Annotated in this window: 48 protein-coding genes (1 of these 48 cut by a window edge); 19 read left to right on the plus strand and 29 right to left on the minus strand. The window is 63.7% G+C overall.

Annotated elements, in window-relative coordinates; all coding sequences use genetic code 11:
- From ELX51_RS16995 to ELX51_RS20455, 3 genes are all read right to left on the minus strand, one after another.
- Positions 1 to 339, minus strand: the beginning of a protein-coding gene (locus ELX51_RS16995) for a helix-turn-helix domain-containing protein (protein ID WP_127754607.1). 396 nt of this gene lie to the left of the window's left edge; only the first 339 of its 735 coding nucleotides appear in the window; its start codon is at positions 337 to 339; its stop codon lies beyond the left edge, outside the window.
- A gap of 321 nt (positions 340 to 660) precedes the next feature.
- Positions 661 to 1,485, minus strand: coding sequence for a universal stress protein (locus ELX51_RS17000; RefSeq protein WP_127754608.1), 825 nt, complete (start codon positions 1,483 to 1,485; stop codon positions 661 to 663).
- A 9-nt stretch (positions 1,486 to 1,494) separates the two neighbouring features.
- Positions 1,495 to 1,617, minus strand: a complete 123-nt coding sequence (locus ELX51_RS20455; RefSeq protein ID WP_282567564.1) for a hypothetical protein — start codon at positions 1,615 to 1,617, stop codon at positions 1,495 to 1,497.
- A gap of 184 nt (positions 1,618 to 1,801) precedes the next feature.
- Here ELX51_RS20455 and ELX51_RS17005 point away from each other — a divergent pair, with 184 nt between their 5' ends.
- The 3 genes from ELX51_RS17005 (at position 1,802) to ELX51_RS17015 (ending at position 3,472) form a co-directional block, all read left to right on the plus strand.
- Positions 1,802 to 2,032 (plus strand): hypothetical protein, encoded by a 231-nt coding sequence (locus ELX51_RS17005; protein WP_127754609.1) that lies wholly within the window; start codon positions 1,802 to 1,804, stop codon positions 2,030 to 2,032.
- A 159-nt stretch (positions 2,033 to 2,191) separates the two neighbouring features.
- The gene (locus ELX51_RS17010) at positions 2,192 to 2,686 is read left to right on the plus strand and encodes an Hsp20/alpha crystallin family protein (protein ID WP_127754610.1); all 495 of its coding nucleotides are present in this window, start codon (positions 2,192 to 2,194) and stop codon (positions 2,684 to 2,686) included.
- 189 nt (positions 2,687 to 2,875) lie between these two features.
- A complete protein-coding gene (locus tag ELX51_RS17015) occupies positions 2,876 to 3,472 on the plus strand; it encodes a DUF308 domain-containing protein (RefSeq protein ID WP_127754611.1) in 597 nt (198 codons plus the stop codon).
- A 115-nt stretch (positions 3,473 to 3,587) separates the two neighbouring features.
- Here the strand turns inward: ELX51_RS17015 and ELX51_RS17020 are convergent, their stop codons facing one another.
- Genes ELX51_RS17020 through ELX51_RS17030 form a run of 3 tightly spaced genes read right to left on the minus strand, consistent with a single transcriptional unit; the run spans position 3,588 to position 8,416 of the window.
- Positions 3,588 to 5,492, minus strand: a complete 1,905-nt coding sequence (locus ELX51_RS17020; protein WP_127754612.1) for a glycosyltransferase family 2 protein — start codon at positions 5,490 to 5,492, stop codon at positions 3,588 to 3,590.
- On the minus strand, positions 5,486 to 7,213 hold the full coding sequence (locus tag ELX51_RS17025) for a cellulose biosynthesis cyclic di-GMP-binding regulatory protein BcsB (RefSeq protein WP_127754613.1): 1,728 nt from the start codon (positions 7,211 to 7,213) through the stop codon (positions 5,486 to 5,488). Before ELX51_RS17025 ends, ELX51_RS17020 begins: the two co-directional genes overlap by 7 nt.
- A 9-nt stretch (positions 7,214 to 7,222) precedes the next feature.
- The gene (locus ELX51_RS17030; RefSeq protein ID WP_127754614.1) at positions 7,223 to 8,416 is read right to left on the minus strand and encodes an NAD-dependent epimerase/dehydratase family protein; all 1,194 of its coding nucleotides are present in this window, start codon (positions 8,414 to 8,416) and stop codon (positions 7,223 to 7,225) included.
- A 356-nt stretch (positions 8,417 to 8,772) separates the two neighbouring features.
- Between ELX51_RS17030 and ELX51_RS17035 the strand changes: the two genes are divergently transcribed.
- Positions 8,773 to 9,309: a DUF1269 domain-containing protein gene (locus tag ELX51_RS17035; RefSeq protein ID WP_127754615.1), complete on the plus strand. Its 537-nt coding sequence runs from the start codon at positions 8,773 to 8,775 to the stop codon at positions 9,307 to 9,309.
- A 79-nt stretch (positions 9,310 to 9,388) separates the two neighbouring features.
- Complete coding sequence (locus tag ELX51_RS17040) at positions 9,389 to 9,976, plus strand: helix-turn-helix domain-containing protein (RefSeq protein WP_127754616.1); 588 nt, start codon at positions 9,389 to 9,391, stop codon at positions 9,974 to 9,976.
- Positions 9,977 to 10,077: 101 nt separating this feature from the next.
- Here ELX51_RS17040 and ELX51_RS17045 read toward each other — a convergent pair whose 3' ends face one another.
- Both ELX51_RS17045 and ELX51_RS17050 read right to left on the minus strand, forming a co-directional pair.
- Entirely contained in the window at positions 10,078 to 10,890 is an 813-nt protein-coding gene (locus tag ELX51_RS17045) for a universal stress protein (RefSeq protein WP_127754617.1), read from the minus strand.
- Positions 10,891 to 10,908: 18 nt separating this feature from the next.
- Positions 10,909 to 11,454 carry a GNAT family N-acetyltransferase gene (locus ELX51_RS17050; protein WP_127754618.1) on the minus strand — a complete coding sequence of 182 codons (546 nt, stop codon included), beginning with the start codon at positions 11,452 to 11,454 and terminating at the stop codon, positions 10,909 to 10,911.
- A gap of 245 nt (positions 11,455 to 11,699) precedes the next feature.
- Here ELX51_RS17050 and ELX51_RS17055 point away from each other — a divergent pair, with 245 nt between their 5' ends.
- Positions 11,700 to 12,116, plus strand: coding sequence for a host attachment family protein (locus ELX51_RS17055; RefSeq protein ID WP_348983124.1), 417 nt, complete (start codon positions 11,700 to 11,702; stop codon positions 12,114 to 12,116).
- Between the two features lie 27 nt (positions 12,117 to 12,143).
- Here ELX51_RS17055 and ELX51_RS17060 read toward each other — a convergent pair whose 3' ends face one another.
- Both ELX51_RS17060 and ELX51_RS17065 read right to left on the minus strand, forming a co-directional pair.
- Complete coding sequence (locus tag ELX51_RS17060) at positions 12,144 to 14,183, minus strand: response regulator (protein ID WP_248305166.1); 2,040 nt, start codon at positions 14,181 to 14,183, stop codon at positions 12,144 to 12,146.
- A complete protein-coding gene (locus ELX51_RS17065; protein ID WP_127755357.1) occupies positions 14,180 to 19,855 on the minus strand; it encodes a HAMP domain-containing protein in 5,676 nt (1,891 codons plus the stop codon). The genes ELX51_RS17060 and ELX51_RS17065 overlap by 4 nt, the downstream gene beginning before the upstream one ends.
- Positions 19,856 to 20,055: 200 nt before the next feature.
- Between ELX51_RS17065 and ELX51_RS17070 the strand changes: the two genes are divergently transcribed.
- From ELX51_RS17070 to ELX51_RS17080, 3 genes are read left to right on the plus strand one after another with little or no spacing between them, the layout of a single operon-like run.
- Positions 20,056 to 20,406, plus strand: a complete 351-nt coding sequence (locus tag ELX51_RS17070) for a hypothetical protein (RefSeq protein WP_127754619.1) — start codon at positions 20,056 to 20,058, stop codon at positions 20,404 to 20,406.
- Positions 20,403 to 20,672 carry a DUF5985 family protein gene (locus ELX51_RS17075; RefSeq protein ID WP_248305167.1) on the plus strand — a complete coding sequence of 90 codons (270 nt, stop codon included), beginning with the start codon at positions 20,403 to 20,405 and terminating at the stop codon, positions 20,670 to 20,672. Before ELX51_RS17070 ends, ELX51_RS17075 begins: the two co-directional genes overlap by 4 nt.
- Before the next feature lie 3 nt (positions 20,673 to 20,675).
- Positions 20,676 to 20,927, plus strand: coding sequence for a DUF5985 family protein (locus tag ELX51_RS17080; RefSeq protein ID WP_127754620.1), 252 nt, complete (start codon positions 20,676 to 20,678; stop codon positions 20,925 to 20,927).
- Here ELX51_RS17080 and ELX51_RS17085 read toward each other — a convergent pair.
- Complete coding sequence (locus tag ELX51_RS17085) at positions 20,911 to 21,963, minus strand: LacI family DNA-binding transcriptional regulator (protein WP_127754621.1); 1,053 nt, start codon at positions 21,961 to 21,963, stop codon at positions 20,911 to 20,913. The genes ELX51_RS17080 and ELX51_RS17085 overlap by 17 nt on opposite strands.
- A gap of 158 nt (positions 21,964 to 22,121) precedes the next feature.
- Between ELX51_RS17085 and ELX51_RS17090 the strand changes: the two genes are divergently transcribed.
- Positions 22,122 to 24,893 carry a glycoside hydrolase family 2 TIM barrel-domain containing protein gene (locus ELX51_RS17090; protein ID WP_127754622.1) on the plus strand — a complete coding sequence of 924 codons (2,772 nt, stop codon included), beginning with the start codon at positions 22,122 to 22,124 and terminating at the stop codon, positions 24,891 to 24,893.
- A gap of 38 nt (positions 24,894 to 24,931) precedes the next feature.
- Here ELX51_RS17090 and ELX51_RS17095 read toward each other — a convergent pair whose 3' ends face one another.
- Together ELX51_RS17095 and ELX51_RS17100 are read right to left on the minus strand one after the other, a co-directional pair.
- On the minus strand, positions 24,932 to 26,437 hold the full coding sequence (locus ELX51_RS17095; protein WP_127754623.1) for an acetyl-CoA hydrolase/transferase family protein: 1,506 nt from the start codon (positions 26,435 to 26,437) through the stop codon (positions 24,932 to 24,934).
- A gap of 70 nt (positions 26,438 to 26,507) precedes the next feature.
- Positions 26,508 to 27,329: a universal stress protein gene (locus ELX51_RS17100; RefSeq protein ID WP_127754624.1), complete on the minus strand. Its 822-nt coding sequence runs from the start codon at positions 27,327 to 27,329 to the stop codon at positions 26,508 to 26,510.
- A gap of 154 nt (positions 27,330 to 27,483) precedes the next feature.
- Here ELX51_RS17100 and murB point away from each other — a divergent pair, with 154 nt between their 5' ends.
- Positions 27,484 to 28,482, plus strand: a complete 999-nt coding sequence (gene murB / locus ELX51_RS17105; protein ID WP_206524654.1) for a UDP-N-acetylmuramate dehydrogenase — start codon at positions 27,484 to 27,486, stop codon at positions 28,480 to 28,482.
- Positions 28,479 to 28,901, plus strand: coding sequence for an arsenate reductase (glutaredoxin) (gene arsC / locus ELX51_RS17110; protein WP_127754626.1), 423 nt, complete (start codon positions 28,479 to 28,481; stop codon positions 28,899 to 28,901). The genes murB and arsC overlap by 4 nt, the downstream gene beginning before the upstream one ends.
- 36 nt (positions 28,902 to 28,937) lie before the next feature.
- Here the strand turns inward: arsC and ELX51_RS17115 are convergent, their stop codons facing one another.
- From ELX51_RS17115 to ELX51_RS17130, 4 genes are read right to left on the minus strand one after another with little or no spacing between them, the layout of a single operon-like run.
- Entirely contained in the window at positions 28,938 to 30,077 is a 1,140-nt protein-coding gene (locus tag ELX51_RS17115) for an iron-containing alcohol dehydrogenase (RefSeq protein WP_248305168.1), read from the minus strand.
- Positions 30,070 to 30,999 carry a dihydrodipicolinate synthase family protein gene (locus ELX51_RS17120; RefSeq protein ID WP_127754627.1) on the minus strand — a complete coding sequence of 310 codons (930 nt, stop codon included), beginning with the start codon at positions 30,997 to 30,999 and terminating at the stop codon, positions 30,070 to 30,072. The genes ELX51_RS17115 and ELX51_RS17120 overlap by 8 nt, the downstream gene beginning before the upstream one ends.
- Entirely contained in the window at positions 30,996 to 31,946 is a 951-nt protein-coding gene (gene pdxA / locus ELX51_RS17125; RefSeq protein ID WP_127754628.1) for a 4-hydroxythreonine-4-phosphate dehydrogenase PdxA, read from the minus strand. The genes ELX51_RS17120 and pdxA overlap by 4 nt, the downstream gene beginning before the upstream one ends.
- Positions 31,943 to 33,115, minus strand: coding sequence for an exo-alpha-sialidase (locus ELX51_RS17130; protein WP_127754629.1), 1,173 nt, complete (start codon positions 33,113 to 33,115; stop codon positions 31,943 to 31,945). The genes pdxA and ELX51_RS17130 overlap by 4 nt, the downstream gene beginning before the upstream one ends.
- A 363-nt stretch (positions 33,116 to 33,478) precedes the next feature.
- On the opposite strand from ELX51_RS17130, the gene ELX51_RS17135 reads away from it, so the two are divergent.
- From ELX51_RS17135 to ELX51_RS17160, 6 genes are all read left to right on the plus strand, one after another.
- Complete coding sequence (locus ELX51_RS17135) at positions 33,479 to 34,924, plus strand: ABC transporter substrate-binding protein (protein ID WP_127755360.1); 1,446 nt, start codon at positions 33,479 to 33,481, stop codon at positions 34,922 to 34,924.
- Positions 34,925 to 35,002: 78 nt separating this feature from the next.
- The gene (locus tag ELX51_RS17140) at positions 35,003 to 35,917 is read left to right on the plus strand and encodes an ABC transporter permease (RefSeq protein WP_127754630.1); all 915 of its coding nucleotides are present in this window, start codon (positions 35,003 to 35,005) and stop codon (positions 35,915 to 35,917) included.
- Between the two features lie 13 nt (positions 35,918 to 35,930).
- A complete protein-coding gene (locus ELX51_RS17145) occupies positions 35,931 to 36,854 on the plus strand; it encodes an ABC transporter permease (RefSeq protein ID WP_172125629.1) in 924 nt (307 codons plus the stop codon).
- Positions 36,847 to 38,463: an ABC transporter ATP-binding protein gene (locus tag ELX51_RS17150; protein WP_127754632.1), complete on the plus strand. Its 1,617-nt coding sequence runs from the start codon at positions 36,847 to 36,849 to the stop codon at positions 38,461 to 38,463. The genes ELX51_RS17145 and ELX51_RS17150 overlap by 8 nt, the downstream gene beginning before the upstream one ends.
- The gene (locus tag ELX51_RS17155) at positions 38,460 to 39,491 is read left to right on the plus strand and encodes a four-carbon acid sugar kinase family protein (protein ID WP_127754633.1); all 1,032 of its coding nucleotides are present in this window, start codon (positions 38,460 to 38,462) and stop codon (positions 39,489 to 39,491) included. The genes ELX51_RS17150 and ELX51_RS17155 overlap by 4 nt, the downstream gene beginning before the upstream one ends.
- Before the next feature lie 11 nt (positions 39,492 to 39,502).
- Positions 39,503 to 40,201 (plus strand): FadR/GntR family transcriptional regulator, encoded by a 699-nt coding sequence (locus ELX51_RS17160; RefSeq protein ID WP_127754634.1) that lies wholly within the window; start codon positions 39,503 to 39,505, stop codon positions 40,199 to 40,201.
- Here ELX51_RS17160 and ELX51_RS17165 read toward each other — a convergent pair whose 3' ends face one another.
- Positions 40,202 to 40,711, minus strand: coding sequence for a lipocalin family protein (locus ELX51_RS17165; protein ID WP_127754635.1), 510 nt, complete (start codon positions 40,709 to 40,711; stop codon positions 40,202 to 40,204). It abuts the gene before it with no gap.
- Positions 40,712 to 40,954: 243 nt separating this feature from the next.
- Here ELX51_RS17165 and ELX51_RS17170 point away from each other — a divergent pair, with 243 nt between their 5' ends.
- On the plus strand, positions 40,955 to 41,662 hold the full coding sequence (locus tag ELX51_RS17170) for a L,D-transpeptidase (protein ID WP_127754636.1): 708 nt from the start codon (positions 40,955 to 40,957) through the stop codon (positions 41,660 to 41,662).
- A 36-nt stretch (positions 41,663 to 41,698) separates the two neighbouring features.
- Here ELX51_RS17170 and ELX51_RS17175 read toward each other — a convergent pair whose 3' ends face one another.
- The 11 genes from ELX51_RS17175 to ELX51_RS17225 form a co-directional block, all read right to left on the minus strand.
- The gene (locus ELX51_RS17175; protein ID WP_127754637.1) at positions 41,699 to 44,581 is read right to left on the minus strand and encodes an EAL domain-containing protein; all 2,883 of its coding nucleotides are present in this window, start codon (positions 44,579 to 44,581) and stop codon (positions 41,699 to 41,701) included.
- A gap of 137 nt (positions 44,582 to 44,718) precedes the next feature.
- Positions 44,719 to 45,540: a CoA ester lyase gene (locus ELX51_RS17180; RefSeq protein ID WP_127754638.1), complete on the minus strand. Its 822-nt coding sequence runs from the start codon at positions 45,538 to 45,540 to the stop codon at positions 44,719 to 44,721.
- A complete protein-coding gene (locus ELX51_RS17185; protein ID WP_127754639.1) occupies positions 45,537 to 46,742 on the minus strand; it encodes a CoA transferase in 1,206 nt (401 codons plus the stop codon). The genes ELX51_RS17180 and ELX51_RS17185 overlap by 4 nt, the downstream gene beginning before the upstream one ends.
- A gap of 218 nt (positions 46,743 to 46,960) precedes the next feature.
- The gene (ugpC, locus tag ELX51_RS17190) at positions 46,961 to 48,019 is read right to left on the minus strand and encodes a sn-glycerol-3-phosphate ABC transporter ATP-binding protein UgpC (RefSeq protein ID WP_127754640.1); all 1,059 of its coding nucleotides are present in this window, start codon (positions 48,017 to 48,019) and stop codon (positions 46,961 to 46,963) included.
- Between the two features lie 130 nt (positions 48,020 to 48,149).
- Positions 48,150 to 50,246: an ADP-ribosylglycohydrolase family protein gene (locus ELX51_RS17195; protein WP_127754641.1), complete on the minus strand. Its 2,097-nt coding sequence runs from the start codon at positions 50,244 to 50,246 to the stop codon at positions 48,150 to 48,152.
- A 76-nt stretch (positions 50,247 to 50,322) separates the two neighbouring features.
- On the minus strand, positions 50,323 to 51,492 hold the full coding sequence (locus ELX51_RS17200; protein ID WP_127754642.1) for an ADP-ribosylglycohydrolase family protein: 1,170 nt from the start codon (positions 51,490 to 51,492) through the stop codon (positions 50,323 to 50,325).
- Positions 51,493 to 51,674: 182 nt separating this feature from the next.
- A complete protein-coding gene (locus ELX51_RS17205) occupies positions 51,675 to 53,099 on the minus strand; it encodes an extracellular solute-binding protein (RefSeq protein ID WP_248305169.1) in 1,425 nt (474 codons plus the stop codon).
- A gap of 165 nt (positions 53,100 to 53,264) precedes the next feature.
- Positions 53,265 to 54,164 carry a carbohydrate ABC transporter permease gene (locus tag ELX51_RS17210; protein WP_127754643.1) on the minus strand — a complete coding sequence of 300 codons (900 nt, stop codon included), beginning with the start codon at positions 54,162 to 54,164 and terminating at the stop codon, positions 53,265 to 53,267.
- Positions 54,164 to 55,195, minus strand: coding sequence for an ABC transporter permease subunit (locus ELX51_RS17215; RefSeq protein ID WP_248305170.1), 1,032 nt, complete (start codon positions 55,193 to 55,195; stop codon positions 54,164 to 54,166). The genes ELX51_RS17210 and ELX51_RS17215 overlap by 1 nt, the downstream gene beginning before the upstream one ends.
- A gap of 14 nt (positions 55,196 to 55,209) precedes the next feature.
- On the minus strand, positions 55,210 to 56,256 hold the full coding sequence (locus ELX51_RS17220) for a LacI family DNA-binding transcriptional regulator (RefSeq protein ID WP_127754644.1): 1,047 nt from the start codon (positions 56,254 to 56,256) through the stop codon (positions 55,210 to 55,212).
- Between the two features lie 143 nt (positions 56,257 to 56,399).
- Entirely contained in the window at positions 56,400 to 57,131 is a 732-nt protein-coding gene (locus ELX51_RS17225; protein ID WP_127754645.1) for a Crp/Fnr family transcriptional regulator, read from the minus strand.
- Positions 57,132 to 57,251 lie beyond the last annotated feature (120 nt).

The raw sequence follows: 57,251 nt of genomic DNA on the forward strand, positions 1-57,251 counted from the left end.
CTTGGCTGCCGCCTCGGCATCACGGTTGGGCCGCAACACGCGGATGCCGGTGACCCCGACCGCTTCGGCAAAGAAGCGATGCTCGCGCCCGCACTCCCAGCCAAACACATCGCCGCCAAAGGAAAAGCCGCAAACCTGCCGCTTGCCTTCGGGCGTGAGGCGGCCGATGCGCACACATCCGAACTCAACTGCATAGATCGGGCCGGCAAGTTCTCCCTGGCCATAAATCTCGGATCCAGCCCCATAGGTGGACAGCGCATCCTGGGCCGTTTCCGCCAAGTACATTGCCGGGCCTGACATGGCAGGGGCCGGCTGTAGCAGCATGGTCTGGAAGGTCATGCAGTTCTCCCCGTATCCTGGTTGATCCCTGTCGATGCACCTGATTTCCAACAGTGCCGATGCGAGGTCGCTGGTCGGACATTCCCGCCAGCTATGGGCCTCGCCCGCTTCAAGGAGGGTAGGGAATTGGGCGACGGGCTCGTTGATGGAAATCAAGCACCGGGTTTTATCGCCGATCAAAAAAGCCGGCGGCATCCCCCGGCACCAACAGCGCCGCAAGCAAAGGACCGCCTGCTGCACCCGAAAAAGGCGAGGCCATAGGCGATGGGGGGAAGGAGGAAACACCGGCGTTTTTCGCTCGCCGGTGCTCAGGCACGGGCGTTATCGCGACATCAGCACCGGCACATCGCATTTGCTGAGCAGCGCCCGGGTGACGCCGCCGAGCACGCGTTCGCGCAGGCGCGAGCGGCCATAAGCGCCCGCCACCACGAGATCGGCGCCGGATAGCCGCGCTTCGCTCAGCAAGGCCTCGGCGGCGGAACGCCATCCGGCCAGTTCCTTGATTTCGGCGTGGATATCGTGGCGGCTGAGATAGCGCGCGATATCGGCGCCCGACGAGGTCTGGGCCTGCTCTTCGGGCTCATCGGTGACCACGGCCAGCACAACTTGCTGGGCCTTTTTCAGGATCGGCAAGGCGTCCTTGATCGCCCGCGCCGCTTCGCGCTGGTTCTTCCAGGCTACCAGCACGTTTTCGAGCTGGAACGATGCCGGTTTTTGGGGCGGCAGGAACAATGCAGGCCCGCCCGAGCCGAACAGCACCCCCTCCTCGTCGCGATAGTTCTTGTCGGGATCACCATATGGACGGGTGCCAATAAAGAGATCCGAGGCCCGCGCTTCGGCCGCGAGCCCCTCCCCCACGGTGTCGGTGACCCCCGAAACGATGCGCAAATCGTTGGGCACAACCATCAGTGCAAAGCGGGCGGCGAGCACCTCCCGGCGCTGTCGCGTCAACGCAGCCGCTTCGTCCATCAAGGTCGGGAGCACATCGGCATAAATGAGGCCAGGCGAGGCGACCAGTTCGGGCTCAAGATGCACCAGCAGCCCCGTCAGATGGGCATCAAACACCCCAGCCAGGGTTTCGGCATAATCGAGGCGCACCCGATCTTCATCTGAGCCGGTGAGGTGAACGACAATATCCTTGATCATGGCGGGCGCTCACTTGCCGTGGGGGTTGGGTTTGTGCTGCGGGGCGGGCTGCAGGGTACCGAGCGCAAGAAAGAAGTAGGAATAGCGCGACGGCCAGCGGAGCGGGCCAGGGGCTTGGTTGGGGTTTGACATGGCAGCTCCTTTTGTTCCCGCGAGCTTCCCACCTCCAGCCCGCCGCGCTTTGACGGAGGTCAAAACCGGCAACAAGCGCACGCCCTCCACTCGGCCCAACGGAATGCTCGTCTCTTGATTCCCGTCAACGCAGCTCGGGCAAGGGGGCGTATCCTCCTTGCACGAGGTAAGCAGGACAGGGCGGATGAAGCCGATCTGGATCGCCGTTGCCATCATTTTGCTGGTCTTCGCCGCGATGGGCGCCGCGATCTACCAGACCAGCCCCTGCAAGCGCATGCTGGGCTTTTCGGCGGCAGCATGGCGCGGCCAGATCGTGGTGTGCTCGGGCGTGTCCGAAACCCGGATCGCCGCCCTCCGCGAGACGGGTTTGGAGCCCCCCGGTGGCTCACTTCCCCACGGGCAGGCGGCTGGCTGATCCTGCGCGCTACAAGGCGGGAATGTGCTCGAAAAGCCCCGTTCACCGGCGCTCCGGGCGCCCAATCGCACTGTTCCTTGACTTTGGTCACCGCGCCAATTGGTCCGCGATTGTAGCCTTGCTGGCATCCTGAGGGATGCAATCAGAAAGGACCAGACCATGACCATGACTGATAAAACGCCTGCGACCACCAACGGCAATGGCCGGATGCCAGCTTCCACGGGCGAGCATCGGCAGATTGACGCGCTTCGCGACCGCATCGAGGAGTTTTTTTATGCGCTGACCCCAGGTTTTCCAACCTCGCTCAGCAGCAGGATGCGGGGCTTCCTCCCCGATGCCGAGTTGCGGCAAACCGATTCCGGTCTGATGCTGTCGCTCGAACTACCCGGGATGAGCGACGAGGACGTCAAGATCACGGTTCAGGATCGCACCGTGACGGTCAGCGGGGAAAAGCGGGAAACCACCGAGTCCCAGGAGGGCTCGGTTTATCGCAGCGAGCGCAGCTATGGCTCGTTCAACCGCACCTTTACAGCACCCTTCGCTGTTGATCCCGAGAGCGTCAACGCCAAGTTCGAGAACGGCGTGCTGACGCTGACCATTCCCAAGCCGGCGGGATATTCCGATACCCCCAAGGAAATTCCCATCCACCATTGACCATGAGATAAGGCCCACCGTGGGGGCGGGCACCTGCGCAGTTTATCGGGTTGGCGGCGTCCCCCGCCAACCCCCGAGCGGCCGAGGTTATCGGCAGTCTCAGCCCTTTCGGCCCTCGCCGGCCCCAGCAGGCACCGGGTCGCCTTGCTCGGGCCATTGCCCAGCATCATTGCTCGCGAGGAGCTCGAAATGAGTGATCAATCCACAGAGCACAAACGCTATGGCGCCTATGTCCTGCTTGCCCGCAGTGCAATCATGCTGGCAGCCGGGATTTATGGCCTCAATGACCCCGAAGGGGCCCTTCGGCTTCTCGTGGTGATTTCCGCGATGCTGCTGGTGGCGGACGGCATGCTTGGGCTGCTGGCCGACATTTTCCGTACCCCCACCATCAACCTGCAATTCAACGATGTGGTGCGCAATGTGCTCGAGATCCTGGCCGGCATCCTGATCTTCAGCAGCCAATATGTCAGCCCGGAAGTGACGCCCAAATTCATCATCACCGTGGTGGGTCTTCTCGGCCTTTGCGCCGGGCTGGTGGAACTCTACATCGTTTACAAATATCGCAGCACAGTGGATCGGTTCTGGCCATCGGTGTTCACGGCGCTGGCTCATCTAGGCGTCGGGATCGTGCTGCTGGCGATGCCATCGCAAAGCGCTCTTCAACTGATCAACATCGTTTCCATCCTGCTGATCGTTTATGCCTGCGCCCTGCTGGCGGTCGCCTGGTATATGCTGCGCTCACGCCAGCCCGCAGCGCCGCGCCAGGCTCCGGCCCCCCGACAATAAGCGGCGGGCTGGAAACGTTTTGGGGGGGCGAAGCCCCCCTTTTTTTCGGATACTGATCGGGATGGTGGTCCTGGCCCCTGTGGCCTGAACCCTCGCGCCAGGGGCGAGCTGAGCCTTAGCTGGTCGCCCCAATGGTCCGGTGCGCCATTGCGGGGGCAGTGCCGATCCGCCTTTCATTGGCGAGCCGCGCCCGCTCGCGCGCTGGCGACAGCACCCCCGCGCGCGCGGTGTAGCGCTCGAAGGTCATCGAAAGCACCGCTTCCAGGGTGAAATAATAGCGCAGCATGCGGAAGGCGATATAGGCGGGCAGCTGCAGCAAGTCGCCAGGGCGAAGATTGACGAGAATGGCGATAACTGCGTTGAGCAATGGGGCGCCCATCAGAATGGCCAGCAGCGAGGTGGCGCTGGCCGTGCTTCTGGGATCGGCATGAAGCAGCAGGAAGTTGATCGCGAAAAACAGCAGCGGCCAGCCCATGGCGCGCCGCCCCGTATTCATCAGCATGAAGGGCAGCACGATCTTGCCACGCACCGAGGGGGTAAAACCTGCCAGCAATTGGCGGTTCCGGGCCGCCACATGATAAAGCGAGCGATACCAGCGCTGCCGCTGTTCGCGCAGATGCGCAAAGCTGCGTGGCACCTCGGAGATGAACCGCAGCTGTGGATCAACGATCAGCCGATACCCGGCTTCCCCGATCCGCAGCGCGGCGTCGGTATCCTCGCCGTTCAAGCCATTGGCGAACCCGCCAACCTCCCGCACAACCGCGGTGCGGTAGCAGGCGAACATACCGGGAATGCCGATGATCACGTCCGCAGCGCCGAAGGCGACCTGATCATAGCCCGACTTGAGCAACACCTCGATCTGGCGCGGCCCATCAAAGGCTCCGCCACCTGGCGGCATGGGCATGCCACCGACACAGCCGACATAGGGATGGGCGAAGTGCGCGAGACAATCCGCCAGCAGCTGCGGATGGAGCAGCGTATCGGCATCGAGGCGGGCAAAGAACTCGGTTTGCACCGCCGCAAGGCCCCGGTTCAAGGCACGCGACTTGCCCGGCGTGGGCTCACGCAGCAACTGCCCCGTCACATGCTCGCAGCGCGCAAAGGCTGCCTCGGCCGCCGCCGGCGTATCGTCGCTGGAGTTGTTGTCCACAACGATCAGCGTCACGGCGCCGGCATAATTGCCTGCCGCAATATCGGCCGCCGCAATAGCGGCGGCGATGTTGTGGCTTTCGTTGTGGGCCGGAATGAGCAGGGTTATGTCGGGGGCAAAATTCTTGCGGCCCCGGAACAGGTTCTGAAACGCAGCCAGGATGTTAAGAAGAAAGAAAATCAGCGGCACGAACATGAACAGGCCGACGGCGACGCCCCCCAGCAGCGACATCTCGCGCAGCCGGTAAACAATGGGCAGATCAAGCCGCATCACCCAGACGGACACCGCCGCCGAAATCACGATGGTGCTGGCAAGGGTCAGCAGAGAGCCCAGCTTGAACCGCAAGTTGAGCCGAGCATCGTCGCGCTCGGGCATATCGGCGCAGGACAGCATGGTGAGCGAAAATATGTAAAAGCCCGCGAGACCGGTGATGATGCTGATCGCCTGCAGGGGCAGGCTCACGCCGGTCAGCGCCAACAACACGCCATTGCAAAGATCGAGCGTGGCACAGAACAGGGCAAAAGGCAGCACCAGCTCCAAGCCAAACAGCAGCCGCGCCCAGCCTGGCGCCTGGATCGTGGTGGCGAAGGCCAGATAGAAGCTCAACACGAAGATGCGCAGCGGCACGGCATAATTGCCGTCATATTGCGAGAAATAAAGGTCGCCGTCCGGGAATATCGCCCGGAGTGCCGGTTGCCGTTCGACCAGGATCAGCAGCACGAACGAGATCAGCGTAGCCAGCGCCAGCACCTGTGGGGCACTGGTGCTGGCTACGGGGCGGGACAGCAGCGGCGGCGCCGAGTCGTGGGATCTGTATTGATCCGGCTGCAGCCGATGCTGGAGTGCCTGGCGTTGGGGTGTTTCTACCATGATACAAACAGCGCACCGGGTTGAACAGGATCGGCAGTCCCGCGGTCGCGCCACTCGTCCAAGGGCCAGACGGCAACGCCATCAGGGTCCTGGCCTTCATGGGCAACAACAAGAAAGCCCTGGGAAGCATCGTTGTCGCGCAGCGCCTGGAGCGCGGGCTCGTCCAGCATCTGGATGCTGACCGGCTTTTCCTCGAGGAACGAGGCCGGCACATCGAGGGGCAGGATCAGGTCAAGCAGGCGCTGGGTCTGCAATGTCGCGCCCTGGTCGGCGCTGGCGGGACCGGCAACAAAGACTCCGCCCGAGCCGGCCAGCGCGGACACGAGGACCTGCTTGGCCCCTTCGGGGGTCTGGACGGGATCGAGATAGCTTTCGGGCAGCAATTGCGCGGCAGCTTCGGGACCGGCCCGGCAGATGCCCTGGTTGGGGGAATTGTCGACCAGGACGATCGCCAGCTGGTTGGACAGGAACTGGAACTGGGCGGGCAGTGGCACATCGAGGGTGATGGCGCCATCGGTGCCGGGATGATTGGCGGCATGAACGAGGTTGCCATTGAGCAGCACCCGCAGCGACCACTGGTTTGGCTCCACCAGCTGACTGGTCTTGAGCGCTAGATGGAGGCGTGCTGGCGCGAGCCCATCGGGCAGATCGGCAAGCTTGTAGTCGAGCAGCCAGCGGCTCGAGCCGCGGAAGGTATGCGCCGCCAGATCGGGGGTCAGCGCATTGATGGGCAGCGGCCACTGGGCCTCGTAACTGGCGGGCAATGTAGCCCCCTTGATCCGTGCGACCATGTCGAGGGCCTCCGTTCCGGCAAGCGTGATTTGACCGGCGTCGTTCATGCTCAGGGGCTCGGCGGCCTCAGCCACGAGCGAAAAAGATCCGTTCTGGTCCAGGGGGCGCGCTTGGGCCGGAACACCCTGGCGCGACAACCACTGCGTGGCCCAGGCCTGCATTGCCGGCTGGTCGGGCGCCCACAATCCGATCGGCTCGGAGGCGAGCGCGATCCTGGTTTCCACATCGCTGCGGGGCGCATCGAGCTGCAGGGCCAGCCCACTGCTTTCGAGCACCGCGATGGCAGCACCCAGATTGGCGGCATTGGTGGGACAGATCTGGCCCCAGTTGGTGGTGCCATTGGCATCAAGGGTGACAAGGATTTCTCCCGCCGCCAGGTCCGCTGGAAGCAAGGGATAGGTCAGCTGCAGCGTGGTCGTGCCGCGCATGAGCACGATGGCATCGCGTTCGGTGCCATTAACAAGGACGGTCAATAGTCCATCGCCCTGCTCGACCAGTTCGCTTTGCAGGTCCAGCTGCACCTGGCCCTCAACAATGTTGACGCCTTCGGGCAAGGGGAAACGTAGGGTAGCGTGGGCGGGGAAACCCGCCAGGCCCATCCAGATGCCGGGCTGTGCCCGAGGAATGCGCACGACTGCCTCGCCCGCGGTCAAGCGGGCCGGAGCTGCCTGTTGTCGACCGGTAGCGGCTGGAGCCGCTTCGGCTTGCGCCGCCGCCGCAGGGGCCGCCGCTTGGCCCTGGGCTGGGGGAGCCCCGGCCGGCGGGCTGTCAGCCTGCGCAAGTTGGATGGGTGCTGCCTCGCCTCCTTCCGAGAAGCCGAGGCGCTCGGTGAGATTGGCGGCAAAGCCGGGGTCGCTGAACAACACGGACAGTGTCGTTACCCCAAAGATGATCACGGCGAACATGACGAGGCGGAGGGCATCACGCATGGCTCAAACTCACTCTTTCACAAGGCCGGGGCGATGGTTTCGGGTCCACAAGGAGCGGGCCGCCACCATTTTGGGGTTGTAGCGCGACTTGAAGCGCTCCACGATTTCCATGGTTTCGCCGAACAGCTGTTCACGCAGCAGGATCGGATCGAGCCCTAAAGATCGGAAAGCCGCATTGGACATGAGCAGATCGTTTTCGGCGTCTTCATTGCGGGGATTGTCGACATAGGCGATGCGCGCGCCGGTCATGGCGGCGATCATCTCGGCCAAATCCCGCACCCGCTTGGTTTCGGCAACCTGATTGAAGATCTTGACCCGATCGCCGGGCTGGGGCGGATTGTCGATGGCGAGCTGGACGCAGCGCACCGTGTCCTGGATGTTGATAAAGGCGCGCGTCTGCCCTCCGGTGCCATGCACGGTCAGGGCATGGCCCACCACGGCCTGCATCAGGAAGCGATTGAGCACCGTGCCGTAATCGCCATCATAATCGAAGCGGTTCACGAGCCCGTCGTGCTGGCGGGTTTCCTCGGTCTGCGTGCCCCAAACAATGCCCTGGTGCAGATCGGTGATCGGCAGGCGATCATTGTGGGCGTAGTATTGAAAGATCAGCTGATCCATCGACTTGGTCAGGTGATAGACCGAGCCGGGACTGGTGGGGAACAGGATCGAGCGCTTCACAAAATCATTGTCGTGGGCCTTGATCAGGACATCGAGATAGCCTTCGGGGATTTCGACCCCGGCGCTGGCATAACCATAAACGCCGGTCGTCCCCAGATGGACAACGTGAATAGACTTGGCAAGATCAACAATGGCCGTCAGCAAGTTGTTCGTGCCACCAATATTGTTCTCCATCGTATAGCGCTTGTGACTTGAATTGGTCATCGAGTAAGGGGCGGAGCGTTGTTCAGCAAAGTGGACGACGGTATCGGGCGCAAATATCTCGATGGCGTCGCGCAGGCTGTGGAAGTCGCGGGCGACGTCGATAAAGAAGTAGTCGATCTGCTGGCCCGATATATCCCGCCAGATGTCGAGCCGCTCCCGGATGGAGGTGATCGGGCTGAGGCTGCCCGCGCCCATTTCGTCATCGATGTGGCGGCGCGACAGATTGTCGATGATGCCAACCCGGTAGCCGCGGGCCGAAAGGTGCAAGGCTGTGGGCCAGCCGCAAAAGCCGTCCCCGCCAAGAACGAGTACCGATCGCATTTTCAACTCCGCAGTTGGGCATGCATCCGGGAGGACGCTCCTGATAGCGGGCGATCATAGGGAGCACATCGAACAGCTTATTGACATTCGTCAAGATTGCGGAATTGTTCCGGCACAAAGAAGACAAGCCGGACCAATAAACTTAGAGACTTATTCCACTATTTGCTCGCGTATATTTCAAGACTGTCACACAATCTAAATTGCCACGATCGCAGTTCTTCTATGAATCAAAGTCCAAGTACTCTGGCAACGGAACTAAATATTGCCTCGACGTATTTTGATTTTTGTCAGGACGGCGGTGAAGCTTCTCAGTTCACGTACCGGCGGACACACTTGATTTTCAAGGAGATGGCAAGGTGAGTGACCTAATAGCGATATCGTTTGACGACGTGAATGAAGCCGACCGCGTGCTCCACGAACTCAATCAACTCCAAAAGGAGTACCTGATTGATCTCGACGATGCCGTGGTGGTGATCCGCCGCCACGACGGCAAGATCAATCTTAAGCAGAGTTACAATGTGGCCGGCGCGGGCGCCGCCTATGGTGGGCTTTCGGGCATCGCCTGGGGCACCCTTGTTGGCCTGTTGTTCCTCAATCCGCTCGCCGGCCTGGCCATAGGCGGGCTGCTTGGCGCTGCCACTGGCGCCATTTCGGGGTCGCTCGTCGATTATGGGCTGGATGATAGCTTTGTCCGCTCCGTGGCGGAAAAGCTGACCCCCGGCACCTCGGCCTTGTTCATCCTGGTGCGCAAGGCGCAACCGGAAAAGGTTATCGCCGAGCTGTCCAAGTTCAATGGCACGATCCTGAAAAGCTCGCTTTCGCCCGACCAGGAGAAAAAGCTGCACGAGGCAATCATGCGCGCTCGCCAGCAAGACAATCCGGTCGCAGCCTAAGGAGCCATGCCATGCATCTTGCTGCCCCAGACTGACGACCCTCCCGATCAGCAGCGCAATGAACCCTTAGGAGCCAGGCATGAGCCAACATGTTAAGACCTCCAGTGCCGAGGCACCTATCTCCATCTACAGCAATGGCATGAAGATCTACCGGCAAGGGGACCCTTCGGGGTCCCTGTACTCGGTACAGTTCGGGTGCGTCCTCCTGGCCCGCGTGACCTATGGCGGCAATCGCCAGGTCGGCGGGTTCTTTTTTCCCAACGAAGTGTTTGGCTGGGAAAGCGAAAGCGAACACTGTTTCTCCGCTGAATCGGCAGGAACCACCGGTATTCGGGTGTTCGGGCCCACCAAGGACCCCAATGCCGCCGAATGGCGCCACAAGCAGCTCCTGCCCAGCCTCACCCGCCTGCGCGAACAATTGTTGATCGTTTCGCTGGGAACGGCCGATGCGCGCCTGGCGGCGTTCTTTTGCGACCTCGTCGAGCGCAACGGCAACAATCTTCTGGCGCTTCCCATGCACCGGCTCGACATCGCCGCTTACCTTGGCATCAGCCCCGAAACGGTTTCGCGGGTCCTGCGGCGGTTCAAGGATGCCGGGATCGTCAGCGTGCCCAGCACCCACTACATCAAAGTGCTGAACCTGCCCGCACTCCAGCAGATCCAGTGATCGCATAGCTCCCGCCCCCCTCCCCGCTGGGGGAGGGCGGGCCGGAGCGCCTCAGTGCACCACCAGGCCCTTGGGGCACAACCGTCTAGGCAGGCATGGCGCTAACGGGCCATCAGCACCGGAATATCGGCATGGGTCAGCACATAGCGGGTGGCCCCGCCCAGCACCCAGTCCATGAATTTGGAATGGCCATAGCCGCCCATCACCAGCAGATTGGCCCCGGTGCGCCCGACCTCGTCGAGCAAGGCTTCCCCTGAGCCCTCGGTGTCGGTGTCGAGCGTCCTGACCTCGGCCGAGATGCCGTGGCGCCGCAAATGGCGGGCAAGATCACCAGCGGACAGGGCGTCCTCATCCTGGCGCAGCGAGACGATGATCACCTGGCTGGCCTGCTCGAGAAAGGGCATGGCTTCGGTAATGGCGCGCACCGCCTCGCGGCTGCCATCCCAGGCGACCGTCACCGTATTGAAGCCATTGGTGTGCCGGCCATTCTGGGGCACGAACAAGCACGCCCGCCCCGAGCCGAACAACACGGACACTTCCATGTTCACGTCCTCGGCCGGATCCTCCTCGGGCCGGGCTGCCACAAAAAGGTCGGCGACGCGGGCGCGCGCAGCCATGGCCTGCCCCGCAGCGCCCGACGACACATCGAGCCGGCGCACATCATGGGGGATGCCCAAATCGTCAAACCGGGTTTTGAGCTTTTTGAAGCTTTCATCGGCGCGCGCAGCGGACTGCTCGAACCAGGGTTCCATCCCGGCCATCACGATGGGGTCGAGATCAGAGGTTTCGGGCAGGATATGCACGTAAAGCCCCGTCAGATGGGCATCGAAGCGGTTGCCGATGGATTCGGCTACTCCCAGGCGCGCTTGGTCCTGGTCTGAACCGGTGAGATGAACCACGATGTTCTTGATCATTTTGCAGCCCTTTTCGCCTTAGGATTGATGCGCATCGAGCGCCCCGGCCAGGGGGCGCAATTGCTTTTCCAGCACAACCACTGTGGGATCGCCCGGGCAGGCCCGGGAGGTGAAACCCATCTCCTTTTCGAGACTGATGGCCGACAGATTGGAGCGGTCCTCGATGGACTCGAGCCGCCCAACGCCCCTGGCCTGGGCAAAGCGGCTCACATAGCCGAGCAGCTCCCAGCTCACGCCGCGGCTCTTGAAGTCCTGCCGGATGGAGATGGCGACTTCCCCCACTGCCATGGCGGGATCGCAGGCCAGCATGGCCGTCGCGATCACCGCGTCCGTCTCGGGGTCGATGGCGACGAAATTTTCAGTGCGTTGATGGTCGACCTCGGTCATGGCCCGGAGGCGATCCTGACCCACCTTCTTGACCGTGCTGAGGAACCGGAAGCGCAGATCCTCGGGCGAGACATGCCCGAAGAATTCCTGCAGCGCCGCCGCGTCATCCCCCCGAACAGGCCGGACATGAAAGGTAAAGCCGGTGCGGGTGGTGAGGTCGGTCTCCCATTGAGCCATGGCCTTGGCGCTCCTGGTCGCGCCGACCGGCTTTGCGCCGGGCGGTGGCCCGCACCATGCCCCATTCCCGCAGCAAGGTTTTGACGCTTATCAATTCCGGCGCGTCCTGGCGCAGCGGTTTGCGGAGCGAATGCGCGTGGGGTTTACGACCTCGTTAAGCCCATGCGGGCAAAACCGGGAACATCGCGCCCAACCGCTTCGTTTGCCTGCAAATCGCCCGCCCGCGGGGACCCAGGAAATCAATCATGTCCGATATCATTTACATTCCCCAGCGCACGCTGGTGGTGGTCGCTGATGGGCACCAGGCCGTGCTGCTGCGCACCCATGGGATCAGGGCAAATCTGAGCCTGACCGAAGAACAGCGCCTCACGCCGCAGAACCTTGACCGCGAAGGCCCGTCCGGGGTCCGCCCCGAGGAGCAAACGCCCCGCCAGACCGACGAGGCGACCTTCGCCAAGCAACTGGCCGAAGCCCTTTACACAATGAAGCAGGCCAACAAGTTCGAGCATCTCGTGCTCGCTGCCGATCCGCAGACCCTGGGTCAGCTGCGCCAAACCATGCACAAGACCGTTTCGGCCAGCATCATGCTGGAGCTGCCCAAGGAACTCACCAGGCAAACAACCGCGGAAATCGCCGCCGCCATCCGCGACGCAGCCGGCTGACGCCGACCGCCTTGTTTTGAAGCGCCGCTAGTGCGTCGAGCGCTGGACGGCGACATTGCGGACCGCTTGCAGCAATGCGGCCCGGGTAAAGGGCTTGGCCAGCAGCGGAACATCGGATGGCCGGCGAGCGACGTCTTCCAGATCGGCGTAGCCGCTGATGATGACGGCGGGCCATAGCGGCCGCTGCGCCCGCGCGGCTGTGATCAGGTCAAGTCCGGACATGTTGGGCATGGCATAATCGGTGACAATGACGTCGAAGCGGTCCGCCCCGCCCCGGATCAACTCCAGCGCCTCGGTGCCGCTCGCCGCGCAAGTGACCGCATAACCGGCATCGCTCAGATGCATCTGGGTAAGATCGCGCAAACCCACCGCGTCATCGACCAGCAAAATCGTTTGCCCGGCGGTGACAGCCAGCTCCGGCTCGCTGATCGCGTCCGAGATCAGGCTGGGGGCGATCTCGGCGCAGCGCGGCAACCAGACCTCCATAACCGTGCCCGCCCCCACTACGCTCGAAGTGAGCAGCGTTCCCCCCGACTGCTGGGCAAAGCCCAGCACGGAGCTTAAGCCCAGGCCTGTGCCCTTGCCCGCATCTTTGGTGGTGAAGAAAGGCTCGAGCACCCGCTCCAGCAGTTCGGGCGGAATGCCGGTGCCGGTATCGGCGACCGACAGCACGACATAATCGCCGGCCTTGAGGTCCCCTCTGTCAACCGGCAGGTGCCGGTTGACGCAAGTGATGGTCACCGTGCCGCCCGTCGGCATGGCATCGCGCGCATTGATCACGAGATTCATCAGCGCCAGCTCAAGTTCGCCCCCGTCCACAAAGGCGGGCCAAAGCGCAGCCTCGAGCTCCCAGCTCAGCGTCACGAGCCCGCCCAGCACCGGCGCCAGCAGGCCATCAAGCGCCTGCGCCACCGCCTCGATCCGGATCACCTCGGGCTGCAGGTTCTGCCGGCGCGAAAAGGTCAGCATGCGATTAACCAGATGCGCGCCTTGCTGGGCGGCATGGCGCATCATGCCCAAAACCTTGCGACCGCGTTCATCAAGTTCGCTGCGCCGCTCAAGGAGGCCAATCCCGCTCAGCACGGAAGCGAGAAGATTGTTGAAGTCGTGCGCGATCCCGCCGGTCAGCTTGCCGATCGCATCGAGCTTTTGCGATTGCAGCAATTGGTCCTGGAGCCGGCGCTGTTCGGTGATGTCGCGCAGCGTCCCGACATGAATGCCATCCCGTCCGGAAACCGGCACCCTTTGATCCACGAACACGCGATAAGAGCCATCGCGATGCTGCCAGCGATACTCGCCCGGCTTGAAGGCCTCGCCTGCCGCGCCAGTGCCCCCGTCGCGATCGTCGGGGTGGATGCGCCCGAGCCAAAGCCTTGCGTCCTCGGCAAAGGCCTCGGGGGAAAAACCGGTCAGGCTCTCGATATCGCCGGCAATAAAGCTGGGCGCCCCGGCCCCGGCCTCGACCTGATAAACCGCAAGCGGCAGGGAGCGCAGCAGCAGGGCCTGGCGCTCTTCGGCCTCGCGCAGCGCCTGGTCCGTGCGCAGCTTTTCGGTCTGGGCGCGCAGCGCCTCGTGCAGCAGCACCTGCTCGCGCTCGGCATTACGCTCGATCTCGCGGGTTTTTTCAAACAGGCTGACAAAGATCTGCACCTTGGAGCGCAGGATGGTGGGGTCGAACGGCTTGAACACGAAATCCACCGCGCCACTGTCATAGCCGCGCATCAGATGGGCATCTTCCTTGTTGATCGCGGTCAGGAAGATGATCGGGATGTCGCGCGACTGCTCGCGCATGCGCACGAGCTTGGCCGTTTCATAGCCATCGATCCCGGGCATCAGCACATCGAGCAGGATCACCGCGAACTGCTCCTTGAGCAGGAATCGCAGCGCTTCGGTGCCCGAGGACGCGGTGACGATTTCGGCCACATCCTGGAGCACTTCGCTCAGCGCCAGGAGATTGCGCGGATCATCATCCACCACCAGCACGCGCGGACGCGGCGCCGCCCCGGCCAGGCCGTCGCCAGGGCGGCCCAGTTCCATTCCGCTCAGCTCGGTCAAACCCGCGGTCATGCGCGCGTCGCAGTCATGCCCAATGCCGCGCTCCGTTCCCGCGAACGCGCGACCCAGACCCGCAACAGGGCCAGCAACAAATCAAGATCCACCGGCTTGGCAATGTAATCGGACGCTCCTGCATCGAGGCATTTCTGCCGGTCCCCTTTCATCGCCTTGGCGGTGACCGAGATCAGCGGAATATGCGCCAGAGCCAGGCGGCCCCGGATCGTGCGCATGGTTTCGTAGCCATCCATTTCGGGCATCATGATGTCGACCAGGGCAATATGGGTATCGGGATTTTGCTCGAGGATCGCGATGCCCTCGCGCCCGCTTTCGGCATGCAGCACCTCGATGCCGCAGGTTTCGAGCATGCTGGTGAGCGAATAAATGTTGCGGATGTCATCGTCGATGATCAGCACTTTGGTGCCCACCAGATCCTGGGTGGCAGCGCGATCGCTTTCGCCCGGGCCGGACGCTGGCTGGCGCGCGACGAGCTCGGTCAGCTGGGACAGGCTTTCGGCGCGCGGCAGGCTGGCAAGGGCGCTGTTTGCGGCCGAGCCCAGCAGCGCTTCGGCATTGGCGCCAAAGATCACCGTCTTGCCCAGAACTGCGCTCCCGTGACTGCCAAGCCGCCCAAGGGCGGCCTGGTCGTCCTTGGCGGAGCGGCCAATCGCAACCACGACGTGATCATAACCATCCAGCGCCGCCTCATCGCTATTGGCGGGCAGCAGCGCCACGGCGGTGACGGCGGTCAACCCGTCACGGATCGCCTCGGTGGTGGCCAGGCGCCGCTCGGCGTCGGCGTCTACCACGAGCACACGGCGATGATTGCGATCCGGATTGCTGCTGATGGCCTCGAACACGGCCGTCAGCTGCTGCGGATCAACCGGCTTGAGCATCACGCTGGCCGCGCCCTTGGCGGTCAGCTCCGCCGCATGCTCGGCGCCCGAAATCACGTGGATCGGGATCGATGCGGTCTTGGGATCATGCTGCAACAGGTCAAACAGCACCCAACCGTCGATGTCGCTGAGCCCAAGATCAAGCGTGATCGCGTCGGGCATGGTCTTGCGTGCCAATGACAACGTGCCCGAGCCGGCATTGGACAGTACGCCCTTGAGCCCGGCGGAACGGGCGACATCCAGCAGCACCCGGCCAAAGGTCGGGTCGTCCTCGACGATCAGGATCACCTTGTCGCCGGGCTGGATCGTGTTGCGATCGTCGCCATCGGGCGCCTCCCCCGGGCTGGCTGGGCTCGCGGGACTGGGCTCGACCGCAGCGGGGCTATGCTGCAGGCCCAGCGTTTCGGGGCCATCAAGGGGCACGACAAGGGTGAAAGTCGAGCCCTGGCCGGGCGTGCTCTGCACCTTGAGTTCGCCCCCCAGGAGATTGGCGATCTCGCGGCTAATCGAGAGCCCAAGCCCAGTGCCGCCATATTTGCGGCTGGTCGTGCCATCGGCCTGCTGGAAGGCTTCAAAGATCAGCTTCTGCTTTTCCTCGGGAATGCCGATGCCGGTATCGCTGACGGCGACAGCGAGCATGCGACTCCCGCCTTGGCCGTGCGCATCCACCGCTTCGAGGCCGAAGCGGAGTTTGACCTGCCCTTGTGCGGTGAACTTGAAGGCGTTCGATAGGAGGTTCAGCACCACCTGCTGCAGCCGCTTTTCGTCGGTGCGCATGGTTTCGGGCAGCGCCGGATCGATGTCGATGGCAAAGTTCAGCCCCTTGTCGGTGGCGAGCTGGCGGAAGGTGCGCTCCATATGCTGGCGCAGCTGGGTCAGCTTCACATGACCGATATCGATGGAAACTGTGCCGGACTCGATCTTGGAGAGATCGAGAATGTCGTTGATGAGGTTGAGCAGGTCCGTGCCCGCCGCATTGATGGTGCGGGCGAATTCCACCTGCTTGTCGTTCAGGTTCCCCTGCTGGTTGGAGGCGAGGAGCTTGGACAGGATCAGCAGCGAATTGAGCGGCGTGCGCAGCTCGTGGGACATATTGGCCAGGAACTCGGACTTGTATTTGGAGGTCAGCGCCAGCTGTTCGGCCTTTTCCTCGAGCGCCCGGCGGGCCATTTCGATTTCGAGATTCTTGTTCTCGACCTGCTTTTTCTCGTTTTCGAGCAGTTGTGCCTTTTCCTGCAGCTCCTCGTTGGTGGCGTGCAGCTCTTCCTGCTTTTTCGTGAGTTCGGACTGGCGCGACTGCAGCTCGGCGGTCAGCAACTGGGACTGTTTGAGCAGCCCCTCGGTGCGCATGGTGGCCGCAATGGTGTTGAGCACGATGCCCACCGATTCCATCAACTGGTTGAGGAAGCTCTGATGGGTGTCGTTGAACTCGCTGAACGAGGCGAGCTCGATCACGGCCTTGACTTCCTCTTCAAACAGCGCCGGTAGAATGATCACATTGGCCGGATCGGCCGAGCCGAGGCCCGAGCTGATCTTGAGGAAATCGGGCGGCACATTGTCGAGCATGATGACGCGCCGGTCGGCGGCGCTTTGCCCGATCAGCCCCTCGCGCAGCGCCACCTGGCTGCGGATCTGGGCATGGCTTTCCGCCCCATAGCTGGCGGCGAGTTCCAGCCGGGTTTCGCTGTCTTCGCGCGTCGTGACATAGAAGACGCCATATTGCGCGTTCACGAGCGGCGCGAGCTCGCTCATGATGAGGCGCGACACGGTCGAGAGGTCGCGCTCGCCCTGCAGCATGCGCGAAAAGCGCGCCAGGTTGGTCTTGAGCCAATCCTGCTCGGCATTCTTGAGGGTCTGATCCTTGAGATTGCGGATCATCTCGTTGATGTTGTCCTTGAGCGCGGCGACCTCGCCCGAGGCTTCCACCGAAATGGAGCGCGTCAGGTCGCCCTTGGTCACGGCTGTCGACACTTCGGCAATGGCGCGCACCTGGGTGGTGAGGTTCGCCGCCAGCTGGTTCACATTGTCGGTGAGATCGCGCCAGAGGCCCGCCGCGCCTGGCACGCGCGCCTGGCCACCGAGCTTGCCCTCGATACCCACTTCGCGCGCCACATTGGTCACCTGGTCGGCAAAGGTCGCGAGGGTTTCGATCATGCCGTTGATGGTTTCGGCAAGGGCGGCGATTTCGCCCTTGGCATCCACCGCGAGCTTACGCTTGAGGTTACCCTGGGCCACCGCGGTCACCACTTCGGCAATGCCGCGCACCTGGTTGGTGAGGTTGGTCGCCATCAGGTTCACATTGTCGGTGAGGTCTTTCCAGGTGCCGGCCACGCCTTCCACCCGCGCCTGGCCCCCGAGCTTGCCCTCAGTGCCCACTTCACGCGCCACGCGCGTCACTTCGCCAGCAAAGGAGTTGAGCTGGTCCACCATGGTGTTGATGGTGGATTTGAGCTCGAGGATTTCCCCCTTCACATCAACGGTGATCTTTTTGGACAAATCGCCCGAGGCCACGGCGGTCGTCACCTCAGCGATATTGCGCACTTGGCCCGTCAGATTGGCGGCCATGAGGTTCACATTGTCCGTGAGATCCTTCCAAGTGCCGCCGACGCCGCGCACCTGCGCCTGCCCGCCCAGCTTGCCTTCGGTACCCACTTCGCGCGCCACGCGGGTCACTTCCGAGGCAAAGCTATTGAGCTGGTCCACCATGGTGTTGATGGTGTCCTTGAGCTCGAGGATTTCCCCGCGCACCGCCACCGTGATCTTCTTGCTGAGGTCGCCCGAGGCCACCGCGGTGGTGACTTCGGCGATGTTACGCACCTGGCCGGTGAGGTTGGCGGCCATGGCGTTCACATTGTCGGTCAGATCCTTCCAGGTGCCGGCGACGCCGCGCACTTGCGCCTGACCGCCGAGCTTGCCGTCGGTGCCCACTTCGCGCGCCACGCGCGTCACTTCCGAAGCAAAGGAATTGAGCTGGTCCACCATGGTGTTGATGGTGTTCTTGAGCTCGAGGATTTCCCCCTTCACATCCACCGTGATCTTTTTGCTGAGGTCACCCGAAGCCACGGCGGTGGTCACCTCGGCGATGTTGCGCACCTGGCCAGTCAGGTTCTGCGCCATCGAGTTCACATTGTCAGTCAGGTCCTTCCAGGTGCCGGCCACACCCTCCACATGGGCCTGGCCCCCGAGCTTACCCTCGGTACCCACTTCGCGCGCCACGCGCGTCACTTCCCCGGCGAAGGAATTGAGCTGGTCCACCATGGTATTGATGGTGTCCTTGAGCTCGAGGATTTCGCCCTTCACATCCACGGTGATCTTTTTGCTGAGGTCGCCGCGCGCCACGGCGGTGGTCACCTCGGCGATATTGCGCACCTGACCGGTCAGGTTCGCCGCCATCAGGTTCACATTGTCGGTCAGATCCTTCCAGGTGCCGCCGACGCCCTTCACGTCGGCCTGGCCGCCGAGCTTGCCTTCGGTGCCCACTTCGCGCGCCACGCGCGTCACTTCCCCGGCGAAGGAATTGAGCTGGTCCACCATCGTGTTGATGGTGGATTTGAGCTCGAGGATTTCCCCCTTCACGTCCACGGTGATCTTTTTGGACAAGTCACCCGAGGCCACGGCGGTGGTCACCTCAGCGATATTGCGCACCTGACCGGTCAGGTTCGCCGCCATCAAATTCACATTGTCGGTGAGATCCTTCCAGGTGCCGCCAACGCCGCGCACCTGCGCCTGACCGCCGAGCTTGCCTTCGGTACCCACTTCACGCGCCACGCGGGTCACTTCCGAAGCAAAGGAATTGAGCTGGTCCACCATGGTGTTGATGGTGGATTTGAGCTCGAGGATTTCGCCCTTCACGTCCACGGTAATCTTTTTGGACAAATCGCCCGAGGCCACGGCGGTGGTCACTTCGGCAATGTTGCGCACCTGGCCGGTGAGGTTCTCGGCCATGAGGTTCACATTGTCAGTGAGGTCCTTCCAGGTGCCGCCGACGCCTTCCACCCGCGCCTGCCCCCCCAGCTTGCCTTCGGTGCCCACTTCGCGCGCCACGCGCGTCACTTCCGAAGCAAAGGCGTTGAGCTGATCCACCATGGTGTTGATGGTGTTCTTGAGCTCGAGCACCTCGCCCTTCACCTCCACGGTGATCTTGCGGCTGAGATCCCCATTGGCGACGGCCGTGGTCACTTCGGCAATGTTGCGCACCTGGCTGGTGAGGTTGGCCGCCATGGAGTTCACATTGTCGGTCAGATCCTTCCAGGTGCCGGCGACGCCCTTGACCTGCGCCTGACCGCCGAGCTTGCCCTCGGTGCCCACTTCGCGCGCCACGCGCGTCACTTCCGAGGCAAAGCTATTGAGCTGATCGACCATGGTGTTGACCACCTTGCCGATGCGCAGGAATTCGCCGCGCAACGGGCGCCCGTCGATCTCTTCCATCATCGATTGGCTGAGATCGCCCTTGGCCACCGCCCCGATCACGCGCGCCACTTCCGCGGTGGGCTGGACCATGTCCTCGATCAATTCATTGACCGAGCGCACGCTGGCTTCCCAGCTGCCGCTGGCATTGCGCACATGCGCCCGCTCGCCGATCCGGCCGTCCTTGCCCACAACGCGCCCCAGCCGGGCAAATTCATCGGTCAGCGCCTCGTTGAGCTCGACGATTTCGTTGAAGCTTTGCGCGATCTCGAAGTCGATGCCCTCGAAATCCCCATCGAGCCGTACCGAAAAATCGCCGCGCCGGAAGGCGCGCAGGGCGTTGAGGATATGACGGCGATCGAGCTGTTGGGTGGGGGCGGTCATGGTCAAGGTCGTGTGCTCCTCATCGCGGCCAGTCAGCCTCTTGCGGGCGGCCAAAACCCTTCTAGCGCAAGCGCAAACAGATGGCATGGATTTGTTAAAAGCGAAACGAAACTCGCTGTGAGGGTTGATCCATGCGTTGACCGCTCCTACACCCCTGTGCAATGAGCCCGCCCGCGCCATCTGAGTCTGACTTTGTCGAGATGATCGAGAGCTGTCTGGACTCCGTCTGGTCGCTCGAGCTCTTGCTGCTGCTGTATTCCCAGCCCGAGCGCAGCTGGACGACGACAAGCCTCGTGACCGAGCTGCGCAGCAGCGAACTTGTCGTGGCCCAATCGGTGCGGGGCCTGGTTGAGGCAGGGCTGGTGGTGCAACTCGAGCCAGGCAAGCTGCGCTTTTCAGCAGCCTCGCCCGACATTGCCGGCTTTGTGGCAAGGCTCGAGCGCGACTATCGCGCGCGCCCCAACTATATTCGCCGAATAATCGTTGGTCGGTCCAACGCCAAACTGCAATCCTTTTCCGACGCGTTCCTGCTCAGAAAGCCATCCAAGTGAACGAGGCTATTCCGGTTGCCATTTACGTGCTGTGCATGCTGGCCAGCACCGCCTGCACCTGGCTGCTGTTGCGCGGGTTCTGGCGCAGCCGCACGCCCCTGCTGTTCTGGGCCGGAATCTGCTTTCTGTTTCTGAGCCTCAACAGCGTGATCGTCCTGTTTGACCTCTTGATCTTCCCGCTATACGACCTGCGGGCTTGGCGGCATGCCGCTTCGCTGGCCGCGGTCAGCGTGTTGATCTTCGGTCTGGTCTGGGAATCGGAGTAGGCGATGTTCGACTTCGTTTCCGGCCTGATCACGATGGGCTTTGTGGTTTCCGGACTGTTTTTCCTGCGTTTTTGGGCGCGCACCCGCCAATTGCTGTTTGCTGCCTTTGCAGCGGCGTTCTGGCTGCTGGCGGCCAATCAGGCGCTGCTGGCGCTGTCCGGCTTGCCGGCCGAAGAACGCAGCTGGCTTTATCTGCTGCGCCTTTCAGCCTTTGTGCTCATCATCATCGCCATCGTCCTCAAGAACCGACGCTAGGGCCGACATCACCTCGTGCCAAGGCGCGCGGTGGAGCGATCGACTGGCGCAACGCCAGCGGGCAATCCATCTTCATGCGCACCGGCCGCTCCGCCTTGATGACGGCCGCATCAAACAGGGCCCCAACCGCCCAGCGCGCCATCTCGTCATGGGGCAGCACCACGCTCGAAAGCGGCGGCTGCAGATAGCGCACCAGATCCTCGTCGTCGTAACCCATCACCGAAAGATCATCGGGCACGCGAAGGCCGCGATTGCGGATAGCGTCGCAAGCACCCACCGCCATCCGGTCATTAAAGCAAAACAAGGCAGTGGGCGGCTCGGGCAGCGCCAATAGCTGCGCGGTGAGATCGCGCCCGCCCGTCACGGTAAATCCGCCCGCAAGGATGAGGTCTGGGTCCACCGGCACATCCCAGCTCGCCAGGGCCCGGCGATAGCCGAGCTCCCGGTCCCGCGCCGCTTCCATCCAGCTTTCCCCCGCCAGATGCGCAATGCGGCGATGCCCGGCCTTGAGCAGGGCTTCGGTGGCCGCAAAGGCGCCCGCCACATCGCCCGGCAACACGGCAGGAAACCTTCGCTCGTCATCGTGGCAGTTCAACAAAATGGTCGGGATAGCTTTCAGCCGCTCGGGCGGGGTCACCCCCTGGGTCACCAGGGCTGCATAAACCACCCCCTGCAATTGCGTCGCTGCCAAGAGATCAAGTGCCGCTTCTTCCAGCGCCTCGTCGCGCCGGGTACAAAACACCGCGACGATGCAATCATGCAGCGCCGCCTCGTCGCGCGCCCCTTCGATGAACTGGGCATCAAAGGGGGTCGTCGTCACATCGTCGATCAGCAGCCCGATCACCCGGGCCCCGGTTGGTGAGCGGTGCAGGCGCTGCGTCTTGCGGTACCCGAGCGCATCGGCGGCTTCCAGCACCCGCTGCCGGGTGGCCGCCCCGACCCGGGCATTCTCCACCTCATTGAGCACGAGCGACACGGTGGCTTGCGAAACCCCGGCGTGATTGGCGATGTCGGTCATTGTCGCGCGCTTGCCCATCGCCTTCTCCTTGCCTCAAGCTCCCCCGCACCCAATCTAGGGGTGCGATGGTGCGGCTTGCTTAGCCTCTTGCCGGCGAACTCCGCCAGCGCTAGAGCTGATAATAATATTATCAAACCCCGAGCTGATATTAGCGCAGCCCGGCCGGAGTGCACAACATGACGCAAGCAGCGGTTGAAGCGGGCGAAAGACTGCGGGCAGTTCTGTCGCTTGATGGTGAGTGGAGCTTCACGCACGAGAGCGACGGGCGAACGCGCACCGCTGATGTGCCCAACCCATGGCAGGCCGAGTTCGCCGATCTGCGCTATGCCTCGGGGCGAGCCATTTATGGCCGGAGCTTTTCCGTCCCCGCTGATTGGGACGGCGGCACGCTGGTGCTCTGCTTTGGGGCCGTGAGCTATTTCGCCGAAGTCAGCCTCAATGGCACGCCGCTAGGCAGCCATGAAGGCGGCTACCTGCCCTTTGAGATCGTGCTCCCGCCGGGCACAAGGGGCGAGAACCAGCTCGAGGTCGCGGTCACCCTGCCCTCGGGCGATCGGCGCAACTACCCGGACTTTCCGTTTTCCGAAATCCCTCACGGCAAGCAAAGCTGGTACGGCCCCTTGGGCGGCATCTGGCAGTCAGTCACGCTGGAGCGGCGCGGGGTCGCCCATCTCACCGGCTGCGCCATCACCCCTGATCCAGATACCGGCGCGGTGCTCGCCCGCCTAACCCTGTCCGCCCCGGCACAAGTCGCCCTTTCCGTGCTGGCGAACGATGGCACCGTAGTCGCAACCGCAACGGGCGACGCCACGGCCGGGCAAAGCGAGTTCAGCCTTGCCATCACGGACCCGCTGCTTTGGTCGCCGGAGCACCCCCATCTCTACCGCCTGCAAGTCGAGCTCAGCATCCCGGTGGGCGTCAGCGACCGCACCAGCCACAGCTTTGGTTTTCGCAAGATCGAGTCGCGCGACGGCAAGCTGTTCCTCAATGGCGAGCCGCTGTATATGCGCGGCGCGCTCGACCAGGATTATTATCCCGACGGCATCTGCACCCCGCCTTCGCTCGAGTTCATCGAGGACCATTTCCGCAAATCCAAGGAGTTGGGCCTCAATCTCCTGCGCTGCCACATCAAGGTGCCCGACCCGCGCTACTATGAAGTGGCGGACCGGATGGGCATGCTGATCTGGACCGAAATCCCCAATGTTGCGACCCTGACCCTGGCTTCGGCCGAGCGGCTGCGCCAGACGATGAAGGGCATTCTCGAGCGCGACGGCAACCACCCCTCCATCATCTGCTGGACCATCATCAACGAAGACTGGGGCACGCGGCTGGTGGAAAACGCCGACCACCGCGCCTGGCTCAAGGAAACCTTTGATTGGCTCAAGGCGCTCGACCCCACCCGCCTTGTGGTCGACAACTCGCCTTGCATTCCCAATTTCCACATCAAGACCGACCTCAATGACTACCATTATTATCGCTCCGTGCCCGAGCGTCGCACCGAATGGGAGCGCCTGACCGAAGAGTTCGCAGCCGGGGCCGACTGGACCTTTTCGCCCCATGGCGATGCCGAACGCACGGGCAAGGAACCGCTGATCGTTTCGGAATTCGGCGTCTGGGGACTGCCCCGGCCTGCCGAGGTCGCCAACCCCGATGGGTCGGAGCCCTGGTGGATGGAAACCGGCTTTGGCTGGGGCGACAACTCCGCCTATCCCCATGGCCTGCAGAACCGTTTCGCCGCCTACCATCTCGATGAAGTGTTCGGCAGCTTCGATGCCTTTATCGAAAAGGTGCAGTGGTACCAGTTCGACAATCTCAAATACCAGATCGAGGCGATGCGGGCCCGCCAGCCCATCCAGGGCTATGTGATCACCGAGATCACCGATGTGCATTGGGAAGCCAATGGGCTCCTCGACATCCGGCGCAATCCGCGCGTGTTCCACGAGCGCTTCCCCCAGATCAACGCCGATCTCGTGATCGTGCCCAATATCCTCCATTATTCCGGCTGGGCCGGCGAAAAGTTCAGCTTCGGCCTTTCCATCGCCACCGGGGGCACCCGCCTGCCGGCCGGCGCGATCCTCCACTGGTCGCTCGCCGATGGCCCCTCGGGCACCATCCCCGTCCCCCAGGCGGACGCACTGGAAGTGATCGATCTCACCCCAACCGAGCTGCAACTGCCGGGCTATGACAGCAACCGGATCGCGACGCTGTCTTTCGCCTTGCGCATTGGCGAGCAGGAACTGGCGCGCAACAGCGTCGACCTTTCGGTCTTCACCCCGCGCCAATCCCAGCGCGAGCTGCGCCTTCATACTCGGGACGGCAGTCTTGCTGCTTTCCTGCAGGGCCTTGGCTACAGCATCGTATCGGCCGCCCATGCCGATGTGACCGTTGTTTCCATGCTCGACGCCCAGGACATCGAGGCAATGCGCTTTGGCGCGCGTTATCTGGTGCTAGCCCATCCCAAGCTGCAGGAAAAAAAGAACCTGCGCGCCGATGCCCCCCGGCGCGAACCGCCCAACATGCCGGTTGAGGACGAACAGCCGGGCCTGCATATGGGCTTTGAAACCCAGCTGCCCAATATCGCGCTCCATCCGCGCCAGGGCACGATCTGGCGCGGCGACTGGATCGCCAATTTCAGCTGGATCAAGCGCAATGGTGCCTTTGCGGCCTTGCCCGGCGGCCCCATGCTGGACATCGCCTATGACCGGGTCGTCCCCCGCCATGTGCTCGGGGGTATGCGCGACTGGGAATATGATGGCCTCGTGCATGCCGGGCTGGTCGTGGGCTGGGTGCATAAGCCAGCGGCCACCATCATCGAGCGCCGGATCGGGCGCGGCGCGCTGGTTGCCACCACCTTCCGGGTGATGCAGGACCCGCCCGGCGTTGATCCGGTGGCCGCAACCCTGCTCGATGGCATGCTCGCCACCATCGCCCAGCTGGAGCTAAACTAAGCACAAACAAGGGGCCGCTATCGCCGCGGCCCCAGCCCTCAGCCCGCGAGCATGCTGCCCGTGCTCATGCGGCGCTGATGCCAGGACAGTGCTTCTTCCAGCAGATGGGGCGTATGCCCGCCCCGGGCGCTGGCGCGCGTGAAATAATCCTCGAGCTGCGCCCGGTAGTCGGGGTGCACGCAATTGTCGATGATGGCGCGGGCCCGCTCGCGCGGCGCCAGGTCTCGCAGATCGGCGAGGCCACATTCGGTGATGACGACATCGACGTCATGCTCGCTGTGATCCACATGGCTCACCATCGGCACCACCGAAGAGATCGTGCCGCCCTTGGCCATGGATCGCGTCACAAAGATCGACAGATAAGCGTTGCGCGCAAAATCCCCCGAGCCGCCAATGCCATTCATCATCTGGGTGCCGTTCACATGGGTGGAGTTCACATTGCCATAAAGGTCGAACTCGAGCGCGGTGTTGATCGCGATGATCCCGAGCCGCCGCACCACTTCGGGGTGGTTGCTCATTTCCTGGGGCCGCAGCACCAGCCGATCGCGATAACGGTCAAGATTGGTGAAGACGCGCCCGGCACATTCCGCCGTCAGGGTGATCGACGAGGCCGAGGCAAACACCAGCTTGCCGGTATCAAACAGATCAAAGGTGGAATCCTGCAGCACCTCGGAATACATCTTGAGATGATGGAAGGGCCCATCGCCCAGCCCCGCCAGCACCGCATTGGCGATGGTGCCGATCCCCGCCTGCAGCGGCTGCAATGACAGATCAAGCCGTCCGGCGGCCACTTCGCTTTCCAGCAAGCCGATAAGCTTATCCGCGATGGCGTTGGTATCGGCATCGGGCCGTTCATTGTTGGACGCGCTGTCGGCAGTATGAGTCAAGACAATCCCCACGATCTTGTCGGGATCGATCGGCACATAAGGCAGGCCCACCCGGCTGTCGACGGCAACAATGGGAATGGGCAGGCGCGTCGGGCGCTTGGAGGGGAAATAGATGTCGTGCAGCCCTTCCAGCGCCAGCGGCTGGGCGAGGTTGATCTCGACAATGATCTTTTTGGCGAGAACGGCAAAACTGGCCGAATTGCCCACCGAGGTGCTGGGCACGATGCCCCCGGTCTCGGTGATCGCTGCCGCCTCCACAATGGCGTAGTCCATCACCCCAAGTTGCCCCGAGCGCAGATGCTCCACCGTTTCGCTCAAGTGCTGGTCGATAAACATCACCTCGCCCCGGTTGATGGCGGCGCGCAGCGTCGTATCCACCTGAAACGGCATGCGGCGCGCCAAAACGCCCGCTTCGGTCAACACCCGGTCGACGTCATGGCCCAGCGAAGCCCCGGTAATGAGGGTGATCTTGAACGGGTCAAGCGCTGCCCGTTCCGCCATGGCCAGCGGCACAGCCTTGGCGTCCCCGGCGCGCGTGAATCCGCTCATGCCCACCAGCATGCCATCCGCCAGCCGGTCGGCCGCTTCGCGCGCCGTGCAAATGCGCTCGAGCAGTTCGGGGCGGCGGATCCGGGCGGCGAGTTCGGCTTGGTTCAACACATCAGCACCAGGGTAGTTGGGGGGAAAGCGGGCGCGCGGCCCGGGCGTGATTTGCTGCCAGTTGCCCCTAGCGGGACATGAACACCGGGATCACCGCTTCACTCAGCAGCACCCGGGTGACGCCGCCCAGCAGGCGCTCGCGCATGCGCGAATGGCTATAGGCCCCGGCGACAATCAGTTGGGCGCGCAGCTTTTCCGCCTCGTTCTGGATCGCTTCGGCGGCATTGCGCCAGCCGGCGATCTCCCGGAGCTCCACCGCCACACCATGCCGGCTGAGATAGCGGGCAATATCGCCGCCCTCGACCACGCCGCTGGCTTCACCCGGCTCATCGGTGACCATGGCGACGACGACCCGCCCCGCCAGTTTGAGCAGCGGCAGCGCATCCTTGACCGCTCGCGATGATTCACGTGTGTCTTTCCACGCCACCAGCACCATATCGAGCGGGCTCGCGGCAGCTTTCATCGGCGGCAGCCACAAGCAGCCGGTGCCCGATTCAAACAACACGGCTTCCTCAATCTGGGGATCCTGCGCTCCTTCCCCGTAGGGCCTGGTGCCAACGAAAAGGTCGGCGGTCCGCGCTTCGGCCGCCATTTGGCTGCCCACCGTCCCGGCAAAACCCGAAACCACGCGCAGCTCGGTGGGCAATCCCATCTTGTCGAGACGATCTTCGAGTGCTGCCTGCCGCTCACGCGTGAGCCGCTCGGCCTCGTTGATCATTTCCTGCAACATCAAGCCCAGTGACGCTTCGGGCCCGGCAAAGATCTCGGGCCGCATATGCACCAAAAGCCCCGTCAGGTGCGCCTCGAAGCTGCGGGCAATTGTTTCGGCGGTGGTCAGGCGAAACTCGTCCTCGGGCGACCCGGTGAGTTGAACCACAATATCCTTCATCTGCCACTCCCGTTGCGGGCCAGCTCAAAGGGCCACCACACCAGACTAGCAAGGCCAAGGCGGGGCAACCTTGACCTCGGTCAAGTCGGCGGGCCACCTCCGTTGCCACGCGGAGCCTTGCTCAAACCATCAAGGCCCGCTAGCGGGTATGCCGATGCAATTGATTCCCGACTTCGACCTGCGGCACTGCAACACCTTTGGCCTGTCAGCCAAGGCGCGCTTTGGCACGACGATCAACACGCCCCAAGACATCCCGGCGCTCCTGGACGCGGCCGAGCGGCTGGACCTGCCGCTCCGCATTCTAGGCCAGGGCAGCAATGTCGTGCTGCGCCCCGTTTTTGAGGGGATCGTGGCGCAGATGGCGATCAAGGGGCGCCAGATCCTGCAGGACACACCCGAGCAAACGATCATCGAAGCCGGCGCCGGGGAAAACTGGCACGACTTTGTCAGCTACACCGTCGCCAACGGCATGCCCGGGCTCGAGAACCTGGCGCTTATTCCCGGCACGGTGGGCGCGGCTCCGGTGCAAAATATCGGCGCCTATGGCCTCGAACTCGCCGACCGTTTCGCCTCGCTTTCCGCCTATGACACGCACGAGCAGTGCTTCGTGCAATTGGGCCTCGAGGATTGCGCGTTCAGCTACCGGCAAAGCCTGTTCAAGCGCGAGCCCAACCGCTTCATCGTTGCGGCGGTGCGCTTCGCCCTGCCCCGTCCTTGGACACCCAATCTGCGCTATGCCGGATTGTCGGAATTGCCGGCGGAGGTCAGCCCCCAGGCGGTCATGGACCGGGTGGTCGAGCTGCGCCGCTCCAAGCTGCCCGACTGGACCAAAACCGGCAATGCCGGCTCGTTCTTTCATAACCCGGTGGTTGATGCCACGACAGTCGAGCGGATTCGCGCCGAGCACCCCGGCGCGCCCGCTTATCCGCAGCCCGATGGCCGCAGCAAGCTATCGGCGGGCTGGCTGATCGAGCAGAGCGGGTTCAAGGGCCTGCGCATTGGCGGCGCCGGCGTGTCCGAGCGGCACGCCCTTGTCGTGGTCAATCATGGCGGCGCAACCTATGCCGTTATCGCTGAGATCAGCGATCGCGTGCGCACGGGCGTCGAAGCGCAATTCGGCGTTATCCTCGTGCAGGAGCCCGAAACCATATGAGCGTCACCATCTACCACAACCCCGATTGCGGTACCTCGCGCAACACCCTTGCCATGATCCGCCAAAGCGGCGTCGAGCCGGACGTGGTGGAATATCTCAAAACCCCGCCCGACCGCGCCACGATCCGCCAACTCGTTGCCGATGCCGGCCTGACGCTGCGTGAGGCGCTGCGCCAGAAGGGCACGCCCTTTGACGCGGTGGGACTGGGGGACCCTTCGGTCGATGAGGAGGCCATGCTGGACGCCATCGCGGCGCACCCGATCCTGCTCAACCGGCCCTTTGTGGTGACTGCCAAAGGCACCCGCCTGTGCCGCCCCTCCGAGCTCGTGCTCGAGATCCTGGAAAACCCCGCGATCGGCCCGTTCACCAAGGAAGATGGCGAAGTGGTGGTCGATGCCGAAGGCCGCCGCGTAGTTTGATCGCGCAGCGCCGGGTTTTGCCCGGCGCCGCAAACTTCAGTTCAGTGCCGCCTGGTAGATCGCCAGCACATCTTCGATGCTCATCGCGCGCGGATTGTTGTCCATCAGCCGGCGAATGGCATGAGCTTCGACCGCCCAGCCGGGCAAGGCCGCGCCCTTGGCGCCATGCGCGCCAAGGCCCATCTCGACCCCCAGCTGCCGGCAGAACTGCATCGCCCCGGCCAGCACCGCTTCTGGGTTTTCTGCTGCCGGCAGGCCAAGCAAGGCCATGATCTCGGCAGTCTTTTCCGGCTGAGCAGGCTGGTTGAAGGCCAGCACATGCGGAAAAATGATCGCATTGGCGAGGCCATGGGGCAGCTTAAGGCGCGTGCCCAGCGGATAAGCGAGCGCATGGCCGGCCGCCGTATTCACGGGCCCGAGGCAGATCCCGCCATAATAGGAGGCGAGCATCATGCCGGCCCGCGCTTCGGTGTCCGAACCATCGGCCACGGCCCGCGCCAAATAGCGCCCGACCAGTTCGATCCCCAGCCGCGCATAGCCATCGATCAGCGGATGGGCCTTGATATTGGTGAAGGCCTCAACGCAATGGGCCAGCGCATCAACGCCCGTCGCTGCCGTCACCGCCGAAGGCACCGAATAGGTCAGTTCGGGATCGAGAATGGCAAGGTCGGCCAGCATGAATTGGCTTTCGATCGCGAGCTTGGCCAGCGTCTCGGGATTGGTGACGAGCGACCGGATGCCCGCTTCCGAGCCGGTGCCCGAAGTGGTCGGCACCTGCGCCAATGCGGTGCGCCGGCCCTTGACCTTGCCCGGCCCCACCACATCAAGAATGGTTTCCGAGCTGTCCCAAAGGACGGCCACGAGCTTGGCCACATCCATCACCGAGCCGCCGCCCAAGCCGATCACGAGATCGGGCTTGAAGGCGCGCGCCTCCGCCAACACCCGCTCCACCGCGGGCAGGTCCGGCTCGGGCGGCAGGTCCACAAACACTTGCAACTCACCGGCAAGGCCGATGCGCTCGACAAAACCCTCCGTCGGCGGCATCGCCACCACGAAGACGCGGCTGAACGCGCTGGCCCATTCGCCGAGCTTGCTGATCGCGCCGGCACCGATTTCCAGCCGCGCCGGCTGCAGCAAGGTAATCGGCCGTGCCATGGAAAGAGTGGCTTCAGCCATTGTCCTGCGCCTCAAGTTCGGCCATCTGGCCCCAAACACTTTCGAGCTGAGCCGCGTCAAGTTCCACCAGCGGCGGGCGCACCCGCGTCCAGCCGGGATGACCGCGCCGCTTGGCCAGCATCGCCTTGATGGTGGGCAGCTGCACATAGGCATTGGAGAGGTTGCGCCAGGCCTCGACCCGGCTCTGCGCCCGGGCCACCTGCTCGGCCTGTGCCGGATCGTGCCAGCCATCGAAAACGACGCGCAGATGCGCCCCGATCAAATTGGACGAGGAGGTGATGCACCCCGCCCCGCCCGACTGCAGCAGCGGCAGCATGAAGGGATCGGCCCCCGAGAGCACCGAGAAATTCTCGAAGGCGCGAGCGAAAGCCTGCATGCTCTCAAGCTTGCCCGAGCTGTCCTTGATGCCGACGATCACGCCCGGGAACGCCTCGCGCAACCGGCCGACCAATTCGAGTGACAAGCCCACCTGAGCGATAGGGGGAATGTGATACAGCACGACGCGCAGCGCATCGCTGCCCACGGCCTCGATCACCTCGGCGTAAAAGCGAAACAGGCCCTCGTCGCTCACGCCCTTGTAGTAAAAGGGCGGCAGCACCACGACAGCCTTGACCCCGGCATCCACCGCATGGCGCACGAGGGTCACGGTATCGGGCACATTGGTCTGCGAAGTGCCGGGCAGCAGGCGCTGCGGATCGATGCCGCTGCTGATTACCTGCTCGAGCAGCGCCTGGCGCTGGGCAATGGAAAAGCTGTTAGCTTCCCCCGTCGTGCCCAATAGTGCGATGCCGTCGCAACCCTCATCGAGCAGCGCATCGCAGTGGGCGGCAAACGCAGCGTGGTCAGGCGTGCCATCCGCCGCCACCGGCGTGGCCGAAGCGCAGAACACCCCATGGATGGGCAGGTTCAGGGCCGTATTCATGTGTTTTTTCCTGCAACGAGGCGACGCGCATAGGCGATCGCGGCATTCATATTGGTGTGGTTGGCCTTGCCGGTGCCGGCAATGTCGAAGGCCGTGCCATGATCCACCGAAGTGCGGTCGATCGGCAGGCCCAGCGAGACATTGACCGCGGTATCGAAGGCGACGAGCTTGATCGGGATATGCCCCTGATCGTGATACTGGGCGATCACGAGGTCGAATCCGCCATTATAGGCGCGGTGATAAACCGTATCGGCCGAGATCGGCCCCTGCACTTCGATGCCTTCGGCACGGGCCATGGCGACGGCGGGAGCCACCTGCACATCGTCCTCGGTGCCGAACAAACCGCCTTCCCCGCAATGGGGATTGATGCCGGCAACGGCTATGCGCGGCTTGGCGTAACCGATGCGCTTGAGATGCTCGTTGCCGGCGCGGATGGTCGCGAGGATCCGCTCGGGCGTCGCCCGGTCGATCGCTGTTTTGAGCGACACATGGGTCGAGACATGGATGACCTTGAGCCGCTCGGAAGCGAGCAGCATGAAGGCCGACTTCTGCCCCGTCAGGGCCGCGAGCATGCCGGTATGACCATCATAGTGATGCCCGGCCAGGTTCAGCGCTTCCTTGTTGATGGGCGCCGTCACGATGCAGCCGATGCGGCCGGCTTCGGAATCGCGCACCGCCTTTTCGATGAAGCGGAAAGCGGCGTCGCCGCCGCGCGGATCGAGCTTGCCCCAGGGCAGCGGCCCGCCTTCGATCGGCAGGTCTTCCACCACGCCATCAAGATCGAGCGTCACGCCGGTAGCGGCCAGCGCCAGTTCCAGCGTCGCCCGATCGCCATAGATGCGGGTGCGCGCCCGGTCCTCGGGGCTCATCTCGCTGAGCGCACGCACGCTGATCTCGGGTCCGACCCCGGCGGGGTCGCCCATGGTAATGCCGATTACATCGCTCATGCAGCGCCTCCATCGATCCAGCCCTGGGGCAGCCGGACATATTTGATTGCCCGCCGGAAATAGGTGTAGGCGACATGGATCGCCCCATCCTCGCCCTCCAGCAGATAGGGATAGGACAATTCCTTGTTGCGGCCGTCTTCCGAATTGTTGGACAGGCACGTGCCGGGGCTGTCATCGATGACGCGACGAACGGGCCAGGTCAGCCCGCCATCGCTCGAGACGCAGAGGCTCAGAGGCGCGCGCGGCACGCCCCAGATCGGCTGGCAGCCGCCCGTGGCGTCGGGCCGATCGTCGCCCGCTTCGATCTCGTCATAAAGCGAGACGCGCCGGTCGCTCGAAGTGGCGGCGGAAGCGGGGTTGCACACCATGGCCAGCCGCCCGTCGCGCAGGCGCACCACATTGATCGAGGAATTGTTGTTGGGCACATCGGTCGGCTCGGGGGCTGACCAGGTCAGCCCGCCATCAAGGCTTTCCGAGCGATGCACGAAGTCCGACTGCCGGCGGCGATAGAAGGCCACCATATGCTCCCCATCGAGCGGCACGATGGTCATATGCACCGAGCCGATGGAGCCGGGCACTTCGGTCAGCTGCCAGCTCTCGCCATCGTCATGGCTGACGGCAACGCCCGCGGTATCATGGCTGCCGTTCCAGCGCTGGCCGGGGCGCGGGATGCAGCGGAACACCGGCATCATCCAGGCGCCATCGGCGCGGTGCACAAAGCGGGCGCGCACAAACGTGCCCAGGGGCAGATCGACCAGCCGCGGCTCGCCCCCGGCGAGGAGGCCATTTTCGAGCGTGATCGGGCGGGCCCGCAGCAGGCACTCATCCTGGTTGCCAGCGGGCTGGGCGGTGTGGAACAGCTGCCACTCGCCGCGCTCGTTTTGCGTCAGCACCGGGTTCTGCTCGGAGCGCTCGGGATCATTGCTCAGCTGCACCGGCTCGGACCAGCGCTCCGCGCCGGGCGCGAGCGTACAGCCGAACACGGAAATGTCGGATTTCCCCTCGAGCGTGCCGCCGAACCACAGGCAAGCCAGCGTGCCATCCTCCAGGCGCTCGATGAAGGCGGCATGGTTCTGCACCATGGGCGAAGGCAGATAGGCCTCCAGCAAGCCGTCCTGCCCGGGCAGGATCTCCCCCGTCATGCGAGCGGCGATTTGGTCTGGAGTCATGTCTCTCCCCACGGTTTTGGTTGCCGCAAACTCGGCGCGACAATCCATGTTGTCAAGTTATTATTGCCACATTTCACACGGACAAGCTTGAGGGTGATGGGGATTAACGTTTGAATTCAGCTGGTTAGTTGAGAGAACGGAAGACCGCAGCGGCATCCACCCAAATTCGTTTGACAACTCCATGACAGCGCTAGATAGTGCCGGCCAACGGCAAGCCGACTGCTATCGGCGCGTCCGGAGGAACGAGCGGGAGCGCTTCGCAGCGGCGTTCATCCATCCGCAAGCTGCCCTAGGGAGGTAGAATTGATCTTCAAACGCATTCTGGTCGGCGTTCTGCTGGCTTCCACCGCGATTGCCCCGGCAATGGCGCAGTCCGATACCGATATCACCGTGGTCTTGAGCGAAGAGCTCGACCTGGTGGATCCCTGCATGGCCACCCGGTCCAATATCGGCCGCGTCGTGCTCCAGAACATCAGCGAAACCCTGACCGAGCTCGATGTGCGCGGCGACAAGGGTCTGATGCCGCGCCTGGCGGAATCGTGGGAAGACAAAGGCGACGGCACCTGGCAGTTCAAGCTGCGCCAGGGTGTGTCCTTCTCGGACGGCACCAGCTTTGACGCTGCCGACGTCAAGCACTCCTTTGACCGCGTGTTCAGCGATCAGTTGACCTGCGAAAGCGCGCGCTATTTCGCCGACACCGACCTGACCTTCACCGTGGTCGATGACAACACCATCGACGTCAAGGCCGAGCCCGCCCAGCCCATTCTGCCGCTGCTGATGTCGCTCGTGACCATCGTTCCGTCCGAAACCCCGATGGAATTCGTGCGCGAGCCGATCGGCACCGGCCCCTATGCGATGACCGACTGGACCGCCGGCCAGCAGATCGTGCTGACCCGCCGCGACGATTACTGGGGCGAGGCTCCGGCCGTGACCTCGGCCACCTATGTATTCCGCTCCGAGCCCGCCGTGCGCGCGGCCATGGTGGAAACCGGCGAAGCCGATATTGCCCCCCAGATCACCGAAGTGGAAGCCACCAACCCGGCGACCGACTTCACCTATCCCAATTCCGAAACCGTCTATCTGCGCATCGACCAGACCGTCGAGCCCATGGGTGACCTGCGCGTCCGCAAGGCGCTCAACGCCGCCATCGACCGCGAAGCCTTTATCGGCACCGTGCTCGCCGCCGGCACTGAACTCGCGACCGCCATGGTCCCGCCGACGACGCTCGGCTGGAACGCCGATCTCGAGCCCCCCGCCTATGACCCCGAACAGGCCAAGGCCTGGCTCGCCGAAGCCGAAGCCGAAGGCGTCAACGTCAAGGCCCCGGTGGAAGTGATCGCGCGCACCGAGAACTTCCCCCATGTCACCGAAGTCGGCGAAGCCCTGGTGCAGATGCTCAACGAAGTGGGCTTCAATGCCAGCCTGCGCATGGTGGAAGTGGCCGAGCACGAGCAGTACTACTCCAAGCCCTATCCCGAAGGCCGTCCTGCCCAGCTGGTTGTCGCCCAGCACGACAATTCGCGCGGCGACCCGGTATTCTCGATGTACTTCAAGTACCACAGCAACGGCACTCAGTCGGGCGTCAGCGACCCCAAGGTCGATGAGCTGATCGAAAAGGCCACGGCTGCGACCGGCGATGAACGCGCTGCCCTCTGGTCCGAGCTCTTTGCCTATGTGCATGACGAGATCGTCGCCGACGCCCTCCTCTTCCACATGGTTGGCCATAGCCGCGTCAGTGAGCGTCTCGACTTCACGCCCACCATCGCCACCAACCAGCAGCTGCAGCTCTCGGAAATCGGCTTCAAGTAAGCCGCCAGGACTGCCAACCTCTGCGATGCCGGGTCCAAACCCCGGCATCGTCTTTCGCTTCCAACCGGATGATCGGCCATGACCAAACTGATCTCGCAGCGCGCCATCGCCAGCTTGCTGTCGCTCCTGGGCCTGCTCGTGCTGGTCTTTTTCCTGTCCCGCCTCACCGGTGATCCGGCGGCCCTGTTCCTGCCCATCGATGCGACCGAGGAAATGAAGGCGCAGTTCCGCGCCATCAATGGCCTGGACCTACCGCTGATGGAACAGTTCGGCCGCTATGTGTGGGATTTCCTGCATCTCGATTTTGGCGAAAGCCTGCGCAAGGCGCGTCCGGCCATCGATGTGGTGCTGGAAGCCTATGCCTGGACCTTGCCGCTGGCGCTGATCACCATGGCCCTCGTCGTCGTGGCCTCCATTATCCTTGGCGCCCTCGCTGCCTTCAATGTCGGCGGGTTCTTTGACCGGCTGGTGTCGATCATCTCGCTGATCGGCGCTTCGGCGCCCGATTTCTGGATCGCCATCGTCGCCATCGTCATCTTCTCGATCAACCTGGCCTGGCTACCCACATCGGGCGTCGGCACGCCCTGGCACTGGATCTTGCCCATTGCCGTGCTGTTTGTGCGCCCCTTTGGGCTTATCGTGCAGGTGGTGCGCGGCTCCATGCTCGCGGCGCTGAGCGCCCCCTATGTCAAGACGGCCAAGGCCAAGGGCGTGCGCAACCTGCCCATCATTTTCGTCCATACCCTGCGCAATGCCATGCTGCCCGTGATCACCGTGATCGGCGACCAGGCCGCTGCCATGCTCAACGGCGCGGTGATCGTTGAAACCATTTTCGGCTTCCCCGGCATCGGCAAGCTCATGATCGACTCCATCCTGCAGCGCGATTTCAATGTCGTGCTCGCCGCCATCATGGTCACCGCCATTGCCATTTTCCTCATGAACATCCTGATCGACATCGCCTATGGCCTGCTCGATCCGCGCATTCGGCACTGAGGAGGCGCGCGCCATGTCGGACCTGTCCACCGTCACTCCCGCCCCCAGCGAAAAACAGCGCCATTGGCCGCTGCTCTCCATGCTCTGGCGCGACAAGCTGGCCTTTGTGTCGGCCATCGTGCTGCTGATCATCGTCCTCTTTGCCGTGTTCGGCCCCATGCTGCTGGGCGATCTCGCCTCGAGCCAAAACCTGCGCGGCCGCAACAGCCCGCCCTTTGACCTGGCGCGCGGCTGGGCCTTTGTGCTGGGCGGCGATAGCCTTGGCCGCCCCATGCTCGCGCGCCTCGTCGTCGCGGCGCGCTCGACCATGCTGGTTGCGGCCGGCACCGTGGCCGTCGCCATGCTGGTGGGCGCGGTGCTAGGCCTGCTCGCCGGCTATCTCGGCAAGCATGTCTCGCAGGCCATCATGCGCCTGGCCGACGTCATCATGAGCTTCCCCTCCCTCCTCATCGCGGTGATCGTGCTTTACGTGCTGGGCCCCTCCATCCCCAACATGATCCTGGTTCTGGCTATCACCCGCATCCCCATCTATCTGCGCACCACCCGCGCCGAAGTGCTCGAAGTGCGCCAGCGTATGTTCGTGCAGGCCGCCGTGGTGATGGGCGCCTCCAACCGCCGCATTATCCTCCGCCATATCCTGCCGGTGGTTGCACCCACGCTGGTCACCATCGCGACGCTCGATTTCGCCTTTGTGATGCTGGCCGAATCCTCGCTGTCCTTCCTCGGCATCGGCATTCAGCCGCCTGACATCACCTGGGGCCTGATGGTGTCGCAGGGCCGCCCCTATCTGACCTCGGCCTGGTGGCTGGCCTTCTGGCCGGGCCTGCTGATCGTCATCACCACACTTGCCCTCAATCTCCTGTCCAACTGGATGCGCGTCGCGCTCGATCCCGCCCAGCGCTGGCGCCTTGAAGCGCGGAGCACCACCGATGCCTGAGGCCCTGCTTTCGGTTCACAACCTGTCGGTCGATTTCCACACCGCTCGCGGCGCCGTTCATGCCGTGCGCAATGTGTCCTGGTCAGTCAATCGCGGCGAAACCCTCGCCATCCTCGGGGAAAGCGGCTCGGGCAAGTCGGTGTCCGCCTCGGCGGTGCTCAACATCCTCGATATGCCCCCCGCCCATATCACTTCGGGCGAGATCCTCTTTGAGGGCAAGAACCTGCTGGCGATGAGCAACGAGCAGCGCCGCGCCATCAATGGCAAGCGCATCGCCATGATCTTCCAGGACCCGCTGGGCCATCTCAACCCGGTTTACCCCGTGGGCTGGCAGATCGGCGAGGTGATGACCGCCCATGGCCGCTCGGCTGCCGAAGCGCGCGCCCGCACGCTCGATCTCCTCACCCGCGTCGGCATTCCCGAACCCGAAAACGCCGTGCGCAAATACCCCCATCAGTTCTCGGGCGGCCAGCGCCAGCGCCTGATGATCGCCATGGCTTTGGCGCTCAAGCCCGATATCCTGATTGCCGACGAGCCCACCACCGCGCTCGACGTCACCATCCAGGCCGATGTGCTCGCGCTCCTCAAGGAATTGCAGGCCGAAACCGGCATGGGTCTCGTGCTCATCACCCATGACCTTGGGGTCGTCGCCGAAATTGCCGACCGTGTTGTCGTCATGAATAGCGGCCAGATCGTTGAGGCCGGCACGGTCCACGATGTCTACCACAACCCCCAGCACGCCTATACGCGCAAGCTGATCGGCTCGGCCCCCGGCAAGGGCGAGATCCGCCTGCTCGACGCGCAAGCGCCGGTGCTGCTCGAAGCGCGCGACCTCTGCAAGACCTACGGGCAATATACCGCCCTCAAGGGCGTGTCCCTCACCCTGCGGCGGGGGCAAAGCCTGGCCGTGGTGGGCGAAAGTGGCTCGGGCAAATCCACCCTCGCCCGCTCGATCCTGCGCCTCGAGACCGCCGATAGCGGAGCGGCGTTCTGGAAGGGGCAGGACCTGCTCAAGCTCAGCCCGCGCGAGCTGCTCGGCGTGCGCCGGCAGATCCAGATGGTGTTCCAGGACCCCACCCAGTCGCTCAATCCGCGCATGTCGGTTTACCAGCTGATTTCCGAGGGCTGGGACATCCACAAGCTCATGCCCGACCGCAAGCAGCGTCAGGCGCGCGTGCGTGAACTGCTGGAGCAAGTCGGCCTCAGCGCCGAACACGCCACCCGCTATCCCCATCAGTTCTCGGGCGGCCAGCGCCAGCGCATCGCCATTGCCCGGGCCCTTGCGCTTGAGCCCGAACTCATCATCTGCGACGAGGCGGTTTCGGCGCTCGACGTCTCCATCCAGGCCCAGGTGATTGCGCTGCTCAACAGCCTGCGCGAACGGCTGGGAATTTCATTCCTCTTCATCGCCCATGATCTGGGAGTCGTGCGCGACTTTGCCGATACGGTGATTGTGATGAAGGCCGGCGAGATCGTCGAGCGCGGCCCCACCGAGCAGATCTTCACGGCGCCAACGCACCCCTATACCCAGCGCCTGCTTGCCGCGGCGCTCGATCCCGATCCCGAAGTGCAGGCGCAGCGCCGCGTCGCCACCACCGGCCAGGCATGACCCGGCTGGTTGTGCTCGCCGACGATCTGACCGGGGCGCTCGATGCCAGCGCCCCCTTTGCCATGCATGGCCTCTCGACCGCCGTGGCGCTCGCGCCTGCCGGATTGACCGAGGCGCTGGCCAGCGGCACCGAGATCGTGGGCGTATCCACCAATAGTCGCGAGATCGACCCACCCGCCGCCACGGCCGCCGTCCACGAAGCGCTTGCCGAACTGCCCGTCGGCTTGCCGATCTTCAAAAAGGTCGACTCCCGCCTCAAGGGCAATATCCCCGCCGAACTCGACGCTATTCCCTTTCGCCGCGCCCTCGTGATCCCGGCAATCCCCGCCTTTGGCCGCTGGGTGCGCGACGGGCACTTGGGCGGTTTCGGCCTCGCTGAGCCCATCAGCGTCGCCAGCCGCCTTGGCGCGCATGCCGGCAAGGCCACCATTCCCGACGCCACCACCCAGGCCGATATCGCCGCATCGCTCGCCAGCGGCGAGCATGATCTGCTGGTGGGTGCCCGTGGCCTCGCCGAAGCGCTGGCCCAGAGCTGGTCCACCGCAAACGAGCCGCACCTCGCCGCAGCGGCACCGGCGTCAACGATCTGCGTCATCGGCTCCACCGACCCCATCACCCTGGCACAGATCGAAGCCCTGCGGGCGCACCGGCCCGACCTGGTTTATCTCGCCGCCCCGCTCGGAATCGCGCCGGCACAATTGCCTGCCGCCGCGCCCCTCACCCTGCTGCAGGCCACGCCGGGCGCCGAGCCGGCCGAACCTGCCCGCGTCGCCGCCAACCTGGCCGCCTCGCTTGCCCGGCTGGCCCCCGCGCCGGGCACCCGCCTCGTGCTTTCGGGCGGCGCCACCGCCCATGCCATTCTCGAGGCTATGGGCATTGGCGTGCTGTTCCTTGACGGCGAAGCCTTGCCCGGTCTGCCCCTTGCCCGCGGCGGCGGCTTCACGATAATCACCAAATCGGGGGGCTTTGGCGACAGCGACACGCTGCTGCGTCTGCTTGCCTCCCCGGTTGCGGGGCAAGGGGAGTGACACGAACAGCTATGTCCGATGGTCTCCAGGCACGGCGCAGCCTTTCCGACGCGGTTTTCGACCGCATGTTGCGGGCCATCAAATCAGGCGCCTATGGCGTCGATGAGCGCCTGCCCACCGAGCATACGCTGGCGGCCGAATTCCAAGTTTCGCGGCCCGTCGTGCGCGACGCCCTGCAGCGCCTGCGCGATCAGGGGCTGATCTATTCACGCCGTGGCGCCGGCAGCTTTGTGCGCGACCATGGCCTGCGCGAGCCGCTGGGCTTTGGGCAGATGGAGAACCTCTCCGATCTGCAGCACTGCTATGATTTCCGCCTCACCATCGAACCTGAGGGGGCGGCCATGGCGGCAACGCGCCGCACGGATGCGGCGCTCGCCGAAATCCGGGGCGCGCTTGATCTGTTGCGCGACGCCACGAACCGGCAGGCCCACCGCGCCGATGCCGATTTCATGTTCCACCTGGCCATCGCCAAGGCCTCGGGCAATCCCTATTTCTCCACCGCCATGCAGGCGCTGGAAGAACATATCGCCGTGGGCATGCGCTTTCATGGCATGTCGTTGCGCAGCACCAGCGATGGGCTCGCGCATGTATTCACCGAACACACCGCCATTTACGACGCCATTCGCGCAGGCGATGCCGAGGGCGCGCGCCAGATGATGAAAACCCATCTCTCCGGCTCGCGCGATCGCTTGTTCGAGCCGCGCCGCTAGCTACTGCGCCTCGACCATCGCGTCGGTGACCTGGCGGCCGGTGTGGCGCGGGGTGATCAGCTTGCTGAGGTCAAAGCCCTGCCGGCGTGCTTCGGCCAGATAGTCCTCGAGCACCGCCTCGGGCAGTTGCGGCTCACGCGCCAGCACCCAGAGATTGTTGCGGTCCGGCCCGCCCACCAGCGCTACCTGATAGTCGGGATCGAGCTTGAGCACCCAGTAATCCCCGCTGGTGAACGGCAGCCAGCGGATAAACCCCGGCAGAAACGTCACCTTGAGCTTGGCCTTGCTATCATCGACCGGCGTGGCTTCCCCCAGAGCCTGGCTCGGCTTGCCTTCCGCATCAAAGCAGCGATTGTCCACCCGCACCTTGCCCCCATCGGTCGGCGAATAGGTCGCGGTGATGTCGGTGGCGGTCTCGTCCTCCCATTTGAGCGGCAGCCGGCAGATTTCATACCAGCGGCCGAGATAGCGGTTGAGATCGAGCTTGGGGATCGTGGTTACAGCGCTCATGGGGCACTCCTTGCCCGGTCCAACGCCACCCCTGCCGGCAACGTTCCCCCTGCGACAAACCGGCCATTTTGCGGCCCTTGGCGCGCCAAACCGTTGCCGCAAAACCTCACCCCTCCCGCATCTGACCACAAAGAGCACACGATCGTTTGAGGGGCCTGCCCTTTGCGCTGCGTCAACAGTACTGACCTTTCCTTCTCCTCCGGGCCGGCCCCGGCAAAACCACAAAGAACCAAGGATGGTCCAATGACGAGCCCCGTATTGAGCAGACGCAGCTTTCTGGCCGGAGGTGCAGCCCTTGCCGGGCTGGGACTGGCGGGATGCACCAGTTCTGCCCCGGGCCTCGTTGCCGCCTCTGCAATCAGCGCCCCCAATGCACCGCCCGCAGCCAAGCCCCTGCCCACCAGCGTGCCCCCTGACGTACAGGCCATGTATGGCGCCATCACCGATGACCTTTACCCCGTTCGCGCGTCGCGCATGGAACTGGTGCCAGCCGTTTATTGGCGCCAGGAGGTGGACGATCCTACCGGGGAAAAGCCCGGCACGGTGATTGTCGATACCACCGATCGCTTCCTTTACCATGTGGGCGAAAACGGTCGGGCCACCCGTTACGGCGTGGGCATCGGTGCTGCAGGCTTTGAATGGTCTGGGCGTGCCCATATCGCCTATAAGCGCGCCTGGCCGCGCTGGACGCCGCCGTCCGAAATGATCGATCGCCACCCCGAACTCGAGCAATACCGCCACGGCATGGAGCCGGGACCAGACAATCCCCTCGGCGCCCGCGCCCTTTATATCCACCAGGGCAATCGGGACACGATCTACCGCATCCACGGCAACCAGGACGAAACCACGATCGGCAAGGCCGTATCCAGCGGCTGCGTCCGCATGCTGCCTCAGGACATCATCCATCTCTATGATCATGTTCGAAGCGGCGCCCCGCTCGTCGTCGCCTGATCCCCGCAGCATGGGGCTGCCGCCTGGTGCAGCCCCTTAGCCGGCGGTTTGGTCGGCCCGGAGCGCCGCTTCCCAGCGGCGTTCCTCCAACTGCTCGAGGAGGTCGGGAACTCGGCTAGCGGGAATGGGCCGGGAAAACAGATAGCCCTGGCCAAGATCGCAGCCGCGCTCGTGCAGAAATTCGGCCTGCTCGCGCCGCTCGATGCCCTCGGCCACCGTGGTGATGCCCATGCTGCGCGACATTTCCAGCACCGCATTGATCACCGCCGTGTCGCGCCGCTCGCTCGAGCCGATCAGCTCCACAAAAGAGCGGTCGATCTTGAGCACATCCACCTTGAACTGCTGCAAATGCGTCAGCGAGGCATAGCCCGTGCCGAAATCGTCGAGCGCAATGGTGACACCCGCCTGCTGCAGCTTTTCGAGCGTGCTGACATGCCCGCCCATCTGGCTGATCAGCACGGATTCGGTGACTTCGAGCTCGAGCACACTTCCAGGCAGTCCCGCATTGTCGAGCCGCCACAGCACCCGTTCCGCCAGCCCCCGCTGGCGCAGATCGGCAGCCGACAGGTTGAGCGCCACCCGGCCAACCTCCAGCCCGCCTTCACGCCACGCCACGCAATCGGCCAGCACCCGGTCGAGCATGCGATCGGTGATCTCGACCGAGAGCTGGGCATCATCGAATGCGGCGGCAATGCTGGCCGGCGGCTGCAACCCGGACTGGTCATGCCAGCGCAGCAGCGCTTCAAAACCGGTCACCTGCCCCGAGCGCAGGCACAGCTTTGGCTGGTAGAACGGCACGATAGCGTCGGTATCGAGCGCCTTGCGTGCATTGGCCAGCGCCCTGGCTCGCGCTTCGGAGGCCTGCAGCATCTGCGGCTGGAAGCCCCGGATCGTTCCGGGCAAATCCGCCTTGGCGGCATAAAGCGCCAGATCCGCCGCGCGCAGCAGCTCGCCCGCGCTTTGCGCATCTCGGGGAAACACCGCGCCCCCGGCGCAATAGCTGACCGCGATCTGCAGCCCGTCAATGGCAACGGGCTGGTCAAGCGGGCCAAGCCGCTGCCGCGCCACTTCCATGCGCAGATCCTCGGCCGCAAGGCCCGGCGAGATGACCGCAAATTCATCGCCCCCGAGCCGCGCGACGGTTACCCCCTCAGGCGCTGCGGCCACCAGCCGGCTGGCGATCTCCTTGAGCAGCCGATCGCCGGCGGCATGACCCATCGTGTCGTTGAGCGTTTTGAAGTTGTTGAGGTCAAACACCAGCAAGCCCACGATCTCGCCGGTGCCACGCGCCCGCTCCAGCGCTGCATCGAGCCTTTGGGCATACAGCGCCCGGTTGGGCAGCCCCGTCAGCGGATCATGGAACGCCGCCCATTGCAGCTCGGTCTCGGCCTGCTTGCGCGCGGTGATATCGAGCATCGAGCCAACGAACCGCACGGGCTTGCCAGAAGCATCGGGCACCAGCACCCGGCGCGAGGAGACCCAGATATAATCCCCATTCACCGTGCGGAACCGGTATTCCTGGGTATTCTGCCCTTGCCCGTCCCGCCCGAGCGGCTTTTCCATCCCCACCAGGGCACCGCGATCCTCGGGATGCACCTTGTCGGCCCACCAGGCAATATTGGTGCCTTGCGCCAGTTCGGGATAACCCAGAACCTTGCCCGCAATCCCGGTCCAGGTGGTGCGATCGCGCTCTACGTCATAATCCCAGATGATGTCGTTGGTCGCCTCGGACGCCAGCCGATAGCGCTCTTCGCTGCGGCGCAGCGCCATTTCGGCCGCCACCTGATCGTTTATATCCTCGAGCGAGCCATACCAGCGCAGCACCGTGCCGGCTTCGTCGCGCAGCGGCCGGGCCCGGGCCCGAAACCAGCGATAGCTGCCATCGCGAAACCGCACGCGATAACGCACATCGGCAATGCTCCCGTCGCCAGTGCGAACCGCCCGCGCCCACAGTGCGCGCACCGGCTCGCGGTCATCGGGATGCATGGCATTGAGCCAACCCTCGGTAATACTTTGCTCGCGCGACACCGCCACGCACTCCCACCAGCGCGGCCCCATCTCGAGCACCCGTCCATTGGCATCGGACAGCCACTGAATCTGGGAATTGAGCTCGATATAGGCCCGGTGATGGGCTTCGCTGCCCCGCAGCGCCTCGAGCGCCGAGGCCAGCCGCTTGCCATCGGCAGCCGTGACATCCGCCAGGCGCCGGTGATGAAACACCAGCGTCAGCGCCGAAGCCAGCAGCAGCAGGCTCCCTCCAACCAGCACCCCTCCGACACCCGCCAGCTTCAGCTCCGGCCGGGCCGGCAGCCCCGCCAATGGGGCCAGCTCGATGCCCGCACTGGCAACAAAATGGAGAAACAAAACCCCCAGCGCCAGGGCCGCACCCGCGGGCCAGGCCAGCGTCGCCTGGGCGAAGCGCTGCAGCAGCGGGCCCGCAAGCGCGGTGATCGCGATGCCCCCGATCACCGCCATCGCCAACAAACCGTAATCAATCCGCACGATCTCGGCGCCATGCAGCGCTGTCATGTCAAAGAAATGGGCGATGGCCAGTCCCGCGCCGATCAGCACGCCCGCCAGGAGACCACGTGCCCGCTGCGGATTGGCAAAACCAACAATCCAGCCCAGCATCGTCAGCACCAAACAGAGCCCGACCGAAACCAGCGCCTCGAGCGGATTGAAATGCAATCCTGCCTGCGGCAGAAACCCGAGCATTGCAGTGAAATGGGTGGTCCACACCCCCGCGCCGGTGACCACGCCCGCCGCCAACAGCCATAGAACGCGGTCCTGCCCCTTGGCGCCGATGGCCCGCTGGGCCAGGCCGACAGCAGTGAAACTGCTCAGGATGCAAATAATGGCCGCGAGCGCGACATAGGCCGGATCATGATTGTCGACGATACCGGAATAGACGCGCAACATTGAGCTTAACTGGCCCCTCAAGCACTCCCTTCTAGTGCAAAGCCATTGCAAAACCCTGAATCCAACATGTCGACTTCGGCGGCAACTTGGATCGGCGGGCGGACAACTATAGATGTTTCAGTGGGATAACTAAACTGTCACGGCTTTGTTACTGCGAGCAGCGCTCGGGCGCGCGCAATAACTGGCGCGTCGATCATGCGGCCATCCAGCGCAAAGGCTCCACTCTCCTGTTGGGCGGCCGCGACGACGCGCTGGGCCCAGGCCAGCTCCTCGGCACTCGGGGCAAAACCCGCATTGAGCAAGGGCACGACGCCCGGATGCACGCAGGTGGCGCCATCAAAGCCATGCTCGCGCGCTTCGCGCGCCGCCGCGCTGATCCCCTCATGGTCGGTGTAATCGGCCACGCTGCGCAGCATCCCCCAAGACAGCAATCCCTGCGCCTTGGCGGCGTAATGCACCAGCAGCTTTGGCAATCGCAGCACGTCGGGCGTGGGCTGGCCGCCCAGCGCCAGCGCCAGATCCTCCCCGCCCGTCGCCAGCGCCAGCAGCCGGGGCGCGCGCGCAATAGCCCGTGCCTCAAGCACAGCGCCGGGGTCTTCCAGAATGGCCACGAGGCTAATGGGGCTGCGCCCGAGTTCACGCTCCGTCAGCTCCAGCCCTTCACCCAGCCGCTCCAGATCTGCCGCGCGCTCCACCTTGGGGACCAAGAGGCCCACTGCTCCGGCCCGGCACGCTGCAAGTGCATCTTCGATGCTTGTGGCATTGATACGCACGAACACCTGCGCGCCCGCCTGCCCGACGCTGGGCACGCTCGCCCCGAGCCCTTCGCGGGCGGCAAGCTTGTGCTCGGGCGGTACGGCATCTTCGAGATCAAGGATGATGGCATCCGCTTGGCGCTGATGCGCCTTGGCGATGAAGCGCTCGGCATGGGCCGGCACATAGAGCAGCGAGCGGATCACGGCGCCACCGCTGCAGCAATCGCCGCCTCGTCCAGCCCCGCTTCGCGCAGGATTTCGGTGCTGTGCTCGCCAAGGCCTGGCGCCGGCCGCCGCCACACGCCGGGCGTGCCGGAGAGGCGCGGCACGATATCGTGCATGGGCAAATGGCCGAACTGCTCGTCCTCCACTTCGACGATGATTTCGCGCTCGGCAAAATGCGGATCGGCCATGGCATCGGCTATGTTGAAGATGGGCCCCACCGTCGCGCCGGATTGGCGCATGACCGCGAGCGCTTCCTCGCTCGGGCGCTGGGCAAACCAGGCACCCACCGCCTCGTCCACCAGGGCGCGGTGCTTGACCCGCTCGGAATTGTTGGCAAAGCGCGGATCCTCGTTCATATCGGCCCGCCCGATGATCTCGAAAATGCGCCGCGCCACCGCCGGGGTCGAGCCCGACAGCGCCAGATACTTGCCGTCGGCGCATTGGTAGACATTGCGGGGCGATGCGGTGTTGGAGGCGCTCCCCACCCGCTGCTTGATCTTGCCCGTCACCGCATGAATGGCCGCTTCCGGACCGAGCACCGAAAACATCGGCTCGAGCAGACTAAGGTCAATCACCTGCCCGCGCGCCATTCCTGTCTGACGCGCATAAAGCGCCATGGTCGTGGCCGAAGCCCCATAGATGCCAGCGATCATGTCGGCCAGCGCCAGCGGCGGCAGCACCGGCTCGCGGTCGGGAAAGCCCGTCCGGTCGGCAAAGCCGCTCATGGCTTCCACGATGGTGCCAAAGCCGGGGAACTGCGCATAAGGCCCGGTCTGCCCGAACCCGGAAATGCGCACCACGATCAGGTCGGCATTGCGCTCCAGCAGCGCCTGGGGCGCCAGCCCCATCTTTTCCAGCGTTCCCGGCCGGTAGTTTTCGATCAGCACATCAGCCGTTTCGATCAATTTCCACAATGCCGCCATTGCCGGCGCATGCCGCAAATTGAGCGCCACCGAGCGCTTGTTGCGCCCATAGGTCTTCCAGAACAGCGAATGCCCGTCATCACGCCAGTCGCGCAGGGGGTCCCCCTCGGGTGGCTCGATCTTGACCACATCGGCACCAAAATCGGCCAGTTGCAGGCTGAGCATATTGCCCGCCATCAACCGCGACAGATCCAGCACCCGGATGCCATCGAGCGGCCCGGTTGCAGTTGGGTCAAAGGCCTTTTGCGCGTGCGTCATCAATTTAACCAATCTAACTGAGCCCTCACCGGGCCCGTCGTCTTTCTGTCTCCGGCGAAGGGTAACCCCCACCCAACTCCCGGGTCCTGCCCTCCCCTCCCCCTTGAGCGGAGGGACCAAGGGAGGGGGTCGCCGGGCCGACCCCAGCTGCCTCCACCAACCCTCTCCTCAAGGGAAGGGAGGTCCAAGCACCTACCCGCGTACGTGCTGCCCTGAACTTACCGCAACCGCAGCCCGGTCTTGGTATCGAACACAAACAGCTTGCCCGGATCGATCACCAGCTGCACCACTTCGCCCGGCGTCAGCAGGGGATGGTCGCGCACCACCACCGAAACGTCTTCCTCGCCCACCCGCGCCAGCACTTCCTGCGCGTCGCCGGTGGGCTCCACCACCAGTACCTCGGCCGGAACGCCGCTCGCGCCCAGGGTGATATGCTGGGGCCGCACCCCGTAGGTGATTGCGGTGCCCGCCGGCACGTCCAGGGCGGTGCCCAGCGGCATCGACTGGCCGCCTTTGATCGCGATCTCGGTGCCGCCGGTGTAAGTCGCCTCGAGCAGGTTGATCTCGGGCGAGCCGATAAAGCCCGCGACAAAGAGGTTGGCCGGGTTGTTGTAGAGCTCCAGCGGCGCGCCGGCCTGCTCGATCCGCCCGCCATTGAGCACCACGATCTTGTCGGCCATGGTCATGGCTTCGGTCTGGTCATGGGTCACATAAACCATGGTCTTGCCCAGCCGCTGATGCAGCCGCTTGATCTCGCCGCGCATTTTTACGCGCAGCTTGGCATCGAGATTGGAGAGTGGCTCATCAAAAAGGAAAGCGCGGGGGTCGCGCACAATGGCCCGGCCCATGGCCACGCGCTGGCGCTGCCCGCCCGACAGCTCGCGCGGCAACCGGTCGAGGAGGTTTTCCAGCCCCAAAATCTCGGCGGCAGCGGCGACGCGGCTCTTGATCTCGGCCTTGAAGGTACCCGCCAGCCGGAGCGAGAAACTCATATTGTCCGCCACCTTCATATGCGGATAAAGCGCATAGCTCTGGAACACCATGGCGATGTCGCGTTCCTTGGCCGGCATATTGTTGACGATCTTGCCGCCAATGGTGATCTGGCCCGCCGTGATATCCTCCAGCCCCGCAATCATGCGCAGCAGGGTGGATTTGCCGCAGCCGGACGGGCCCACGAGCACGACGAATTCGCCATCCGCCATTTCCAGCGAGATGTCATTGAGCACGGTGACATCGCCATAGCGCTTGCCGACATGCTTGAGTTCGATTTCCGACATGCGGTCTCTCCTTTGAGATTCCCCTGGCCCGGCGCTCACTGGGAGCGCACGGGCCAAAGCCTTGGCAGGATTAAACCCCAGCCACGGGGCAGACACCTCCCCCACCCGGGGAGGGTTTGGGAGGGGTTCCTTACCCCTCGACGATCTCGAAACGGCCCACGCTCATCCGCCCGGCCGAAGCCAGCCGCAGCCCCGCCATGCCATAGGCATAGTCAGTGTCGGTTGCGGTCACGAGCTGCTGCCCGTCAACGGCCAGGCTGAGCTGGTCGCCCCGCACGGTGAATGCGATGTCGTAGCTCTTGCCGGCTTCCGCCTTGAACGGCGCCCGCGCCAGCACCGTGCTGCCGAAATCCTCCTTGAGGATCACGACCTCATCACCCTCGAGACCCGCCGCATAGAACCGGCCGGTGCCCTGCACCCGCGCGCTCACCAGCTGCGAGATGCCCGACAGGCGCTGGATATCGGCCTTCACCGTCACGTCGCGGCTATAATAATGGCCGGTCCACATATCGGCATCACCCGCCGTATGCCCCTGGATGCGGCCAAAGCTCTTGGTCCAGTGCCCCCTATTATAGGTGAAGCGCGAAATGGCACCCCATTCCTGCACTTCAGTTTCCGGCTCGATCACGGTGTGACCCGCACCACCAACGCTGAAATCGGCGAGGAACAGGCGACCCAGGAATTTGAGCCGGCCGAAATACTCGATGGAAATGCCGATCTCGTCGATCGCCTCGGCCCCTTCGGGCACCGCAAAGCTGTAATCCTGCCAACCGGTGGCCGATGGCACATCCCAGGCGCCCACTTCCTCGATCGCCCCGCTCATGGTGCGGCGCACATAAGGCACCACCCGCAGATTGCCGTCGCCATTCCAGGGGTCGAGCCAAAGCTTGAAGCTGACGGTCTGGCCGTTATCCACCACGGGCGAGAACATCGGGCGATAGCGCTCATCGTCGAAATCCGTGCGCCGATAAAAAGGCTTCCAGAACACGCGCCCGCCCTGCCCGCGCTCGAGGCGATCGAGCTGGATTTCAAGCGAACCGCGCGAGCCCTCGACGTGACGCTCGCCGGAATGCTTGACCGAGATCTGGTTGGTGCCATCGCTGCGAAAGCCATGGGTCGAGCCGGGCAGATCGAAATCAAAGCGCAACCCGCGCCGCGTCATGTCCTCGATCCAGAGCTCGGGCACTTCGCGGCCGTCCAGCTGCAGCGCCAGCACGGTCAGCTCGCGGGCAAAGCTTGGGATATCGACAATGTTGATCGTGCCCACAATGCCCGAGGCGACAAGGAAATCGTTGATGGGCTTACGATATTTGTCCCAACCCTCATGCAGGCCCTGGAAGGTCGCAACGATCGCCGCCGCATTGCCCGCATTGCAGTCGGTGTCCCAGCCCGCCATGGTCGCGATCTCGGCCGTGCGCGGCAGGTCGCCCTCGCCATAAAGGATGGCCATGATCGTCACGCCGGCATTGGGGATGATGTGGCAAACGCCCGGATAGCGGTCATAACCCCATTCCGCTTCCAGCATCTCGCGGCAGGCGCGCCAGTTGTCCGGGTTGGCGCGGTGGAAATCGATCACCGCCTGGCATACCCGCGCATAAGTGGAAGCCGGATCAATCGTGGACATGGCGGTCGCGATAATCTCGTCGATGCTTTTGGCCTCGAACGCCGCCGCAATCGCTGCCGCGCAGAACCGCGCCCCATTGAGCCCGTCGCCATCATGGGCCACGCTCGCAGCCATTGCCGACATGTCGGCTGCGCGCTGCGGATTGCCCGGGTTCACCCAGCCCCAGCTATCGATAAAGATCTGCCCGCCGATCTGCTCGGCCACCGTCGTGCCGTTCTGGGCAATCGAGCCCGATTGCGGCGCAGGGATGCCGGCGCGCAAATTGCGATAAGCGGTGTGCTCGGTCGAGACGCCAAACCCGCCCCACCAATACATGCCATGCTCTTCGGCGGCATAATTGAGCCAGGTCTTGCCCACATCCGCGGCCGTTGCCTTGAGCCCGTAATCGCGCAGCGCCCGGATGAAATATACCGGGCCATTGGTGTCGTCGTCGGCGGCGAAATTCTTGAAGTCGCGCAGATACTGCGTCACCTCGCCATAGGTCTTCTGGATGCGCTCATAGCTCCAGATCGTGGGCTCGACGGGCGCGCCCAGGCGCACGCCGATGGCCTTGCCTATAAAGCCGGCATAGATCTTTTCGAGGATTTGGGTTTCGGACAGCATGCTTGAACTTTCGAATACTGAAGAGACTGGATGAGATGCTCAACCGCGGCGCGCGACGAGCTGGACAGAGTTCACATCAGGCCAAACCCAGTTCCGCCCTGGCCACCCAGCGCGCCTCCATTGCTTTTCGGTCCGCCGCCAGCATGTCCTCGACCACGGCGGTGAACGCATCGGCCGCCGCAAACAGGTCGAGCCGGTTGGCCAGGTCGAGCTGCGCGCGGTCCTCGGCCTCGATCACCGCTTCGCCATGCATGGCGCCCAGGATCGCCCCGGCCATCACCCCGATGGAATCGGTGTCGCGGCCCGAATTGATCCCGTCCTCGATCGAGGGGCGGAAAGCGCCGTTGTTGAGCAGGCAAAAGCCCAGCGCCAGCGGCAGCTCTTCGATTGCCTGCAGCCGCGAGGGGCGATAGGCATCGCTCAGCCGCCCGACCTTGGCGGCGCTGTGATTGACGTCGTCACCCATCACCGAATAGCGCGCAATTGCCCCATGAAAGGCGTCGCACACTGCCGCATGATCTGCGCCAGTGCCGCGCAGCTGGCGCGCCAAGGCGGCAATATCGATGATGGCATCGCGCGTGCCATCCTTGGCCAATCCGATCACGGTATCTACGATCGCATCAATCGTCGTGCCCGGCACGAAGGCGGCCGCCACTGCGGCTGCCACGACGCCCGCGGCCTCCAGCCCATAGCTTTCCTGGTGCCCGGCGGCAAAGGCGATCGCCTCGTCATAGGCGCCCTTGGGGTCGGCGGCATTGGCGACCCCGATCGGGGCGATATACATCGCGGCCCCGCAGTTCACCATGTTCCCGATCCCGCCTTGGCGTGGATCGCAATTGGACAGCTGATGGCGCTGGAAAATCCACTTTTCCGGATAAAACAGCCGGTCGATCAGCATGGCTTCGCGCTGCAACTCGGGCACCCAGCGTGGGGTCCAGGCAATCTGGCGTACCATGCCGTCGGCCATGTCCCAGGCATCGAGATGCCGGCGCTCCTCGGCATAGATCTGCATCACCGCCAGGGTCATCAGCGTATCGTCGGTGACGATCCCGTCTCCCCGCACCCGGTGATTGCGCTGCTCGGGCGGCAAATCCATCTTGTGCCAGCGCGTCATCACCGAAGTGACCCGTCCATAGCGTTCGCGGATCTGCGCGGCCGAGAGCTTTTCCACCGGGGCCCCGAGCGCGTCGCCCAGCGCCACGCCATGCAACATGCCGCGAATGCGCGATTGGAGGGATTTGGTCATTTGTTTGGGCACTTTCAGTTGAAGTCTTCTACGAGGCCGGGGCGGCGCCTCCCTCCCCTTGAGGGGGAGGGATCGAGGGTGGGGGTTCGGGCCAATCCGAAGGCCAGAAGGTTGCGAGAGCAGCAGAACCCCCGCCCCAACCCCTCCCCCTTGAGAGGAGGAGGGCTCAAGTTGCGCCGGGCTTACTGGCCCAGCACCGTCGCGGCATATTCAGCCATGCGCTGGCCGCCCGCGGCATTGTATTCCGCCACAAACTGGTCCCATTGATCGAGGCTCGCTTCGCCGGTGATGAACTTGGCGACCCAGCCGCGATAAACCTGCTCGGCCGCGTCCACATCGGCGGCATATTCAGCTGGCCAGACAAAGGCGTTGTCTGGGGTGAAATTGCCCTTGATCGTGTCGAGCGCCGTCTGCGCCGTGGGCGAAAGCAGCGGGGTCGCGGGCGTCCAGTTCGCGGCATTGAAGAAGCGCGCATACCAGGTCGAGATCTGATCGGTGAAGGTCACCGTGCCGTCAGCGCCTACAGTATGGTGCACATCGGCAAAGCCCATGCGGTCGATATCCTGACCTTCCTTGCTCGCCATGAAATCGAGCACGGCAAAGGCTTCTTCCTTGTGCTCGGACAGGGACGAGATCGCCCAGCCGCGCGCTTCCTTGGACACGTCAACCGCTGCAAGGCCCTTGCCGCCCGGGCCTTCCGGTACTGGCAGCACGGTCAGCGTGATCTCCTCGCCCGGATGGGCCTGGCGCATCTTGCCCGAATAAATGTCGATCACCTCTGGCGAAGAGCCAAAGATCACCCCGGCCCGGCCGGTATAGAACTTGTCTTCCTTCACATCGAAAGTGTTGGTGACATATTCCTTGTCGTAAAGACCCTTGCTGGCAAGGCGCGCATAGAATTCGAGCTTGGCGCGCTCGGCATCGGTGACGCGCGAATTAACCCAGGTGCCATCGGCATTTTTCATCCAGGTGGCGCTGACGCCAAAGGCCTGGTTGAAGATGGAATCGAGTTCGCCAGTATTGCCGAACCCCGTCAGGCCCAGCGTATTGCCCGGCGTGCCGTCGCCATCGAGATCGGCATCGTGGATGGCCTGGAACAGCGCTTCATAGTCCTCGACCGTGGTCGGGGGCTCCATGCCCAGCTCGTCGAGCCAGTCCTGGCGCATCACCGGCTGAGGCGCGCGCGAAGGGTACACGTAGAGCAGATAAGGGTAGTTCGCGAGGCGCTCCACATTGTGCGGCCACAGCGCATCCTTGATGAACTCGGACTTTTCGATCCAGGGCGTGAGGTCCTCGAGCACTCCCTGCTCGGCCATTTTCTGGTCGCCACCCTGGAAATACATGATGTCCGGGATATCGCCCGAGAGCAGCATCACGCCCAGCGCATCGGCATAGCCCGAGCCCGGCAGGTCGACGATCTGGATATCGACATCAACGCCGCGCTCCTTGAGCGCCGCTTCGATCGCCTCGATTTCCTTGACGTCATCGGGATTGCTGTTGAGCAGATCCTTGCTCACAAGGCGCAGCGTGGTTTGCGCCATTGCCGGCGCAGCCAGCGCCCCCAGCATTGCCATGGCCGTCGAGGCCAGCAGTAGTTTCTTCAGCATCAGACATTTCCTCCTTGGATTGTCATTAGGTTCGTCATTGGCCGCAATTTTGCGGTTCTTGTGGAAAGGCTTGAAGCGGGATCTCGGAGCCTGGCCTCCCTCACCCTTGAGGGGAGGGCCGGTTTGGGGGACCATCGGCGATCCCCCAAGATTGTGTCGCCCCAATCATCCCTTGAGCGCTCCCGACATCGTCCCCTTGGTGAAGAATTTGAGGATCAGCGGATAGATGGCGAGAATGGGCAGGATGGTGATGAGGATCATCCCCGCCTTGAGCGCGCGGATATTGATCTGCGCCAGCCCGATATTGTTGGCGGCATTGTTGGCCCCGACGATGGCGAGCTTGTCGCCCTCGATGACGAACTGGCGCAACACCACCTGCAGCGGCCATTTGGTCTGGTCGTTGAGATAGATCATCGCCCGGAAAAACTCGTTCCAGTGCAGCACGAGATAAAACAGGGCAATCGTCGCCAGCGCCGGCTTGGCCAGCGGCAGCACCACCATGAAAAAGGTCTGGAACGGATTGGCGCCATCAAGCTCGGCCGCTTCCAAAAGCTCCTGCGGGATCTCCTCGAAGAAGCGGATCAGGATGATGAGATACCAGGCGCTGATCGCCTTATACATGATCACCGACCAGGGCGTGTTGAGCAGGCCCATGCGTTTCATCAGGAAATAGTCGGGAATGATCCCGGGCTCGAACACGATGGTGACGAGCACGAGCAGGAAAATGATCCGCCGTCCGGGCAGGCCCGGCCGCGACATACCCCAGGCCATCAAGGCGGTGCCGAAGACGCCGATGCACACGCTGGTGGCGGTCATCCACACCGAGTTGAAAATGCCGCGCTGCACATTGGGATGCTGCAGCAGCAGCATCCACACATCGGGCGAAAACCCGTCGGGGATGATCGAGAGGCCCGAAAAACCAGCGACCTTGCTGGGCTCGGACAATGACAGGGCCAAAAGGTTCAGCAGCGGCTGCAGGGTGAACACCACCAGCAGCAGGAGCGTTGACACGATCAGCACATATTCGACCCGCTCGAGCGGCGTCCGGCGCGATTGACCAAACATCACCACACTCCCTTGCCGGTAAGGCGCTTGCTGACGAGATGCGAGGTCAATACCAGGATCATGCCGATCACCGCCTTGAACAGGCCAGCGGCCGTGGCTAGCGCATATTCACCGGTCGAAAGGCCCATGCGGTAGACATAGGTGTCGATGATATCGATGGTGGAAGCGTTGACCGCGTTCTGGAAATTGATGACCTGGTTGAGGTCGGCCGACAGGAACATGCCCATATTGAGGATGAACAGCGTCGCGATCGTCGGCACGATCCCCGGAATGGTCACATGCCAGATCTTTTGCCAGCGATTGGCGCCATCCATTTCGGCGGCTTCATATAGCTGCGGGTCGATGGCAAAGATCGCGGCCAGATAAAGCAGGCTGTCCCAACCCGCCGAACGCCAGATTTCCGATACCACCAGCACCCAGCGGATCGTGCCGGTATTGGTCAGGTAATTGGTGGTGCCAAAGCCCATGGATTGCTGGACCTGGTTGACAGCACCATCGGTGGGCGACAGCAGCGCGATGAACACGCCCGCGATCACCACCCAGCTCAAGAAGTGCGGCAGGTAGATCGCCGACTGGATCGCCCCGCGCAGCTTGCCGTTGCGCACTTCATTGAGCAGCAGCGCCACCATGATCGGCACCGGGAACACAAAGAGGATCTTCATGCCCGAAATGATCAGCGTGTTGAGCAGCACCTGATGGAAGATGGGCGAGGAAAACAGCACGCCGAAATTCTTGAGCCCGACCCAGATATTGGGCGGGATGATGCGAACCTGCTCGAAAGCCATCTTGGCTTCCCAGATCGGCACGTAATGCCAAACGAAAAAGAACAGCAGGCCCGGCGCCATCATGGCGTAATAGGGCCACCATTGGCGCAGGCCGAAGCGGAAGCGCTCAAGCCTGTTCATACCCTGTTCAGCAACATGGCGCGATTGCGGCCCCGCCTGCGGCAAAACGCCTGCAGCGTGTCCGTTCACGGGAACGTTCCCACTCGCCACTGCGGCGCCGAGCTGCTCTTCCGATGAGCCAACCATCAATCAGATACTCCTTAGCTCGCGGCGCGTCGCTGCGCGGCCTGCGCCGACAGTTCGGCAATCGAGCCGCGCTCAACCAGCCGGCACGGCATGTAAATGCGCCGGTGGTCCGGCTTGTGTTCGATTTCGTCAAAGAGCCCGTCCACGGCGCGCTCGCCGATATCGCGCCCCGGCTTGGCCACCGTGGTCAGACCCGGCCAGGCGAACTCGCCCGAGGGAATGCCGTCAAAACCCATGATTGAAACGTCGCGGGGGCATTCGAGCCCGGCATCGCGCACCGCCATCATCGCGCCCAACGCCATCATGTCATTGGCCGCAAACACAGCTAGGTGCCCGACGCGCGGGCGCTCCAGCAGCCGCGCCATCGCCTCGCGCCCGCCCCTGACGGTATATTCCCCGTCCTCGATCGGCAGCACGGCAGGATCGACGTCCCGCTCGACGCAATGCTCATGCACCGCGCGCAAGAACCGTGCCCGCGCCAAGCGCGATTTCGGGCCAAGCAGGAGGCTCGGCGCCGGATGGCCCTTTTGCACGAAATGGTCCAGCCCGAGCCGTACCGCCTGGGCAATGTCCGAACCGACGCTGGAAATATTGGGAAAGCGCTCGGCGCTCGAGCCGATGAAAACGCAAGGCAGGCCGAAGCGGTCGAGATCGTCAAAACTGTCGGCCACCGGGTTGATGATCGCCCCATCGACCCGCGCCCGGCGCAGCGCGCCCAGATGCGCCGCTTCCGCCTTGGGGTCCCAGTCGGAAGAAAAGATCAGCAGTGACGCCCCGCTGCGCGAAGCACGATCCTGCGCCCCACGCGCCACATCGCCCCAGAACGGGTTGGTGATATCGGGGATCACGAGGCCCAACAGGCCGCTGCGGCCCGAGCGCATGCCCACCGCGAGGTGATTGCGCTCATAACCAACGGCGGCGGCGGCCCGGATCACCCGGTCACGGGTTTCCTCGGTGATGTTGGACGAGCCCGTCAGCGCGCGGGCCGCGGTGCTCTTGGACACCCCGGCGCGCTCGGCAACATCAACAATGGTTGGTCGGCGATCGCGGCTGTTGCGCATGAACCATCCCTTGCAGCCGGTCCGCCCTGCCACACCGCGGGAACGTTACCGCGAATACCAGCAATGTCAATACTGCAACCCTCGACAGCGCGCCGCAGCCACCCCAAACCAGGGGATTACTTATTTTCGAGACTAACTGCGCCTCACCGCGGCGTATGCACGACATCAAGGAAGATAGGATCGAACTGCCCCACATCCTGCAGGCGCTTCCAGTCGATCACCCGCACGCGCTTGGTATCCCAGGACACTAAATCCTGGCGCCGCAGCTCCTGGAGCGTGCGGTTCACATGCACATTGGAAAGCCCCAGCGCATCAGCGAGCTCCTGCTGCGTGATCTCGAACGGAAAGCTCATATCCTCGGCCAGCCCCACGGCCTGGGCGCGCACATAATGCTCGCAGAACAGATGCGCCATATGCGCAATCGCGGTCAGCCGCCCCATCGCCACCAGCCATTGCCGGTGGATCGCCCCATCCAGCAAGGTCGAGAGCCACAGCAGCCGCGTTAGGTGCGGATAGTCCTCGGTGATCTGCCGCAAGGCATCATGGGGGAACTCAACGGCCGCCACGGCGGACATCGCACTGACATCATGATCCAGCTTGGATAGCAGGAAGGCATGCAGATCCACGAAATCGCCCGCGATGTGAAAGGCCGTGATCTGCTGCTGGCCGCTTTCCACCGTGTTTTGCCGGGCAGCCATGCCCTGGATCAGCAACAGGCTCTTGTTCGGGCTGCTGCCATAGCGCGCCATCAACTCGCCCGGGGCGAAATGAACAGTCTGGCCGGCCGCCGCCGAAAGCGCATCCCGTTCTGCTTGTCCTAGGGTGTCACGCACCCGCAGGCGGCGAAAAAATCTATCAAGACGCTGATCGTCCATGGTGGGCCTTGGTACCGGACCTTCGCGCACAAACGTGCGCGGGTCGCTGTAGTTGCTTCTTTTCTTGCCAATCGCTGTTCGCGAACCAGGTTTGTGGCGCGGCCTGGAGCCACTTCAAAC

Source organism: Devosia sp. 1566 (assembly GCF_004005995.1).
In the GTDB taxonomy this organism is placed as follows: domain Bacteria; phylum Pseudomonadota; class Alphaproteobacteria; order Rhizobiales; family Devosiaceae; genus Devosia.

What these genes read in the sequence shown, in the direction of transcription:
- ELX51_RS17015 (WP_127754611.1), top strand. Translation starts at nt 2,876, where the DNA reads ATGAGTGATCAATCCACAGAGCACAAACGCTATGGCGCCTATGTCCTG.
- ugpC (WP_127754640.1), bottom strand. Translation starts at nt 48,019, where the DNA reads ATGTCGGAAATCGAACTCAAGCATGTCGGCAAGCGCTATGGCGATGTC.
- ELX51_RS17205 (WP_248305169.1), bottom strand. Translation starts at nt 53,099, where the DNA reads ATGCTGAAGAAACTACTGCTGGCCTCGACGGCCATGGCAATGCTGGGG.
- ELX51_RS17045 (WP_127754617.1), bottom strand. Translation starts at nt 10,890, where the DNA reads ATGATCAAGAACATCGTGGTTCATCTCACCGGTTCAGACCAGGACCAA.
- ELX51_RS17055 (WP_348983124.1), top strand. Translation starts at nt 11,700, where the DNA reads ATGTCCGATATCATTTACATTCCCCAGCGCACGCTGGTGGTGGTCGCT.
- ELX51_RS17000 (WP_127754608.1), bottom strand. Translation starts at nt 1,485, where the DNA reads ATGATCAAGGATATTGTCGTTCACCTCACCGGCTCAGATGAAGATCGG.
- ELX51_RS17140 (WP_127754630.1), top strand. Translation starts at nt 35,003, where the DNA reads ATGACCAAACTGATCTCGCAGCGCGCCATCGCCAGCTTGCTGTCGCTC.
- ELX51_RS17065 (WP_127755357.1), bottom strand. Translation starts at nt 19,855, where the DNA reads ATGACCGCCCCCACCCAACAGCTCGATCGCCGTCATATCCTCAACGCC.
- ELX51_RS17100 (WP_127754624.1), bottom strand. Translation starts at nt 27,329, where the DNA reads ATGAAGGATATTGTGGTTCAACTCACCGGGTCGCCCGAGGACGAGTTT.
- ELX51_RS17090 (WP_127754622.1), top strand. Translation starts at nt 22,122, where the DNA reads ATGACGCAAGCAGCGGTTGAAGCGGGCGAAAGACTGCGGGCAGTTCTG.
- arsC (WP_127754626.1), top strand. Translation starts at nt 28,479, where the DNA reads ATGAGCGTCACCATCTACCACAACCCCGATTGCGGTACCTCGCGCAAC.
- ELX51_RS17225 (WP_127754645.1), bottom strand. Translation starts at nt 57,131, where the DNA reads ATGGACGATCAGCGTCTTGATAGATTTTTTCGCCGCCTGCGGGTGCGT.
- ELX51_RS17170 (WP_127754636.1), top strand. Translation starts at nt 40,955, where the DNA reads ATGACGAGCCCCGTATTGAGCAGACGCAGCTTTCTGGCCGGAGGTGCA.
- ELX51_RS17200 (WP_127754642.1), bottom strand. Translation starts at nt 51,492, where the DNA reads ATGACCAAATCCCTCCAATCGCGCATTCGCGGCATGTTGCATGGCGTG.
- ELX51_RS17150 (WP_127754632.1), top strand. Translation starts at nt 36,847, where the DNA reads ATGCCTGAGGCCCTGCTTTCGGTTCACAACCTGTCGGTCGATTTCCAC.
- ELX51_RS17040 (WP_127754616.1), top strand. Translation starts at nt 9,389, where the DNA reads ATGAGCCAACATGTTAAGACCTCCAGTGCCGAGGCACCTATCTCCATC.
- ELX51_RS17025 (WP_127754613.1), bottom strand. Translation starts at nt 7,213, where the DNA reads ATGCGTGATGCCCTCCGCCTCGTCATGTTCGCCGTGATCATCTTTGGG.
- ELX51_RS17215 (WP_248305170.1), bottom strand. Translation starts at nt 55,195, where the DNA reads ATGGTTGGCTCATCGGAAGAGCAGCTCGGCGCCGCAGTGGCGAGTGGG.
- ELX51_RS17130 (WP_127754629.1), bottom strand. Translation starts at nt 33,115, where the DNA reads ATGACTCCAGACCAAATCGCCGCTCGCATGACGGGGGAGATCCTGCCC.
- murB (WP_206524654.1), top strand. Translation starts at nt 27,484, where the DNA reads ATGCAATTGATTCCCGACTTCGACCTGCGGCACTGCAACACCTTTGGC.
- ELX51_RS17050 (WP_127754618.1), bottom strand. Translation starts at nt 11,454, where the DNA reads ATGGCTCAATGGGAGACCGACCTCACCACCCGCACCGGCTTTACCTTT.
- ELX51_RS20455 (WP_282567564.1), bottom strand. Translation starts at nt 1,617, where the DNA reads ATGTCAAACCCCAACCAAGCCCCTGGCCCGCTCCGCTGGCCGTCGCGC.
- ELX51_RS17220 (WP_127754644.1), bottom strand. Translation starts at nt 56,256, where the DNA reads ATGCGCAACAGCCGCGATCGCCGACCAACCATTGTTGATGTTGCCGAG.
- ELX51_RS17115 (WP_248305168.1), bottom strand. Translation starts at nt 30,077, where the DNA reads ATGGCTGAAGCCACTCTTTCCATGGCACGGCCGATTACCTTGCTGCAG.
- ELX51_RS17165 (WP_127754635.1), bottom strand. Translation starts at nt 40,711, where the DNA reads ATGAGCGCTGTAACCACGATCCCCAAGCTCGATCTCAACCGCTATCTC.
- ELX51_RS17080 (WP_127754620.1), top strand. Translation starts at nt 20,676, where the DNA reads ATGTTCGACTTCGTTTCCGGCCTGATCACGATGGGCTTTGTGGTTTCC.
- ELX51_RS17005 (WP_127754609.1), top strand. Translation starts at nt 1,802, where the DNA reads ATGAAGCCGATCTGGATCGCCGTTGCCATCATTTTGCTGGTCTTCGCC.
- ELX51_RS17145 (WP_172125629.1), top strand. Translation starts at nt 35,931, where the DNA reads ATGTCGGACCTGTCCACCGTCACTCCCGCCCCCAGCGAAAAACAGCGC.
- ELX51_RS17135 (WP_127755360.1), top strand. Translation starts at nt 33,479, where the DNA reads ATGGCGCAGTCCGATACCGATATCACCGTGGTCTTGAGCGAAGAGCTC.
- ELX51_RS17060 (WP_248305166.1), bottom strand. Translation starts at nt 14,183, where the DNA reads ATGACCGCGGGTTTGACCGAGCTGAGCGGAATGGAACTGGGCCGCCCT.
- ELX51_RS17160 (WP_127754634.1), top strand. Translation starts at nt 39,503, where the DNA reads ATGTCCGATGGTCTCCAGGCACGGCGCAGCCTTTCCGACGCGGTTTTC.
- ELX51_RS17155 (WP_127754633.1), top strand. Translation starts at nt 38,460, where the DNA reads ATGACCCGGCTGGTTGTGCTCGCCGACGATCTGACCGGGGCGCTCGAT.
- ELX51_RS17020 (WP_127754612.1), bottom strand. Translation starts at nt 5,492, where the DNA reads ATGGTAGAAACACCCCAACGCCAGGCACTCCAGCATCGGCTGCAGCCG.
- pdxA (WP_127754628.1), bottom strand. Translation starts at nt 31,946, where the DNA reads ATGAGCGATGTAATCGGCATTACCATGGGCGACCCCGCCGGGGTCGGA.
- ELX51_RS17030 (WP_127754614.1), bottom strand. Translation starts at nt 8,416, where the DNA reads ATGCGATCGGTACTCGTTCTTGGCGGGGACGGCTTTTGCGGCTGGCCC.
- ELX51_RS17185 (WP_127754639.1), bottom strand. Translation starts at nt 46,742, where the DNA reads ATGACGCACGCGCAAAAGGCCTTTGACCCAACTGCAACCGGGCCGCTC.
- ELX51_RS17175 (WP_127754637.1), bottom strand. Translation starts at nt 44,581, where the DNA reads ATGTTGCGCGTCTATTCCGGTATCGTCGACAATCATGATCCGGCCTAT.
- ELX51_RS17120 (WP_127754627.1), bottom strand. Translation starts at nt 30,999, where the DNA reads ATGAATACGGCCCTGAACCTGCCCATCCATGGGGTGTTCTGCGCTTCG.
- ELX51_RS17210 (WP_127754643.1), bottom strand. Translation starts at nt 54,164, where the DNA reads ATGTTTGGTCAATCGCGCCGGACGCCGCTCGAGCGGGTCGAATATGTG.
- ELX51_RS17070 (WP_127754619.1), top strand. Translation starts at nt 20,056, where the DNA reads ATGATCGAGAGCTGTCTGGACTCCGTCTGGTCGCTCGAGCTCTTGCTG.
- ELX51_RS17010 (WP_127754610.1), top strand. Translation starts at nt 2,192, where the DNA reads ATGACCATGACTGATAAAACGCCTGCGACCACCAACGGCAATGGCCGG.
- ELX51_RS17195 (WP_127754641.1), bottom strand. Translation starts at nt 50,246, where the DNA reads ATGCTGTCCGAAACCCAAATCCTCGAAAAGATCTATGCCGGCTTTATA.
- ELX51_RS17085 (WP_127754621.1), bottom strand. Translation starts at nt 21,963, where the DNA reads ATGGGCAAGCGCGCGACAATGACCGACATCGCCAATCACGCCGGGGTT.